Consider the following 56,762-nt stretch of genomic DNA (forward strand, 5'->3'; position numbering starts at 1 on the left):
ATTCCCAGATGGTGACGATGCGCGAGTCCGGCGCGGATGTGTTCTTTGCCGAGGCGACGCCGAAATTCGCCGCGCAAGCGCTGCGCAAGGCGGCGAGCATGGGCTGGAAGCCGCTGACCATCCTGCCGACCGTCTCCAACTCGGTCTCCGCGGTGCTGGAGCCGGCTGGGCTTGAGAACGTCATCGGTGTCGTGACCGGGCTCTATTTGAAGGACCCGACCGATCCGCGCTGGGCCGACGATCCCGCGCAGCAGGAGTTTTCGGCCTGGATGAAGAAGTACCAGCCGAATGCGAGCCGGGGCGACCTGTTCAACGTGCAGGGTTACACCGTCGCTCAGGTCATGACGGCGGTGCTGAAGAACTGCAACGGCGACTACAGCCGCGACAACATTATCAAGCAGGCGAGCAATCTGAAGGCGCTCGAATTGCCGATGCTGCTGCCGGGCATCAAGGTGCAGACCGAGCCCGACAATGTGACGCCGATCCGCCAGATCCAGATGGCAAGGTTCGACGGCAAGTCCTGGGCGCTGTTCGGCGACGTGCTGAGCGATAAGTAGTCTGCGTGCATCACAAGCACGGGTTCATGACCGGCTCGCGCGGAATGGCCAAGAGCGCTCTTACGCTGGCCTGGATCTCCTCCGGAGCCATGCTGCGAAGCCGATCAAAATCGTGTCTTTGACAAAGCTGTGGCTGGCGGCTGGCGTCACCGCCGGCGGCTGCTGCACGGCGCTTGAAGGCTTCCAGAGCCTCCTTCGTTGGATGAAGTGATGAATTCTCAAGAATGAATTGGTCTATCGCGATGATGGCCTGATCAATCGCGTCGTCTGCCGGCTGTCGAGATCGCGCGCAAGCCGCTGTTTGCGCCTGAATGGACAGATAGATCGACCAGGCACAAAGAACGGCTCCCGCCCCAGTCTTGTCGACCTCAAACTGTCGAGGCCCCAGAGTCATGCGGTCCTGCGCAAGGGCAAAAGAACCTATCGCTGCTGTGGCGATTGCTGCTCCGATCAGCGTAAGCCGACCAACAAAGCGGGTAATCATGTCACTCAGCGTAGGCTGGCGTTGATCTTGTCCAGCACGGCCGAACCAGGGCACAGCGCCTGCTCGTCCATGGTGTTGAGCGGCGTCTCGACGGTGTCGAGATGGGTATGCAAATCCTCGGCGTCCGGATCGACATAGAGCAGACCGGTAACGATCTGGCCCTTGGCCGCATGCTTTTGCAGGAAGGTCATCGCGCCCAGCCGATCGTGCGGATCGTAGTCGGCGTCGAGCTTGCGCAGCGCGAGCCTGGAACCGTCATGCTGCTCGACCACCTGCACGGTGCCGGGCGCATAATCGACGCTGATCGGCTCGCGGCCGACCAGCACGTCGAGCCGGTTCACCGCGTCGTTGTGTTCGCGGACATAGTCGAAGCTCTTGGTCGAGCCGGCGTGGTTGTTGAAGGCGATGCAGGGGCTGATCACGTCGATGAAGGACGCGCCCTTGTGGCGGATCGCCGCGGCGATCAAGGGAACCAATTGCGTCTTGTCGCCGGAGAAAGAGCGCGCCACGAAGGTGGCCCCGAGCTGCAGCGCGATCGCGACCAGGTCGATCGCGTTGTCGGTGTTGGTGACGCCCTTCTTGGACTTCGAGCCGCGATCGGCGGTCGCCGAGAACTGGCCCTTGGTCAGGCCGTACACGCCGTTGTTCTCGACGATGTAGGTCATGTTGACGGCGCGCCGGATCGAATGCGCGAACTGGCCGAAGCCGATCGAGGCGGAATCGCCGTCGCCGGAGACGCCGAGATAGATCAGGTCGCGGTTGGCGAGGTTGGCGCCGGTCAGCACCGACGGCATGCGGCCGTGCACCGAGTTGAAGCCGTGCGAATTGCCGAGGAAATAGTCCGGCGTCTTCGACGAGCAGCCGATGCCGGAAATCTTCGCCACCCGGTGCGGCTCGATCGAGAGCTCGTAGCAGGCCTCGATGATCGAGGCGGTGATCGAATCGTGGCCGCAGCCGGCGCACAGCGTCGAGATCTTCCCTTCGTAGTCGCGATGGGTATAGCCCAGCTCGTTCTTCTTCAGGCCGGGATGATGAAACTTCGGCTTTGCAATGTAGGTCATGTCACGGCCTTGCGGAGAGGGGTCACCTTGAGGTGGTCCTGGTGGTCGCCGATCGCGTTGGCGATGAAGCGCGCGGTGATCGGCGTGCCGTCATAGTGCAGGATCGGCACCAGCCTGACGGGGTCGATGCCGTTCTCGTTGACGATCAGCTGACGCAGCTGCGCGTCGCGGTTCTGCTCGACCACGTAGACGAAGTCGTGATCGGCGATGAAGCTCGCGACGCTGGAGTGGAACGGGAAGGCGCGGATGCGCATGCGGTCGAGCTGATGGCCGCGCGCCTCCAAAATCCCGATCGCCTCGTCCATCGCAGGCGAGGTCGAGCCGAAATACAGCACGCCGTATTTGGTCGGCTTCGCCGCATTGGCCTGCAGCGGCCGCGGCACCATGTCCTGCGCGGTCTCGAACTTGCGCACCAGGCGCTGCATGTTGTCGGCGTAGACGGCGCCTTCCTCGGAATAGCGTGCGTAGCGGTCGCGCGAGGTGCCGCGGGTGAAGTAGGAGCCCTTGGTCGGATGGGTGCCGGGATAGGTGCGATAGGGGATGCCGTCGCCGTCGACGTCGAGATAGCGGCCGAAGTCGCGGCCTTCCTCGAGCATCTCCGCCGTCATCACCTTGCCGCGGTCGTATTGCTTGGCGTCGTCCCATTTCAGCGGGCGGCACAGCCGGTGGTTCATGCCGATGTCGAGATCGAGCATCAGGAAGATCGTGGTCTGCAGCCGCTCGGCGAGGTCGAAGGAGGCGGCGGCGAATTCGAAAGCTTCCGCCGGATCTTCCGGAAACAGCAGCACGTGCTTGGTGTCGCCGTGCGAGGCATAGGCGCAGGCGATCACGTCGCATTGCTGGGTGCGGGTCGGCATGCCGGTCGAGGGGCCGGCGCGCTGGATGTTCATGATCACGGCCGGGATCTCGGCGAAATAGGACAGGCCGATGAACTCGGTCATCAGCGAGATGCCCGGGCCCGAGGTCGCCGTGAAGGCCCGCGCACCGTTCCAGGAGGCGCCGATCACGATGCCGATCGAGGCGAGCTCGTCCTCGCCCTGCACGATGGCGTATTTCGCCTTGCCGGTCTCGGGATCGTGGCGGTACTTCTTGCAATGGCTGGTGAAGGCTTCCGCCACCGACGATGACGGCGTGATCGGATACCAGGCGCACACGGTGGCGCCGCCATAGACGGCACCGAGCGCGGCCGCGCTGTTGCCTTCCATGAAGATGCGGTCGCCGACCTTGTCGGACTTCTTCACCCGCAGCCCGAGCGGGCATTTCAGGTTCTGCAGCGCCCAGTCGCGGCCGAGATGCAGTGCATGGACGTTGGAGGAGAGCAGCTTCTCCTTGCCCTTGTACTGCTCGCCGATCAGCTGTTCGACCACCTTGGGATCGAGATCGAGCAGGGCACAGAGTGCGCCGAGATAGATGATGTTCTTGAACAGCTGGCGCTGCCTGGGATCGGTGTAGGTCGAGTTGGTGATCGCGGTCAGCGGCACGCCGATGACCGTGATGTCCTCGCGGAATTTCGACGACGGCATCGGCTTGGTCGAATCGTAGAACAGATAGCCGCCGGGCTCGATCGAGGCGACGTCCTTGTCCCAGGTCTGCGGGTTCATCGCCACCATCATGTCGACGCCGCCGCGGGCGCCGAGATGGCCGTCCTCGGTGACGCGCACCTCGTACCAGGTCGGCAGGCCCTGGATGTTGGAGGGGAAGATGTTGCGCGGCGAGACCGGCACGCCGTGACGCAGGATCGAACGCGCGAACAGTTCGTTCGCGGAAGCCGAGCCCGAACCGTTGACGTTGGCGAAGCGGACGACGAAGTCGTTTACGCTGCTGATCGGGCTTTGGACTGACATGTTGATCCCGCTTGAACCATATCGATGAGGTACTTCTGCATGTCCCAGGCGCCGGTCGGGCAGCGCTCGGCACACAGTCCGCAATGCAGGCAGACGTCTTCGTCCTTCACCATGACGCGGCCGGTCTTCAGGTCGCCGGAGACGTAGAGCGCCTGGTCGTGATGTGGCGAGGGGGCTTTCAGCCGCTGCCGCAAATCGTCCTCCTCACCGTTCTCGGTGAAGCTGATGCAGTCCATCGGACAGATGTCGACGCAGGCGTCGCATTCGATGCAGAGCGGCGCGGAAAACACCGTCTGCACGTCGCAGTTCAGGCAGCGCTGCGCCTCGCCGAGCGCGAGCTTGAGGTCGTAGCCGAGCTCGACTTCGGCGCGGATGTCCTTCAGCGCGACCACCTTGTCGCGATGCGGCACCTTGAAGCGCTTGTCGGCGGAGATGTCGTTGTCGTAGCTCCACTCGTGGATGCCCATCTTCTGCGAGGAGACGTGCACCTCGGGCAGCGGGCGCTCATTGATGTCCTCGCCGGACAGCATCTTGTGAATCGAAAGCGCGGCGTCATGGCCGTGCGCCACCGCCCAGATGATGTTCTTCGGCCCGAACGCCGCATCGCCGCCGAAGAACACCTTCGGATTGGTCGAGACGAACGTCTTGGGGTCGACCTTCGGCATGTGCCACTTGTCGAATTCGATGCCGCAATCGGCTTCGATCCAGGGGAACGCATTCTCCTGGCCGACCGCAACGAGCACATCGTCGCAGGGGATCGTCTCATCCGGCTCGCCCGAGGGCACCAGATTGCGCCGGCCCTTGTCGTCGTATTCGGCCCGCACCTTCTGAAAGGTGACGCCGATCAGCTTGCCGGCCACATGCTTGAACGCCACCGGCACCATGTAGTTGAGGATCGGGATATCCTCGTGGATGGCGTCTTCCTTCTCCCACGGCGAGGCCTTCATTTCCTCGAAGCCGGAGCGGACCACCACCTTGACGCTCTCGCCGCCGAGGCGGCGCGCGGTGCGGCAGCAATCCATCGCGGTGTTGCCGCCGCCGAGCACGATGACGCGGCGGCCGATCTTGTCGACATGGCCGAACGAGACGTTGGCGAGCCATTCGATGCCGATATGGATGTTGGCGCCGGCTTCCTTGCGGCCGGGGATGTCGAGCTCGCGGCCGCGCGGCGCGCCGCTTCCGACGAAGATCGCGTCGTAGTTCTCGGAGAGCAGTTGCTTCAGGCTGTCGACGCGCTGGCCGCCCTTGAACTCGACACCGAGGTCGAGGATGTAGTCGGTCTCCTCGTCGATCACGCTGTCGGGGAGGCGGAATTTCGGAATCTGGCTGCGCATCATGCCGCCGGCCTTGGGATCGCCGTCGAACACGGTGCAGTGATAGCCGAGCGGCGCGAGATCGCGCGCCACCGAGAGCGAGGCGGGGCCGCCGCCGACCAGCGCGATGCGCTTGCCGTTCTTCGGGCCCGGCTTCGGCAGCCGATGCTTGATGTCGTCTTTGAAGTCGGCGGCGACGCGCTTCAGGCGGCAGATCGCAACCGGATTGTCCTCGACCCGGCCGCGGCGGCATGCCGGCTCGCACGGACGGTCACAGGTGCGCCCGAGAATCCCGGGGAACACGTTGGACTTCCAATTGATCATGTAGGCGTCGCTGTAACGCCCCTCAGCAATCAACCGGATGTACTCGGGAACGGGGGTGTGTGCGGGGCAGGCCCATTGGCAATCGACTACTTTATGAAAGTAATCCGGCGCCGAGATATCAGTCGGTTTCATTCCTACCTTTGACCCGCGCGAAAAATGCCTGACCGCGCGGCCTTATCGTTGACGACGAACGCTCACGTGGCGTTGTTCTGGTTTTTGAATTGGATCATAGGCTTATCTTATTAGAGCCGTTCCAGAGAAGGCAAAGGCTAAATTGTCTGATCATCCGCTTTCGCGCGGCTGATGCGCGTGTAGCGTTAATCTCAATTGCGTTATGCGGCGGTGCAGCATGCGCGCACCGCCGCATCGTGTTTGTTTGAGTGTGAATCTCCACACAAGCGCTGCGCGTTTGCTTCAGCCGCGCGGCAGATCGCTCTTCGCGATATCCCACAACAGTCTGTAGACGCCGCTGGTGACCACCAGCGGCTTCAAAGCTGCGTTGCCGGTGATGGCTGCCGCGGCGGCAGGGACCACGCTGACATCGGTGGCGTCGATCAGCACGAACCAGTCGCCGGCGCCGGGATCGGCTTTATCGGCGTCCGGCGTCAGCGGCTTCGACAGCACGGGATCGTTCTCCAGGAGATGCATCGAGATGATGCCGTCGCGCGCGGCTGGATCGAGTTGCTCCCGCAATGCAGCGCGGAGCTTGTCCGCCCCGTCGGCCGGCGGGCGGAGCCGGATGATGCCGAGCGCGGCGCCCCGGCCGACGCCGCGGCTGATCGTGATGCGCGCGACCCCGCGGATCATGTTCTGGAAGCGTGCGATGTTGGCCTTCGACCAGTCGGTCTGGTTGGCGAGCGCCTTGCGGTAGGCCGGGCTCTCAAGCACGTCGAAGGTCGCCGTGGAGTAGAGGCTGAGATATTTCGGCTTGCCGTCATCACCCTTGCCGTCTTGGGCGACATAGCGGCGGGCCTCCTCGAATCCGTCGATGGCGACACGTTCTTCGAGATGCTCGCGGTCGTACCAGCGGTTGAATTCAGCTTCGTGTAAGCTGTCGATATCCATCGAGGTCAGCAGCATGCCTTGTCCGGCGATTGGCATCGGGGGCTCCTTCGTTGCCTTGTTTTATCTGTACAATATCGCTGACCGGTGCGGGCCGGGGAAGCCGGTTCCGAGGTGCAAAGAGACTGTGCAGACCAAGGATTGCCACAATTGCCGCAATCCTGTTCAGCGCGCATTCACGGAAGTAGCATTTCCATCCGTACGCCAACCTCGAGAAGAAAAGGGACGACCACTATGAGGCGCATTCTGTGGGCATTGATCGTGGGTCTGGTGTCGTTCGCCGCGCTTCCTGTCCATGCGGAGGACCAGGAGAAGCGTCTCGCGCTCGTGGTCGGCAACGGCGCCTATGAGGCCGGCGCGCTGCAGACCGCCGCAAACGATGCTGGATTGGTGGCGCAGACGTTGCAGGCCGCCGGCTTCGACGTGATCGGGGCGCGCGATCTCGATAGCGAGACGCTCCGCAAGTCGTTCCGCGATTTCATCCAGAAGGTGCAGGACGCGGGGCCCAACGCCGTCGCCTTCGTCTATCTCGCTGGCTATGGCGTGCAGCTCACCGGCGAGAACTACTTCGTGCCGGTCGACGCCAAGATCGCCCGCGACACCGACGTGCCGGTCGAGGCGATCCGCATCTCCGACTACAGCCATCAACTCTCGGCCTTGCCGATCAAGGCTGGCGTGATCGTGCTCGACGCGGCGCGCAGCAATCCCTTCGCCAAGGACGGCCAGCCGCTGGCCGGCGGCCTTGCGCTGGTCGATCCCGATCCGAAGATGCTGATCGCCTTCAATTCCGCGCCCGGCACCGTCGCCCCCGACGCGCGCCGCCCTACGGGCCCTATGCGCAGGCGCTGGCGGAAATGATTCGCGCCGGCGGCCTGACCCTGCCTGAAGTGTTCGACCGCGTTCGCCTGCGCGTCAACGAAATGACCAAGGGCGCCGAGATCCCGTGGAATGCGCAGAAGGTCGACGCGCCCTTCATGTTCTTCGAGCGCAAGCCGGATGCGCCGCCGCAGCAGGTCGATGCCGGACTGCGCACCAAGCCGATCCGCGATTTCCCGGCGCAGGATGCCTACGCGGCCGCGCTGGAGCGCGACACGCTGCAGGGCTACGAGGATTACCTGCAGGCCTATCCGAACGATCCGCAGGCCAAGCGGGTGCGCGTGATCGTGGCGGCGCGGCGCGAGGCCATCACCTGGCGGCGCACCTACAACGCCGACTCGACCGATGCGTATTGGTCGTATCTGCGGCGTTATCCGCACGGGCCGCATGCTTATGACGCAAGGCGCCGGCTCGCTTATCTGTCGGCCGCGCTGGAGCCGCCCGCGCAGTTCACCGTGCTCGACTATGACGTGCCGCCGCCGCCGCCCGACGAGATCGTCTATGTCGATCGCCCGGTGCTCTATTACAGCGATCCGGTGTTCGCCTTCGCGCCGCCTCCGCCGCCGCCGGTGTTCTTCCTGCCGCCGCCGCCGCCGGATTTCGTCGTGCTGCCGCCGCCGCCACCGCCGATCGGCCTGTTCGTGCTGCCGACGCCGTTCTTCGTGGCGATGCCGGCCTATGTCGCCGCGCCGGCCTATGTGGTGCCGCCGCAGAACAACATCGTGTTCAACAACATCCACAACACGACGGTCATCAACACGGTGATCAACAATCCCAACCCGACGCCGGCGCAGCTTCATGCGGCCGGAGTGACCGCGGCAATGGGCGGTGCGCCGGTCACGGCGGCACCGCAACTGCCGGCCGCGGCGATGCAGCGCGCCAATCTGGCGCGGCCGGGCGGCCCGCAAGGCGTGACGCCGGCGCAAGGCGCGGCGATGGGAGCCCCTGGCGCTGCGCCGAACGCAGCCACCACACCGAACGCGATGGGCGCGCCGGGTGCACACACCTTACCAGGCGCGAAGAATGGACCGCCGCTGCCGCAGTCGGCGACCGCGCCGCCGAGCGCCGCGCAACAGCATGGCGCCGTGCAGCCTGGTGCCGTGCAGCCTGGTGCCGCGCAACCCGGCGCCGCGCAGCCTGGGGCCGGGCAACCTGGGGCCAAGCCGAATGTAGTCGCTCCCGGCAAGCCGGCGACAGCCATGGCACCTGCCAATGCGCAACCTGCGCCTCCGGCCAAGCCCGGCGTAGCCCCCACGACAAACGCGCCGGCTGCGCCCGCGACCGCCGGCAAGCCGGGGCGGCAGCAACCGCTCAGCCATGCCGCGACCGCGCCGACCACAAATGTAAAGCCGGCACCGGCGCCGCCGCCGGCGAGCCGCGCACCCTCGAGCCGGTCGGCGCCGGCAGCGCGATCGGCACCTGCGCATGCTGCGGTGTCGCCGCCGCCGGTCTCCCGGGCCGCGCCGGTGCGGGCTGCACCTCCACCACGGGCCGCACCTCCGCCGCCGCGTGCCGCAGCCGTTGCGCCGCGCCCGCGCCTGCACCGGCTCCACGCGCCGCGCCGCCGCCACCGCCGGCGATGCAGGCGCAGCGCGCAGCACCGCCGCCGCGGATGGCAGCGCCGCCGCCAAGACCCGCAGCACCAGCCCGAGCCGCCCCGCCGGCATGCCCTCCCGGCAAATGCAAACACTGAGGGCATGACACCATGAGCCGAGCAGGTCAGCCTTCATGAGCATCACGGCCACACTCGGACCGCGGACAGTCGCAAAACTGATGATCGGCACCATCGCGGGGCTGGTGGTTTTCCACCAGCCGGCGCGAGCGGCCGATCTCGCGGCGCAGGACATCGCGCTGCTCGACCGCCTGACCTGGGGCGTCAATGCGTCGAGCGCGGCGCATCTGCGCGAGATCGGCAGCGAACGCTGGCTGCAGGAGCAGCTGCATCCGGCTGGCAGTGCATTGCCGGCGGCCGTCCAGAAACAGATCGAGGCGATGCCGGACGTGCATCGCTTCCCGTTCGACATTGCGGCCTCGTTCGACCAGCAGGGCAAATCCGCCAACCAGGTCGCCGATCCCGAGCAGAAAAAGGCCGCGCAACAGGTCTATCAGCAGGCCATGAACGATCGCGCCCGGCAGGCCGCGGCCCGCACCATCCTGCACGCACTCTATGCACCTGATCAATTGCGCGAACGCCTGACCTGGTTCTGGTTCAACCACTTCAATGTCCACCAGTACAAGTCCAACATCCGCGTGCTGGTCGGCGACTACGAGGATCGCGCGATCCGCGCCAACGCGCTCGGCAAGTTCCGCAACCTGCTGTCGGCGACGCTGCATCATCCGGTGATGTTGCGTTATCTCGACAACGCCGACAACGCGGCCGGCCACCTCAACGAGAACTACGCCCGCGAGATCATGGAGCTGCACACCATGGGAGTCGGCTCCGGCTACACCCAGGCCGATGTCGAGGCATTGGCGCGGATCCTCACCGGCGTCGGCATCGACTTCAAGTCGGAGGATCCGAAGCTGAAGCCCGAGCAGCAATCCCAGCTGGTCCGGGAGGGCGCGTTCGAGTTCAATCCGGCGCGGCACGATTTCGGCGACAAGACCTTCCTCGGCCATCAGATCAAGGGCCGCGGCCTCGCCGAGGTCGATGAAGCGCTCGACATCCTGTGCCGTCATCCCGCGACCGCCACGCATATCGCAAAGCAGCTTGCGACCTATTTCGTGTCGGACAATCCGCCGCCCGCGCTGGTGCAGCAAATGGCGCAGACCTTCCAGAAGACCGACGGCGATATCGCGGCCGTGATGTCGACGCTGGTTCACGCGCCGGAATTCACCGCGAGTCTGAAGGGCGGCGCCAAGTTCAAGGACCCGATGCTCTACGTGATGTCGTCGGTGCGGCTCGCCTATGACACCAAGGTCGTCCTCAACACGCTGCCGATCCAGGGCTGGCTCAATCGACTGTCCGAGGGCCTGTTCAACCACGAGACGCCCGACGGTTATTCGATGCTGTCGGCGGCCTGGAACGGTCCCGGGCAGATGATGCTGCGCTTCGAGATCGCGCGCGCGATCGGCTCGGGATCGGCCGGACTGTTCAAGCCGAACGAGCCCAACGCCGTCGACCAGCCGGCGTTTCCGCTGGTCATGAACGGCCTCTACTTCAGCAACATCAGGCAGACGCTGAGCCCGACCACGCTCGCCGCGCTCGACCAGGCGGTCTCGCCGCAGGACTGGAACACGCTGTTTCTGTCGTCACCCGAGTTCATGCACTGAAAGGGAGGTTCGCCAATGAACCGCCGCGAACTGATCAAGGCCTTCGCCGCTTCCACCTCGCTCACCCTTGCCGGCCGGGTCTGGGCGGCGCCCGCGACCGACGCGCGCCTGCTGGTGGTGTTCCTGCGCGGCGCCTATGACGCCGCCAATGTGGTCGTGCCGGTCGGCAGCGAGTTCTACTACGCCTCGCGCCCGACGCTTGCGGTCGCGCGGCCCGATGCCGGCAATCCGAATGCGGCGCTGGCGCTCGACGCCGGCTGGGGGCTGCATCCGGCGCTGCGCGAGTCGATCTATCCGCTGTGGGCCAGGCGCGAGATCGCGTTCGTTCCGTTTGCCGGCACCAGCGACGACCTGTCGCGCAGCCATTTCGAGACCCAGGACACGATCGAGCTCGGGCAGGCGGTCGGCGGCAGCCGCGACTATCGGTCCGGCTTCATGAGCCGGCTCGCGACCGAGCTGACGCGGGTGAAGCCGATCTCCTTCACCGACCAGCTGCCGCTGATCTTCCGCGGCCAGAACCAGATCCCGAACATCGGCATCGCCAGCGTCAGCAAGCCGGGTGTCGACGACCGGCAAGCGCGGTTGATCAGGGAGATGTATGCGAAAGGCGATCTCGCCAATTCGGTGTCGGAAGGCTTTCGCGTCCGCGACGATGTCTACAAATCGGTCTCCGAAGAGATGATGGCGGCCAACCGCGGCGCTGTGTCGCCGCGCGGCTTCGAACTGTCGGCGCGGCGGATCGGCCGCCTGATGCGCGAGCAGTTCAACCTCGGCTTCGTCGACGTCGGCGGTTGGGACACCCATGTCAACCAGGGCGCGGCGACCCGTTATCTCGCCGACCGTCTCGGCGAACTGGGCAGGGGCCTTGCCGGCTTCTCCGAGGAGATCGGTCCCGCGATGTGGCGCGATACCGTCGTGGTCGTGATCTCCGAGTTCGGCCGCACCTTCCGCGAGAACGGCGACCGCGGCACCGATCATGGCCATGGCAGCGTCTATTGGGTGATGGGCGGCGGCATCAACGGCGGACGGATGGCCGGCGAGCAGGTCCAGGTCGCACAGGCGACGCTGTTCCAGAACCGCGACTTTCCTGTGCTGACCGACTACAAGGCGTTCTTCGCCGGCCTGATCCAGCACGTCTACGGCCTGCAGCAGGCGAGCCTCGAGCGCATCTTCACCGGCATCAAGCCGAAGGACCTGAACCTGGTTTGAAGGGGCGCTGCCAAAATATCGAAAACAACGTAGCCGTCGGTCGCAGGTGTTGTTCCATTTCGGTTATGCTTGGGATCCAGCTAACCGGGAGGCAAGAAAGCCATGATGGGACGGTTTTTCTCGCGACGGGCCGCCGTCGCAGCGGTGGTCGAGTGTTCGTTCCTGTTAGCTCTGGGAGCGGCAGCACCCGCCGCGCATGCCGCCGACGTCAAGGTCATGAGCACGGTCGCGCTCACCCCTACACTCGGCGAACTGATCCCGAAGTTCGAGAGCGGCAGCGGCAACAAGCTAATGGTCGTCTACAGCACGATCGCCGATCTGAAGAAGCGGATCGAGGCGGGCGAAACCGCAGATGTGATGATCCTGTCGCGCACTGCCCTCGACGGTCTAATGACCCAGGGCAAGGTTGCCCAGGGCAGCATCGTCAACGTGGGGAGCTCTTATGTCGCCGTCGGGGTACGTACCGGTGCGCCCAAGCCCGATATCAGCACGGTGGAGAAACTGAAGACTGCGCTTCTCGCCGCCAAATCGATCTCCTATGCCGATCCAGCGAAGGGCGGTGCCAGTGGCGTCTATTTCGCCAGGGTCATTGATCGTCTCGGCATCGCCGACCAGATGAAATCCAAGACCGTCCTGGTGCCGGGCGCCGAAGCAGGCGAACTCGTCGCCAAGGGCGAAGTCGAAATGGGCGTCGCACAGGCCTCGGAAATTGCCGCGGTTCCGGGGACTCAGGTGGTCGGCCCTCTACCCGGTGATTTGAACAGCATGATCGTCTTCGCGGTCGGCATCGGATCCACGAGCAAGGATCCGGCAGCGGCCAGATCGCTGATCGAGTTCCTCACCGGTCCGATCGGTTCCGCGGTGCTCAAGTCCAAGGGAATGGATCCGGCCTAGGTTGTTTTCGCTTCACCACGATAGAAGCGTGCCCCGTCGCGACATCCCCGCGTTTTGCCGAGGATTGCCTTGGCGAAAGCAGCGACAGGTCGGGCAGCATTCAAGAAGAGAGTTCTCGCATTGTTCTCAGACGAGCTTCGCACGGCCGCCTGTTGGTCAAGGAGATTTCGACTCCCGACTGACGAAGAACCTTTTCTCCACCTTCCTGCGGTATGCCAAAGTCTTCTCCGGGCGTACGACGGGACAAGGGGAAATCCGAAATCATGTTGATGGACCGTGGAATTGCCGACGCCGGCGCGATGGGTGAGGGGACTCTGTCTGGTCATCGCTCGCGGCTTGTCAACCGCCGGGCGTTTCTGTTCGGCTCCGCTGCCGGTCTCGCCGCACTGAGCCTGGCTGGTTGCGCATCCGATTACATGAGCCTGGCCGAGGCGGAGAAGGTCTACGGGCCCGTGCCCGACGAGAAATTCCCGATCCCTGCGGTCGATGTTCGCAAGGTCGATCCGAAATATTTTCGCAAGACGGTGCGCTACGACAGCAATGAGGCGCCCGGTACAATCATCGTCGATCCCAGCAAGTACTATGTCTACCGCATTGAAGGTGAGGGAAACGCAACCCGCTATGGCGCCAATGTCGGCCGCGATGGGTTCCGGTGGAGCGGAGAGGCGTATGTCGGGCGCAAAGCCGAATGGCCGACCTGGACGCCGCCCAAGGAGATGATCGCGCGCCAGCCGGAGGCGGGCAAATATGCTCGCGGCATGCCGGGAGGTCTCGACAATCCACTCGGCGCCCGCGTGCTCTACCTCTATCAAAATGGGGTGTACACGCTCTACACGATCTATAGCACCAGCGATCCCGAAACGATCGGGAACGGCATTACGAGCGGCTGCACCGGCCTCCTCAGCCAGGACATGCTCGACCTCTATTCGCGAACGCCCGTCAAAACGAAGGTGATCGTGCTGCCGGCATAGGCAACGGCGTCGGCCACCGGTCCGGGCGTCGCCCGCCCAGACCACACGGCGATGTGAACGGCCCCATGCCCGGTGTCGAAACAAGCAGCTTGACATAGGAGCATATGCACCTATCTTCGCTTATATAAGAGCATATGCTCTCATCTGAAAGGAGCGTCGTCATGAGCGAGGCAACTATTCTGGTCAGCGGTGCGACCGGGCGGACCGGAGGGGCGGCCGTCGACGAACTGCTCAAGATGGGCAAGCGGGTACGCGCCTATGTGCGCTCGGATGGCGAGCGCGCGGCAGCGCTGAGGCAGCGCGGCGTCGATATCTCCGTCGGCGATTTCACGGACATCGACGCTATTCGCGCGGCCATGGAGGGCATTCAATCCGCCTATTTCCTCCATCCGATCGCACCCGGAATCATCAGCGCGGCCGCCTATTTCGCCCAGGCCGCGAGAGAGGCCGGCGTCAGCGCGATCGTCAACATGTCGCAGATTTCGGCGCGCCGGGAATCGGCGAGCCATGCTGCGCAGGATCATTGGGTTTCAGAACGGGTGTTCGACTGGTCAGGCGTTGCGACAACGCATCTTCGCCCGACGTTTTTTGCCGATTGGCTAGTTTACCCGCATTTCGGAAAAGAGATCTGGGCGAAAAAGAAGATCGAATTTCCGTTTGAGAACGGCCGCCACGCGCCGATCGCCAGCGACGATCAGGGGCGTGTCATTGCTCACCTCCTGGCCAAGCCGCAAGGCCATGAGGGCAAGATCTATCCGCTGCACGGGCCGGTGGAGATGAACCACACTGAAATCGCCGCCGAGATGAGCGAAGTGCTCGGCGCCAGGATCGACTACGCGCCGACCTCGATCGCGGTGTTCAAGGAGAAGATGGAGAAGCTCTACAAATTCCCTCCGTTCCTGGTGCAGCACCTGGTCGAAGTCGCCCAGAATTATCGCGACGGCATTTTCTCGGGCACCAACGATGCCGTCGAGAAGATCACGGGAACGCCACCGCTCTCGGTCCGGCAGTTTATCGCGCTGAACCGCGCCGTGTTCGCCTGAACATGATCAAAGCCAGCATGAGTCTGAGAAATGTCCCATCCCCAAACCGAGCGCCATCCGTTTCTGGACGATCTGACTGCTGACGCGCAATTGGTCAGCTCCGTCCTGCGCGGTCCCGTCACGGGACGCGACACAATCCGGCGCGTCGTCGATGCCGTCGGCACCTTCTATGCGTCGCAATCACCGACCTTCGTGCAGGAAGTCGGCTCGCGGCTTGTTCTCGAATACGAAGCCACGTTGACCAGCGGAGAGAAGCTGAGCGCAGCCGTGGTCGTCGAACGCAATCCCGACGGATCGGTACCGCGCGTCAGTGTGCGGATGAGTCCGCTCGGCGCGGTGCTGTCCCTTGCCGCCGGCCTGCGCGAGCGGCTGGGGAAGCAACTGCCGGAAACTCTCTTTATCTGAACTTAAAACGAGCCAGCAGCGCGAACAGCCTCCGGCGAAATTGGAAAGGTAGACCGTCATGGATATCAAGAACGCAACCGTCTTCATCACTGGAGCCAATCGCGGCCTGGGCCTCGCCTTTGCACGCGAGGCACGTCGACGCGGCGCCGCGAAAGTCTATGCGGGCATGCGCAAGACGGATGGCTTCAACGAGGCCGGCATCATCCCGGTCAAGATCGACGTCACCGATCCGACCTCGATCTCGGCCGCCGCCAAGTTGGCGGCCGATACGACGGTCTTGATCAACAATGCCGGAATCGCTGCTCTGATCGACGGGCCGCTGTCGACCGACGTCATGGCGCAATCCGCCCGCATGTTCGACACCAACTATTATGGCGTCGTGCGCGTCACGCAGGCCTTCGAACCGATCCTGTCGACCAAGCCGAACGCCGCCATCGTCAACGTGCTCTCCGACATCGTGTGGCTGCCGCGGCCGATTTTGACGCCCTATGCCGCGTCGAAGGCGGCGGCCTGGAGCTACACCAATCAGCTTCGCTTTCATCTGCGCGAGCGCGGCGTTCAGGTTCTCGGCCTGCATGTCGGGTTCGTGGACACCGATCTGACCAACGGCATTGACGTGCCGAAGGCGAGCCCCGAGGACGTGGTGCGTCAGACCTACGACGCCCTCGCCGCCGGCAAGAGCGAGGTGATGGCCGACCGGGGAACGACGGTGCTGAAGAGCACGCTTGCGGCCGAGGAGCCCGGCTACATCACCCCGCCGCAAGGGTTTTGAGAAGGGTTTTGATGATATCGCTGCGCCCGCGCCGCTGCTGTATTCGCGGCGCCGGCTGCGATAGAAGCGAGAGCGAAAGGAGTGTTGCCGGTGAACAAGCCTCTGGGAATCGATCAATGCAACTGCTTCGCCATGAGGAAGGCCAACCGGCAGATATCGCGCTTCTACGACGCTCACCTCGAACCGGTCGGCCTGCGCATCACGCAGTTCCTCACCCTGGCGGCGCTGAACGAACTCGGTAGCGCGGCCGTCAACGCGCTCGCCGAGCAGCTCGACATCGAGCGGACCGCCATGGGCAAGATGGTCGGCTTCCTGGAACGTGACGGCTTCGTTCGGATCCGGTCCTCGCCCACCGATGGACGAAGCCGCCTCATCGAGCTGACTGATGCCGGCCGCCGTCTTCACGACAAGGCCGCTCCGCTTTGGCAACGTGCCCAGCGCGAGTTCGAGCAGCTGAACGGGGCGAAAAATGTCGCCGTGCTGCGAAGTGCCCTGCGCGACATGGTCGTCGGTAACATCAAGCCGAGCTCATCGGAGGATTGAGCGCCGCCATTCGATCGAGAGCGCGCGGGCTTCTAACCGGGGGTCAATTACGGACCAGAAGCTCACGTAGTAGCTTTGGCCGATAAGAGGTTGTACGATTGCCCGTAAAGCAACTATTGCGCGATGCAATTCTAGGCAACCTCCTTCGGATCGTCCAATGAATCTAGATCGCAGATTTGCCGTAAATCGCTTCTGGCCGATTGTCTATCTGCTGGGCCTTTTGATCGTCATTCTGCTATTTGCTGTCATGTTCTTGGGATTTGCCGGGGTTTCGTTATTGGGCATCGCCACAGATTTCCCGCGCCGCATAGGCGCATCCGTCATGTCGTTTTTTGTGGCCATCTTCTGTGGCGCAGTTCTCCTTTACGTTTGCGCGTTCTTCGGAAGCCTCTTCAGAACGCTTAGACTTGGTGGTCCTGCTCTCACAATTTCCTCTGAAGGGTTCACATATCTCTTCGCTTCCGACGACTTGATACCTTGGACGGCGATCAAGGACATTCATATTGACTGGCACTGGGGAGTAGACGTGCAGATCCGCTTCCAGATCGACTCCAGCTTCGCCGACAGTTTGCGTTGGCGGAGCAGGATCGCGAATTCGTTCAAGCCAGAGTACATCACGGTAATATTCCGATTCATCAAAGCTTCTACGGCAGAGGTTGAGGAGGCGCTACTCAAGCCGCTGCAATCGAAGTCGGTGCAAGCATCGACTGACGTACTCTCTAAGGCCAACGAACTGCTCGCGCGAAACTATGGCGCGCTAGCTGCATATCCCCGGCGGAACGCGTAAGGCTCGCGGTCCGTTCTGGGTCCAATTGCGTCGATCTTGCCGATGCTCGAAGGGGGGCCGGTTTACCCTCGTCAGCCGGCGCGGGGAAGAATGCCGGGTTTCGTCGGCATGGCCAGCAAGCGGTAGTCGGCGCTCCGCGCCACAAGGTACAAGGCCAAGAATTCAGAGAATTTGGAGCTGAGCAAATGAAGGCGTGCAAGGGCCGATCTCTTCTGATGGTGCTGGCCAGCTTGCTTTGGATTTCAGGCGCCATGGCGGATTCGCTCACCATTGTGCTCAGCGGCGCCGATGCAAGTCATGACAAGCGAACGGGAAAGCCGATCGTGAGTCTGACCTTTCCAAGGGCTTCCTCTGAACCACTTCTTAAATGGAGCAAAGAAAACGTCGGCAAAATGCTTGAACTTCTCGTTGACGGTCAGGTCGTTCATCGGTCGATGTTGAGAGAGCCGTTGTACGGCGGGCATCTTCAAGTCTCCGATCCTGATTGGACAGACGGAGCCGCAAACGACCTTGTACGACAAATCTCAAAGACCCCGAACGGACAGGTTGAACTCCGGTCGTCATCGCAGCCCGATTAGTGCGCCTCGTGGGCCGCTTGCCGCGTTCGCTCCACGAGGTTCTCGCGAAGCAACCGGCCGCTATTGCCGGCTGATCTCCCCTGCCGAGGGTCAATCCTCAATCAGGTGCGGGACGATTTGGAGCGGCAGCGTCACCCCGAGCCTCTCAAGCATGCGCTGGAAATCGCTTGCCGTGTAGCGATCGTTCTCGGTGACCAATCCGAGAAGCTGGCCTCGTCCCTCGACGGCAACCGGGCCGATCGCGCCAAGCGCACTCTCAAGCGGGTCAAGCAGCGGCCGTCCCGGCGCGGCGCGCTCGAGGAAACTGCGCAGCCACGGGAGGTGCGTGCTGGAGAGCGTCATCGCCCCGAGATCGGCATGTCGGGCATCGAGCGCGGAGACAAATGCGTCGACCTGCCGTTGGACATCGGCCTGATCGAAAAGAAAAGCGCCGCTCTCGACCAAATCCACCAGCGGAGAGGCATTGATCAGGTGAACGCGATCAGCGGCATCGCCTGCCTCTGTCGCCGCGAAGGCGCGCATCTCCGCACTTTCGACCAGCGACTTCACGCCGAGAACCGCAACGTGTCGCCCCTTCGCCTGTTGCAACGCGTCCTTCACGGGCGGGCGCACCCCGAACACCGGCACGGCGATCATGTCTTTCAGATCGTCAAGGACGGTGATCGACGGGGCATTGGATGCGACGAGGATTGCGGCGGGATCGAAGCGCGCAAGGAAGGTGAGGGTTCGCTTCATGGTGTCGAGAAGCTCCTGGCGGCTCTTGCCGCCATAGGGAAAGCTCGCCCGATCGGCGAAATAGATGAGGTCCTGCTTCGGAAGCGCACGCTGCAAGGCGGCGACGGCCGCATAGCTGCCGATGCCCGCGTCGAACACGGCAACGGGCTTCCTCAGGATGGGAAAATCAGACATTTGATTCATTGGCTTTCGATGGAGTTGCCGGCTAGGCCTTGGCGGCGAGGTCTGCGATCGCCTTCATCACCGCATTGCGGATGCCGGGATCGTAGAGGATATGGCCGGCGCCATCGACGATGCGGACCTCGCTGCCCGGCCAGCGCGCGGCGAGTGCGTGCGATGTCGCGGGCGGGCACAGCAGATCGTAGCGGCCCTGCACCAGGATGCCGGGAATCCCGGCGAGCTTGCCGGCCTCGTCCATCAGCTGGTGTGGCCGCATGAAGCAATTGTTGGCGAAGTAGTGCGCCTCCATGAACGGCGTCGAGGGCAGGGCGCCTGAGGCCTTTAGGTCGAGCCGCGTCTGCTTCGGGGTGTGCTCCGACAGCACGCGCTCGGTGTCATGCCAGGCGCGCGCGGCGGGCGCATGCACGGCCGCGTCGGGATCGAGGATGCGGCGATAATAGCCCGCAAGCGGTGCCGCACGCTCGTGCTCGGGCAGGAAGTTGAGGAAGTCTTCCGAGAGATCGGGATAGAAGCGCGGCAGGGCGCGCAGGAAGACGTCTTCTAGCTCCTCGGCCGTGCCGAGGAATGTCGCGCGCAGCGCGAGGCCGCTGACGCGCTCGGGGTGGGCCTCTGCATAAGCCAGCGCCAGCGTTGCGCCCCAGGAGCCGCCGGCCACCATCCAGCGCGCAAATCCGAAGCGCTCGCGGATCTTCTCCAGGTCGGCGATCAGATGCTGTGTCGTGTTGTGGTCGCGGCCGCCCTTGGGCCGGCTGCGGCCGCAGCCGCGCTGGTCGAACAGCACGGCGTGGAAGCGCTCGGGATCGAACAGCCGGCGATGATCCGGCTGGCAGCCGCTGCCCGGGCCGCCATGCAGATAGACCGCGGGGATGCCGCCTTCGCGCCCCACGCTCTCGACATGCAGATTGTGGCCGTCGCCGACATCGAGCCATTCCGACGTCAGGGGAGCGAAGGGATCGGCGCGCCTGGCAGCTTGCCGGCGTCGGCATCAGGCGCCATGAGGTTTTTCCTGGCGTTCGCCCTGGTGTTGGTCCGTCTCCAGCGTGCCGCCGGCGAAATTGCGATACAGGAAACGGTTCTGCGAGCCGGCGGATTCCCGCTCGGCCTGCTTGAAGATCTCCTCGTGCCGCGGCGACAGCGCGCAGGCCGGGTCGGTATTCCCGGCATCGCCGGTCAGCGCAAAGGCCTGGCAGCGGCAGCCGCCGTAATCGACCTCGCGGAATTCGCAGGATTTGCACGGCTCCGGCATCCAGCCGGTGCCGCGGTAGCGATTGAAGGCTTCCGAGTTCTGCCAGATCCAGGCGATCGAATGGTTCGAGCGCACCGATAAGAATTCGAGCCCGGTAATGCTCTCGGCGGCGTGGCACGGCAGCACCTTGCCGGCCGGCGAGATGTTGAAGAACTGGCGGCCCCAGCCGCCCATGCATTTCTTCGGCCGCAGCGCGTAATAGTCCGGCACAACATAGTCGATCGCGAGCGTGCCCTTCAGGCGCACTTGTGCTTCCTCGACGATGCGGCTGGTCTCCTCGATCTGCTCGACCGTCGGCATCAGCGCGGCGCGGTTCTTCAGCGCCCAGCCGTAATACTGCACGTTGGCGACCTCGAGCCGGTCGGCGTCGAGGTCGACCGCCATCTGGATGATATCGGGCAGCTGATGCAGGTTCTGCCGGTGCATCACGGCGTTCACCGTGAGCGGCATATCGAGCTCGCGGGTCCATTTCGCGACTTCGAGCTTCTTCCTGTGCGCGTCCTTCAGGCCGGCGACGCGGTCGGCAACCATGGGCTCGTTGCCCTGGAAGCTGATCTGCACATGGCTGAGGCCGGCATCGGCCAGCGCCGAAAGCTTGTCCTTGGTCAGCAGCACGGCCGAGGTGATCAGGTTCGAATACAGCCCGACATCGGTCGCGTGCTGCACCAACTCGACGATGTCCTTGCGCGCGGTCGGCTCGCCGCCGGAGAAATGGACCTGCAGCACGCCGAGCTCGGCAAGCTCGCTCAGCACCTTCTTCCATTCCTCAGTGGTGAGCTCGGTCGAGCCACGGTCGAGTTCGACCGGGTTGGAGCAATAGGGGCATTGCAGCGGGCAGCGGTGGGTGATCTCGAGCAGCACCGCGAGCGGGATGCCGTGGGTCTCGGCCGCCGAGCGCGTTTGCTCGAGCACCGCGAGCCCGTCGGTTGGGCCTGCGGTCGTCGTCTTGTTGTCGGCGAGCGTGTCACTCATGCTGTGCTCTCGCGCGCTTCGGTGAGAAAGCCCTTGTCGGCCAGGTCCTGCAACATGGCGATCACGTCGGTCGCGATCGCCTCGCGTGGCGCGGCGTATTTCTCTGCGAGCTGGTCGACCATCTCTGCGACGCTGCGCACGCCGTCGCAGAGATGCAAAACCTCGACCGCGATCTCATCCGGCGCCAGCACGCGCTCCGGCGCCAGGATCACCCAGACTTGCCGCGTCTCGTCGAATTTCAGCTTGGTGTGGCGCGGCAGTTTCGGCCGGCTGGTCTCGCTGACGCTGATGTTGCGGCTGGCCATGATCTTGTTTCCTAATTCGCCTTCGGCACGAAGGCGCCGGGCGGAATCTGGCCGTCGACATAGGCGTGGTAGAGCGCGTCGAGCTGCACCCACAGCACGTTGGTCTTGAAGATCAGCGCGTTGCACACAGCCTCGCGCTCGGCCGGCGTCCTGGCATGCTGCTTGACGTAGTCGAGCGCAAAGCCGGCGTCGCGCGGGGCCTGGGTCAGGCGGCGGCTGAAATAGCTCATGATGTCGGGGTTGACGAAGTCGTAATGCTTCAGCATCCCCGAGATGCGCTCCTCATGCAGGTTCGGCGCGAACAATTCGGTGAGCGAGGAGGCGATCGCCTCCAGCGGCGTGCGGTCGCGGCAGAAATGCACATAGGCTTCCACGGCAAAGCGCGTCGCCGGCAGGATGCCTTCGGTGGACTCGACATAGGCGGTATCGAGGCCGAGGCCTTCGGTCAGCTTCAGCCAGCGCTCGATGCCGCCCTCATTGCCGAGATCGCCGTCATGGTCCTCGATGCGGTGGCGCCATTCGATCCGCGTGTTGCGGTCGCGGAAGCGCGAGATCACCATCGCGTCCTTCAGCGGGATCGTGCTCTGGTAGTAATAGCGGTTCAGCGCCCAGGCCTGGACCTGGCCCTTGTTGAGCTTGCCGCCGTGCAGCAGGCGGTGGAACGGGTGCTGGCTGTGATAGCGCGTCGCACCGATGGTGCGCAGCGTCGCCTCCATCTCCTCGGCACTGTCGAGCGTGATGCCCTTGCCGATCGAGAGCGCGGTCATTCCGTTTGTAGGCACGACATTCACAGCACGATCTCCGTTCCGTCGGAGGGAATCTGCCAGCCCGCCTGTTCGGCCGCCTTGCGTTCGGCCGAGGTCCCAAGCAGCGCCGGGTTGGAGTTGTTGATATGCAAAAACACTTTTCGTCCGATGTCGAGCCCGGCGAGGCTTGCGATCGCGCCCTGATCGCCCGACATCGCGATATGTCCCATGCCCTGGCCGGTCTTGTTGCCGAGCCCCGCCGCGATCAGCTCGTCGTCGCGCCACACCGTGCCGTCGAAGAACACCAGGGGCGCGCCCTTGAGCCGTGCTTTCAGGTCGTCGGTCACGCGGGCGCAGGCGGCCAGGAAGTAGAAGTATTTGCCGCTGCGCTTATCCGCAATACGCAGGCCGAGCGTATCGCCGACGCCGTCGGCGCCCGCCGGATGTGTCTTGCCCTCGAGATACCATGCGCCCTTGCCGGGAACCTCGAACGGCAGCACCTCGAGCCCGGACGGCGATCCGTCGGGCAGGGCCGGCTCGAAGGGCCGGTCGACCGCGATCGGAAGCCGGGCGACGTTCTTCTCGCCGAGCACGTTGAAGATGCTGTTCGCGCGCAGGATCGCCAGCACCCGCTCATGGGCGTAGATCGCGAACGGCGAGCCCTCGCGCATCGACAGCAGCCCGGCGACGGCATCGATCTCGCCATTGGTGAGGATGACGCCCGCGATCGGGCTGTGGCGCAAGGCGCCGGGCTTCGGATGCAGCTGCGGCGTTGCGATCATCTGCTGACGAAGGTCGGGCGATGCGTTGACCAGGAACCAGTGCGCGCCGTCGCCGCTGACGGCGATCGAGGCTTGCGTGCTTTGCAATTCGGGGTGGTCGCTTCGCGCCGTCCTGCAGACGGCACAGCCGCAGTTCCACTGCGGAACGCCGCCACCCGCCGCGGCACCCAGGACGACGACACGAAGCATGATCCGTCCCCTGGAGAGTTTCACTCTGAAGTTTGACTTGGACCGAGAACTTGGACCCAGAAACGTTACGAGGTGGACTCCGGCTTTGGAACACACCCCCGTGCTCGGGAGCGCGTTACGCCCGGATGTCCACCTGCGCTAAACCGCTAAACGTGTATAGGGCGCTGCCGCTTACTTGCGGGTGGCGCACATATACATGTTGATTTCCATGCCGACCGACACTTCGACGATCTTCGGTGCTTTCCAGGCCATTTGGCTCTCCTTGTTGCAACCGGACGAACTTTCCGCCCTGCAGGTAAACTACTGTGGTTGGAAAAGTTCGCCACTAAATTTTTCGCTAGGCGCCCTGCGGAACGGCATGCTGCACTGCGGAAGGCAAATCCGGCCCACTCACAAATTTGTGCGCGCATTTCCCGTCAAAACCCGGTGCCATCAGACCTTTTTCCTGTTGTTCGCCACACGGTGAATGGTGATCTTGGACTATGAGACAGGGGCCGGATGATCCTCCGAAGGTCCTGATGACGATTCTGTGCTTCCCGGTGACGGGAAGCGACTAACCGAGCCGAGTTCAGCCGATGCCACGCTATTTCTTCAATACCCGTATCGGCGACGAGCTGATTTCCGATCCCGACGGCGAGATCCTGCGCGACCCGGATCGCGCGTGGGAGATGGCGCGGGCGATGATTCGCGAGTTGCTCAAGACCGAAGGCGCCGACGGCGCGCTGCTCAGCGCGGTCATCGAGGTGACCGACGACGAGGGCGAGATCGTGCTGGAGTTTCCATTCACCGAGGCGATTCTCGATCGCCCGGACCGCTCGATGACGAGGCACTGACGCACGCTGACATGGCCGCGTGGCTACAACCATGCGTTGGCCGATGCCGGCATGTTTCCGATTGCAATTGTCCGGACAAATTCGCAAGACTATGAACGGAAAGCCTGATGGCGCCGCTCGACCTCAATGGCGCGCAACCAACAATGGCTTCCACCCAGGGGAGATCATCCATGAAAAGACACTCGTTCGGACCGCGCAGCCTGCTGCTCGCGGGGGCCATGCTCGGGGCATTCACGCTCTCTGCTGCGGCGCAGCAGCCGGCTGCCGCGCCTGCCGCAGGTGCAGCTCCGGCCGCCCAGCCGCTGCCGCCGGGCTCGCCATTGATCGGACGTCCGGACAATGAAGCAGCCGCCAAGCTCGCGCCGGTGCGCCGCCGCCGCTGCCGTCGGCGCCCGACAAGCTGCCGCTCGCCAAGCTCAAGGTGCCGGCCGGCTTCAATGTCGAGGTCTACGCCGCCGGCATGGCCAATGCGCGCTCGCTGGCGCTCGGCGACAAGGGCACCGTGTTCGTCGGCAGCCGCCTCGTCGACAAGGTCTATGCAATCGTCAACAAGGACGGCAAGCGCTCGGTCAAGGTGATCGCCTCCGGCCTCTATCGTCCGAACGGCGTCGCCTTCAAGGACGGCACGCTCTACATCGCCGAGCTCTCGAAGGTCTCCAAGATCGACAAGATCGAGGACAATCTGGACAACCCGCCGAAGCCGACCGTCATTTACGACAAGCTGCCGAAGGACGAGGCGCATGGCTGGAAGTTCATCGCCATCGGCCCCGACAACAAGCTCTATGTTCCGGTCGGCCAGCCCGGCAACAACGTGCTGCATGATGCCGACCACGGCCAGATCCGCCGCATGAATCTCGATGGCTCCGGCGCCGAGGTCTACGCGCTCGGTGTGCGCAACTCGGTCGGCTTCGACTGGAATCCCGAGACCAAGCAGATGTACTTCACCGACAACGGCCGCGACTGGCTGTCGGAGACGGTGCCGGAAGACGAGCTCAACCGCATCACCAAGGCGGGCGAGGATTTCGGCGCGCCGTTCTGCTACCAGGGCAACATCATCGACCAGGAGCTCGGCTGGGGTAAGAACTGCAAGGACTACACGCCGCCGGTCGGCCTGATGGGCCCGCATACCGCCTCGCTCGGCATGCGCTTCTATACCGGAAGCCAGTTCCCGAAGACCTACAAGAACGTGATCTTCGTCGCGCGTCACGGCTCCTGGAACAAGTCGCAGAAGCAGGGCGGTGACGTCGTCGCCGTGAGGCTGAACAAGGACGGCACCGTGAAGTCGGTCGAACCGTTCATGACCGGCTTCCTCGAGGACAACAAGTATGTCGGCCGCCCGGTCGACGTGATGCTGCTGAAGGACGGCTCGCTGCTCGTCTCCGACGACTGGAACGGCGCGGTCTATCGCGTCAGCTACGGCAAGCCGAAGGTCGCCAACCAGTAAGCTGAAAGTCTAGCCATCGTCATTGCGAGCGAAGCGAAGCAATCCATTCCGCCACCTGCGGCGATATGGATTGCTTCGTCGCTTCGCTCCTCGCAATGACGGAACATGCCGGGAGAGCCCAATGCACAAAACCATCATCGCAGTCCTGGCACTCGCCGCGCTGAGCTTCTCCGCCAATGCCGAGACCATCCAGGAACGCGCCGTGGCGTGCTTCGCCTGCCATGGCGAGCACGGCACGTCGGAAACCGAGAACACGCCCTCGCTCGGCGGCCAGCAGGCGCCCTATGCGCTGATCCAGCTGTTCATGTTCCGCGAGAAGCTCAGGGTATTCGACCCGATGAACGAGATGGCGAAGCCGATGACCGACGACGATTTGCGCAGCTTCTCGGATTTCATCGCCACCCTGCCGAAGCCGACGCCGCCTTCTGACGCCGGCGATCCCGCGCGGATGGCGCGCGGCCAGGCGCTGGCACAGCAGAACCGCTGCAACAGCTGCCACAACACCGATTTCTCCGGCAAGGACAACGTCCCCCGCATCGCCAACCAGCGCGAGGATTACCTCGCCAAGACGCTGGCCGAATACAAGGACAACAGCCGCCACGGCTACGACGCCACTATGGCCGACGTGATGCAGACGGTCACCAAGGAGCAGATCGGCGACCTTGCCTATTACATCGCGCATTTCCGCTGACCGGCTACGCGGCGGGAAGCTGGCCTTGCTCTGCATGTAGCGCTAAAACGCCTCCGTCATACGGAGTGTCTCATGCAGGATCTTTGGCGTCTGTCGGCAACCGAGCTCGCCGGCCTCATCAAATCGAAGAAGGTATCGGCAAAGGAGGCGGCGGAGGCCGGGCTCGCCCGGCTCGATGCGGTCAACCCTGACATCAACGCGGTGGTCGATCACCGGCCGGACGACGTGCTGGCGCAGGCCGCCTCAATCGATGCGGCAATTGCGCGCGGCGAGGCGGTGGGGCCGCTTGCCGGCGTGCCGATCACGATCAAGGTCAATGTCGACCAGGAGGGCTACGCCACCACGAATGGGCTGAAGGCGCAGCGCGACCTGATCGCCAAGGTGGACAACCCGGTGGTCGCCAACCTGCGCAAGGCCGGCGCGGTGCTGCTCGGCCGCACCAATTGTCCGGCGGTGTCCTATCGCTGGTTCACCACCAACCTCATTCACGGCGACACCAAGAACCCGCGCGATCCAGCCATCACCCCGGGCGGCTCGTCCGGCGGCGCGGGCTCTGCGGTCGCGGCCGGCATCGGCCACATCGCCCATGGCACCGATATCGCCGGCTCGATCCGCTATCCGGCCTACGCCTGCGGCGTGCACGGCCTGCGGCCGAGCATGGGGCGCATCCCCGCCTTCAACGCGGCATTGCCGGAGCGTCCGATCGGCCCGCAGATCAGCGCCGTGTCGGGGCCGCTGGCGCGCACCGTCAACGATCTGCGCATCTCGCTCGCGGCGATGTCGGCGCCTGATTATCGCGATCCCTGGTACGCGCCGGTGCCGCTCGAGGGCCCGCCGCGCGAGAAGCGCGTTGCAATGTGCCTCAATCCGGATGGTCTCAATCCTGTGCCGGAAGTGGTCGCCGCGGTGGCCGATGCGGGCAAGCGTCTGCAAGCCGCCGGCTGGATCGTCGAGGAGATCGCCGACACGCCGTCGCTGCGTGAGGCGGCCGAGATCCAGACCCGGCTCTGGCTCGGCGACGGCTACGAGGCGCAGCTCGCGTTTGCCGAGCGCGAGGGCGATCCCGGCGCGCTGGCCTGCCTGCGCGGCGTCCGCGCGCGGGTGCATCCGTTCGACCTGTCGCAGGCGCTGACCCGCCGCGCAACGCTGACGCGCGAATGGTTCGCTTTCCTCGACAAATATCCGGTGCTGCTGATGCCGGTGTCCGGCGAGCTGCCGTTCCCCGATCATCTCGACCGCAAGGACGAGGCGTCGTTCGCGCGGGTGTGGCATGCGCAGCTGCCGCAGATCGCGATCCCGTTCATGGGGCTCCCCGGGCTGGTCGTCTCCACCGGTCTCGTCGGGCGGATTCCGGTCGGCGTACAACTCGTGGCGGCGCGTTACCGCGAGGATCTCTGTCTCGCTGCAGGCGAGGCGGTCGAGGCCGGCGGCACACCGTCCGCCGCCATTGATCCGGTGAGCTGAGATGGCCACGGTCTACGATTTCACCGCAAAATCGCTTGCCGGCGAGGACATGCCGCTGCGGCAGTTCGAGGGGCAGGTGCTGCTGATCGTGAACACGGCGAGCGCCTGCGGGTTCACGCCACAGTACAAGGGCCTGCAGGAGCTGCACGCCGGCCTCTCGCCGCGCGGCTTTGCCGTGCTCGGCTTTCCCTGCAACCAGTTCGGTGCACAGGAGCCAGGCGATGCGAAGCAGATCGCCACGTTCTGCGAGACCAACTACGCCGTGACGTTTCCGATGTTCGCCAAGATCGACGTCAATGGCTCAGGTGCGCATCCATTGTACGAACACCTGAAACGTGAGAAGTCGGGCCTGCTCGGGCCGGCGATCAAGTGGAACTTCACCAAGTTCCTGGTCGATCGCGCCGGCAAGGTCGTGGCGCGGCATGCGCCGACCGCCCGGCCCGAAGGATTGAAGAAGGAAATCGAGGCGCTGCTATGAGCGACGACACCAACGACCAATTCCCCGACCGCCTCTCGGTCGATCCGAACAGCCCGTACTACAACGCGGAGATTCTGGCGCGCGACGTCGGCATCCGCTTCAAGGGCGCCGAGAAGACCAATGTCGAGGAGTACTGCATCAGCGAGGGCTGGGTGCGCGTCACCGCCGGCAATGCCAAGGACCGTTACGGCAATCCGCTGACTATCAAGGTGCACGGCCCGGTCGAACCGTATTTCCGGGATAAGGCGAAGTCCTGACGGTATCGCCCCGCGTCATTGCGAGGAGCGAAGCGACGAAGCAATCCACTGCGTCCGCGTAAATGGAGACATGGATTGCTTCGCTGCGCTCGCAATGACGGCGGAAAAGCCGGTAGACGCAACTCAGAGAGTGCAAGCATGTCCGTCCGCATCGTCGACGTCCGCGAGGTGACGAAACCGATCTCCTCGCCGATCCGCAACGCCTATATCGACTTCACCAAGATGACCTCGAGCCTGGTTGCCGTGGTCACCGACGTGGTGCGCGACGGCAAGCGGGTGGTCGGCTATGGCTTCAATTCCAACGGCCGCTACGGGCAGGGCGGTCTGATCCGCGAACGCTTTGCGCCGCGCCTCAAGGAGGCCGAACCGAAATCGCTGCTCGATGCCACCGGCGACAATCTCGATCCGGACAAGGTCTGGTCGACGCTGATGTCGAACGAGAAGCCGGGCGGCCACGGCGAGCGTTCGGTCGCGGTCGGCACCATCGACATGGCGGTGTGGGACGCGGTAGCGAAGATCGCGGGCAAGCCGCTGTTCCGGCTGCTTGCCGAGCGCCACGGTCTCACCGCCAATCCGCGCGTCTTCGTCTATGCCGCCGGCGGCTATTACTATCCGGGCAAGGATCTCGGCGCGCTGCGCAAGGAGATGCGCGGTTATCTCGACCGCGGCTACAACGTCGTGAAGATGAAGATCGGCGGCGCGCCGCTTGCCGAAGACCGCGAGCGCATCGAGGCGGTGCTGAAGGAGATCGGCAGCACAGCGCAGCTCGCGGTCGACGCCAATGGCCGTTTCGATCTGGAGACCGCGATCGCCTACGCCAAGATGCTGCGGGAATACCCGCTGTTCTGGTACGAGGAGGCCGGCGATCCGCTCGATTACGCGTTGCAGGCTGCTTTGGCCGAATTCTATCCCGGGGCGATGGCGACCGGCGAGAACCTGTTCAGCCACCAGGATGCGCGCAACCTGATCCGCTATGGCGGCATGCGGCCGGATCGCGACTGGCTGCAATTCGACTGCGCGCTGTCCTATGGGCTCTGCGAGTATCAGCGCACGCTCGAGGTGCTGAAGACGCACGGCTGGTCGCCGAGCCGCTGCATCCCGCATGGCGGCCACCAGATGTCGCTCAACATCGCGGCCGGCCTCGGCCTCGGCGGCAATGAGAGCTACCCGGACCTGTTCCAGCCCTATGGCGGGTTCCCCGACGGCGTCCGCGTCGAGAACGGCCACATCGTGATGCCCGACCTCCCCGGCATCGGCTTCGAAGGCAAGTCGGATCTCTACAAGGAGATGAAGGCGCTGGCCGACTAGCCGGCGCCCCTCCGGCGGGCCCGGCAGGCTTGAGTCTGCTTGCAAAATAATTTGAGCGATGCTCAATAAAATATTGAACGTTGCTCACGTTCCGATATACTCATGCAGGAGAGGCGCCTTGCCCAGGATCGGGAAGGCGCCAGAACCGGCCATGAGGGATTGCCGCATGCCATATTCAGCGAAGAGTCTCCGGGAAGCCGCCGATGCCGGGGTGATCAGCCCAGCTGATCTGGACCGGCTGCTCGCCTTCCTGGCCAGCCATGAAGGGCGGGGCGATGCCAGCCCGGCGGCCAGGTTCGATGCCGCCCACGTGCTCTGGTACGCCGGCGCACTGATCGTGATCGGCGCCATGGGTCTGTTCTCGACCCTGGCGTTCACCCAGATGGGCGGCCGGGCGCTCACCGCCTGCGCAATCGCCTACGCCACGGCTTTCGGCGTCGCCGGTCACCACCTCTGGTACGGCAAGAATCTGCGGGTTCCCGGCGGCCTATTGATCGCGATCGCGGTCTCGATGGCGCCGCTTGCAGTCTATGGCATCCAGGATGAACTCGGCTGGTGGGGCAAGTTCGGCAAGCCCGGAACCGTGCAGGATTTCTATGTCTGGGTGAAGGGCAGCTGGATCTTCATGGAGCTCGCGACGGTCGCCGCCGGCATCGTCGCGCTGCGCTACTTCCGCTTCGCCTTCATCGTCGCGATCATCGCGTTCGCACTGTGGTTCATGTCGATGGATCTGGCGCCGTGGTTCAGCGGCACGGCGCATGCCGACTTCGAGACGCAGCGCCGCGTATCGGTCTGGTTCGGCCTCGCCGTCCTCGTCGTGGCCTGGATCGTGGACTATCGCAGCCGCAACGCCGACTTTGCCTTCTGGCTGCATCTGTTCGGCCTGATGGCGTTCTGGGGCGGCATCACCGCGTCCTCGAGCTCGACCGAACTGGGCAAGGCGATCTACTGCCTGCTCAATGTCGGCCTCGTCGTGATCGCCGTGATCCTGATGCGGCGTGCCTATGCGGTGTTCGGCGCGTTCGGCATCTGCCTCTATCTCGGCCATCTCGCCGACGTCGTCTTCAAGGACTCGCTGTTGTTCCCGTTCTCGCTGTCGCTGATCGGAATTGCGGTGATCGCCGCGGGCCTGCTCTACCATCGCAACGAGCGTGCGATCGCCGCCTGGCTCGAGGCGCATCTGCCGGCGGGGTTGCGGCCGCGATCCGCAACGGCGTAGGGGCGTCGGCACTCCCTTAGAACCGATACAATCTGGAATCCCTACAAGAAGTGCGGCGCGCAAGCGCCGCTCTTCGTTTCCAGGCGCTAGTCCGGAAGCCGACGGAAACCATTTGCATCCTTGACTTTTCTCATCCAACGCTCGCCGCGAGCAGCACCTGCGTGCTTTCGCCGCGATTTTATTCCGCCGTCACGCAAAAATTTTCCCAAGCCCGTCGTCTGGACGCAGTGCATCTCACGTCTCTAGAGGACGACGCATCGCCTTCACGCAAGGCGAGAGTTGCTTGGGGACGACGTCATGACATCGAGATCACAAAATAATCGTCGCATCGCTTTGCTTGCCAAGCTGTCGCTGCTCACGGCGAGCTCCCTTGCACTCAGCGTTCCCTTCACAATGTCAGCGGCGCAGGCGCAGTCGTCCCCGGCGCAAGGCGGCGCATCGTCGCTGCCGCCGGTGACCGTCACCGCGCCGGCCGCGCAGCGCCGCCGCAGCGCGCCGTCGACATCGCGCAACACGACCGCTGCGCGCGGCCGCCGCTCCCAGACCGCGCGGTGGATCGAGCCTGCGGCCGCGGCAAAACCGTTCACGGAATCGCAGGATGCCCGCACCGGCACATCAGGCTATTTCGCCAACAGCACTTCGGTTGCAACCAGGACCAACACCGCCATCGTCAACATCCCGCAATCCCTGAGCGTCGTGACGCGGGAGCAGATCCGGGACCAGAACTACCAGGGCGTCACCGACCTCACGCGCTACATTCCCGGCGTGGCCGTGCATCAAGGCGAGGGCAATCGCGACGAGCTCGTGATCCGCGGTGTCGATTCCAGCGCCAACTTCTTCGTCAACGGGTTTCGCGACGACGTGCAGTATTTCCGCGACATGTACAACGCCCAGAGCATCGAGGTGCTGAAGGGCCCGAGCGCATTGACCTTCGGCCGCGGCGCCGGCGGCGGCCTGCTCAACCGCACGCTCAAGGAGGCCGACGGCAACCGCGTCTATGAGGCGACAGCGCAGACCGGGTCATGGGGCGATCGCCGCGTCACGCTCGATGCCGGACAGGCGATCAACGAGAACGTCGCAGCAAGGCTCAACGTGTTCTACGAGGGCGCCGATGCCTTCCGCGACTTCAACCATCTCGAACGCTACGGCATCAATCCGACCGTGACGCTGAAGCCCGACGACAACACCAGGATCAAGCTGAGCTACGAATACTTCCACGACGGGCGCACCGCCGATCGCGGCAATCCCTCGCAGGGACTGCCGGGTGGCGCGACACGCTTCAATCCGACGACGCCGTTTGCGCCGAACGGCGATTTCTCGACCTTCTTCGGCAGTCCGAGCCTGAACACCGCGCAGGCGACGGTGCAGACCGGCATGGCCATTATCGAGCACGATTTCGAGAACGGGCTGACGGTGCGCAACGGCACCATCGCCGCCGACTACCAGAAGTTCTACCAGAACGTCTATCCGACCGGCGGCGCGCTCGCCGGCGCGGTCAACCCGGCGGACACCGCGGTCAATCTCGGCGCCTATCAGCACACGACCAACCGCGACAACGTCTTCAACCAGACCGATTTCACCTACAAGACCTGGACCGGCCCGCTGTTCCACACCGTCGGTTTCGGTACCGAGTTCGGCCGTCAGAGCGGCGTCGACATCCGCAACACCGGCGTGTTTCCCAACGGCACCAACACCATCGTGCAGAACCCGTTCGCGCCCACCTATTTCGGCCCGGTGACGTTTCTTCACCATTTCACCGGCACCAACACCGACGGTGTCACCGCGCCCGACTCGAACAGCCGCTACGCGCTGAACATCCAGTCCGGCTATGTCAGGGACACCATCGAGATTTCCCGCGCCGTGCAGATCATCGCCGGCGCACGGTTCGACCGCTTCGACATGTCGGCGACCGACATGAACACCAACATCAATCGCGGTCGCGTCGACAATCTGGTGTCGCCGCAGGGCGCCCTGATCATCAAGCCGATCGAGCAGATGTCGGTCTATACCGCCTACAGCATTTCCTACCTGCCGGCCTCCGGCGACCAGTTCAGCTCGCTGACCGACGGCACGCTGATCCTGCAGCCGCAGCGCTTCGAGAATGTCGAGCTCGGCATGAAGTGGAACATCAATCCGAAACTGCTGTTCTCGACCGCCGTCTACAATCTGAACCGCACCAACCAGCCGATCCCCGACGGCAACAATCCCGGCTTCTTCTTTCCCTCCGGCAGCACGCTCACGCGGGGCGTCGAGGCGAGCCTGACCGGCCATGTCACCGAGCAGTGGCAGTCGTCGCTGGCCTATGCCTACACCGACGCGAAGATCACCGGCGCCACCTCGGCGACAGTCGTGCCCGGCAACCGCGTCCAGCTCGTGCCGTACAATCAGTTTGCCTGGTGGAACAAGTATCAGTTCACGCCGATGTGGGCGGCGGCGCTCGGCGTGATCTATTTCGGCGATTCCTTTGCCTCCTCCGACGACACCGTGCGGCTGCCGAGCTTTGTCCGCTTCGATGCGGCGCTCTATGCCAAGATCGACGAGACCTGGAGCGCCCAGCTCAATGTCGAGAACATCTTCGACAAGGGCTATTGGGCCTCCGCCGACGGCAACAACAACATCTCGCCCGGGCAGGGCCGCACGGTAAAGCTGATGGCGCGGGCGAGGTTTTAGGGAGGGCGTCATCGCTTACTCGTCATTGCGAGGAGCGATAGTGACGAAGCAATCCACGCTTCCGCTGCGGGACTATGGATTGCTTCGCTTCGCTCGCAATGACGGGGAGAGGCCGGTGGTCTTTCTCTACCCCAGCCGCATATCCAGCAGCCGGCGGCCTTCGCCCTTCAGCAGCTTCTTCACGGCGCTCGAGGCGATCACCTCGCCGTTGTTGGCGTAGGCCTCGTGGTTCTTCTCGATGTCGTCGAGGCGGTAGAGGTAGTTGACCATGACGCCGGCGGATTCGCGCAGGCCCTTGGGCGAGAGGTCGCCGAGCCAGTTGATCCGCTCCAGCCGCGCACCGTTGCCGAGATGGAAGCGCGCGACCGAATCGATCAGCCGGCCCTTCGGCGTGCGCGCCTTCAGGAAGTAGTAGGCGGCGAGCGGCTCCAGCACCGCGCGCAGCTGCGCGGCGAGCTCGGCGTTCTCGGGCCAATCGGGCTTGCCGAGGCTCTCCAGCAGCTGGCGGTCCTCCTCGGTCAGCGGCACATCATCGGCCTGCTTGACCCATTGCATGAAGCCCGGCACCGGCGACAGCGTCACGAAATTGTCGAGCTTCGGCAGTTCGCGGCGCAGTTCCTCGACCACCTGCTTGATCAGGAAGCTACCGAACGAGATGCCGCCGAGGCCGCGCTGGGTGTTGGAGATCGAATAGAACACCGCGGTGCGGGCCTTCTCGACCGGCACTGGCTCGCGCTCTTCCGCGAGCAGCGGCGCGATCGCGCCCGGGATCGCTTCGGTGAGTGCGACTTCGACGAAGATCAAGGGCTCGTCGGCCAGCGCGGGATGGAAGAAGGCGTAGCAGCGGCGATCGATCGGATCGATGCGGCGGCGCAGGTCATCCCAGTCGCGGATCTCATGCACCGCCTCATAGCGGATGATCTTCTCCAGAATATTGGCCGGCGACGACCAGTCTATCCTGCGCAGCACGAGGAATCCCCTGTTGAACCAGGACGAGAGCAGATGCACCACGTCGCGATCGAGCGCGGCGAGGTCCTTGTTGCCCTTCATCAATGAAAGCAGATCCGAGCGGATCGACACCAGCTCGCCGGTGCCGCCGGGCGCGCGATTGAGCCGGCGGATCAATTCCTGCCGGCGCGGCTCGGAAGCGAAATGCAGGTCGCTGGCGTCGTCGCCATTGGCCTTGGTGCGCCAGCTCTCGATGGCCTGCGCCAGCCTGGCGTGATCGGGGCCGAAATCGCGGGCCAGCGTCTGGAAGAACGACAGGCGGCCGGCGGCGTCGAGATGGTGGTAGCGGTCGAGCACTTCGCGCGCCATCGCGGTGCCGGAGGCCTCGCCGCGGCCGGACAGCAGCGCCTCGCACAGTTCCAGCAGTTCCGACGCATCCTGCTTGTCGTCGGCCGGGCTGGCGCGGCCGAGCAGGACGCGGCCGCGTTCGGAGATCGTGGAGAGCAGGTCGGAGAAGAAGGCGTTGGCCATTGACGGGTCGTATCCAGCGGGTCGTATCCAGTGAATCCGGACCTTACACGGGATTTAAGGTCGGCAGGAATGCAATCAAGCGCACGGATCGTACGGAAATATGTCGCAGCGCGACAGCGGTATAATTCGCCTTATCATTCGTCTTGGCTGCGCCGGGTGACAAACCGCGTTCACGTTTTCTCCGCGAATGCGGTCGGTGTCTTGCCGGTAACCTGGCGGAACGCGTGGGAAAACGCCGGCACGCTGGCATAGCCGAGGTCGGTGGCGACCTGCTTGACCGAGACGTTGGCGCCGGTCGACAGCCGCTCGATCGCGGCCGCGATGCGGGCGCGCTGGCACCAGCTCTTGAAGGAGAGTTGCGTCTCGGCCGCGAACAGCCGCGACAATGTCCGCGCCGAGGTGCCGACCGTGCGCGCCAGCGCATCGATCTCGTGGTCCCTGGTCGGATCGGCCAGCACGATGTCGGCGGCGCGTCGGCAGCGCGGCTCCTGCGGCAGTGGGATGAAGGTCGCGGGATCCTCGGCCTGGTGCAGCTCCAGCATCACCAGTTTGATCAGGAGGCCGGTGCGCTCGCGTCCGCATGATGCGTCGAACAGCGCGAGGATCGCCTGGTGCACCAGCGGCGACACCCGCACCACGAATTCGTGCCTGAGGCTGTCGCTGCGCTTCTCGCGCGCGAGCCAGGCCTGGTCGAAATACAGCGTGCGCATCTCGATGTCGGCAAGCACGTCGATCGCATGCGGCAGCAGGGCAGGGACCCACACCGCGCGGTCCGGGGGCACCAGCCAGCGGCCCTTCGGCGTCGTCACCTGCATGGTGCCGCTGGCGGCATAGACCAGCTGCGCCTCGCGGTGCATGTGCGGCTCGAGCCGGACGCCCTTCTCGTAGTTGCGCGCGACCATGTGCACGCCGTCGCCGGTGACGCGCCGGTCCTTGTGGAGGGCTCTGATTGGCGGTTCAGCGATAGTCATTGGCGACATCCCGTCAGGACAAGCACCTATAACCTATTTCGAGCCAATTGAAGAATCGCGTGAGAGACGTGTCCATGAACAGTCCAAAGAACAGTTCAAGCAACAATCCGAGCCGGGTGATCAGCTTCGTCAACGCCGGCCATTTCATCGACCATTACGCGATGCTGATCTTCGCCGCCGCCGTCATCATCATGGGCCCGGCGCTCGGCATGGCCTATTCGGAACTCTTGCCCTATGCGACCCCCGGCTTCATCGCCTTCGGCGCCGGCTCGCTGATCACCGGCTGGCTCGGCGACCGCTGGAGCCGCCGCCACATGATGGTGATCTTCTTCGTCGGCATCGGGCTGTCGATGATCTCGGTCGGCTTCGCGCAGACGCCGCTGCAGCTCGGCGCCGCGCTGCTTTCGATCGGCATCTTCGCCTCGATCTACCATCCGGTCGGCACCGCGATGATCGTGTCCTATGCCGAGAAGCTCGGCGCCCAGATGGGGATCAACGGCGTCTGGGGCAATCTCGGCGTCGCCTCCTCGGCGCTGGTCACCGGCGTGATCGGCCAGTATCTCGGCTGGCGCTGGGCCTTCATCGTGCCCGGCACGGTCACCGTGCTGATCGGTATCGCCTTCGCGATGACGGTGGTGCATGAGGATCGCAAGGGCTCCAGGCAGGCCGCAGCGCAGGTGCGCGTCGCCAAGGAAGACATGTGGCGCGTGGTGCTGTCGCTTTTGATCGTGGTGATCGCGATCTCGACCACGTTCAACGCGGTGACGGTTGCGCTGCCCAAGTTGTTCGCCGAACGGCTCGCTGATCTGACCAGGAGCCCGGCGCTGCTCGGCGTGATCGCGGCCGGGGTCTATGTGTTCGGCGCGATGACGCAATACACGATCGGCAAGCTGCTCGACAGATATTCGCTGAAGACGGTGGCGCTGCCGCTTTCGTTCCTGCTGGCGCCGTTCCTCTATCTGGCGGCAAGCCTGTCCAACCTGCCGCTGATCGTGGTCTCGATCGGCATCGTGATGGGTGCGTTCGGCCAGGTCACGGTGAACGACGCCATGGTCGGCAAGTACACGACAGAGGAATGGCGCTCGCGCGCATATGCGGTGCGCTATTTCGTCGGCTTCACCGCGGCGGGCGCTTCCGTCGGGCTGGTGGCGTGGCTGTACGACCAGGGCGGCTTCTCGATGATGCTGCGCGCGTTCGCTGCGCTGTGCCTGCTGGCCATCGCAGCCGCGATCATCCTGCCGCGCGAGATCCGGGCACCCGCCGCGCAGGCGGGCTGATATCGGCGTTCGCGCTGTTGTCGCTGAAGCGATGTGCGCCCGCCCGAGCGGGCGGGCACTGCTCGGCACCGCCTTCATTCCGTGACTTGGTCACGCTCCACGAACTTTGTTCCAGGCCGCAGGTGTGGTAGTTTAACCGGGCCTCGGGGACGAAGGCGCCGGTTGCGCCGCCAGCGCATTTTTTTGGAGTAGCCGGAGCGCCATGGGAGAAATTCGCGACTTCAAGTCAGGGCGGTCACAGCCCGACAATACACAGCCTCCGGGCAATTCAATGCCGCGGCGCCTCGCGGCGATCGTTGCTGGCGACATTGCCGGCTACAGCCGGCTGATGCAGCTTGACGAAGAGGGCACGCATACGCGCGTCAAGCGGACCCTGCGCGATCTCATCGAGCCTACCATTGCCGAGCACCATGGCAAGCTGGTCAAGACCACCGGCGACGGCTTTATCGCGATGTTCGACAGCCCGGTCGAGGCCGTTCGCTGCAGCATCGTGATCCAGCAGAACATGATCGGCCGCAACGCGGCGATCGCGAGAGATCACTGGATCGAATACCGGATCGGCGTCAATCTCGGTGACGTCATCATCGAGCCCGACGACATCTATGGCGACGGCGTCAACGTGGCCTCGCGTCTGGAAGGGATCGCGGCGCCCGGTGATGTCTTCATCTCGGGCGGCATCTACGAGCAGATCAAGCACAAGATGGTCTGCGGATACGAATCGCTCGGCGACAAGAAGGTCAAGAACATCACCGATCCGGTGCGGGTCTATCGCGTGCTGCCGGATGCTGCCGCGTACCAACGAACGCGCAGGCGTCGCGAGTCCATCCTGCTCACGCTGCTCGGATTGGCGATCGCGATCATCGCCGGGGGCGTGCTGTGGTACCTGCTCGCACAACCACGGGGCAAGCCGGCCGATGTGGCGCAGGCACCGTCGCCGACCGCAGCGCCTACTGCTCAACCGCCGGCATCGAGCCCGGCTCCCGCGCCAAGCCAGAGTTCAAATCCGGTGCCGAGTGCGGCGCCGACGCAGCAAGCGGCACCTCAGGCCGCTCCGTCCGCAAGTCCCGCGGCATTGCCGGAGCCCGAAATGGTCTCGCTGCAGGGCGGCAGCTTCTCGATGGGAAGCAATGACGATCCCTCGGAGCGGCCGATCCGCAAGGTGACGGTCAAGCCGTTCGCCATGGGCAAGTATCCGGTCACCGTGCGGGAATGGAATGCCTGCGCGGCGGCCAAGGCCTGTGGCTTCACGGCCAGCGGCAAGGACGACGTTCCGGTCACCAATGTGAGTTGGAGCGATGCGAAGCAATATCTGACATGGCTCGCCGAGGCGACGAAGAAGGCTTACCGGCTCCCGAGCGAAGCCGAATGGGAATACGCGGCGCGTGGCGGAACGCAATCGAAGTACTGGTGGGGCGACCAGATGCAATCGGGCCACGCCGGTTGCAAGGATTGCGGCGGTGACGCCGCCGCCGAACAGCCGGTCAAGGTCGGTAGCCTCAAGCCGAATCCGTTCGGCCTCTACGACATGGGCGGCGGGGTCGATCAGTGGGTCGAGGATTGCTGGCACAGGAACTACCAGGGCGCGCCGGCCGACGGTTCGGTCTGGTCCGGCGGCGACTGCGCCTCCCATGTCATCCGCTCCGGCTCCTGGAAAAACGACGCGCGCTATGTGCGTCCGGCCAATCGCGACAATTACGACACCAACGTTCGTTACCCTACTCACGGTTTCCGGGTCGCGCTGTCGCCCTGAGAGATCGTCTGTCATCGCCTGGTTTCATGGAGGGGCTATGAAGAGTGCAGGCTTGATCATGCTCGCTGCGGCACTGACGTTGCTCGCGAGTCCGGCCATCGCGCAGAACAAGCCGGCCGGCAAGGACACCAAGCTGTATTTCATCTGGCCGCACGACCGCACGACGCTCAAGAGCCCGTTCTGGTGTCGCTTCGGGCTGCGCAACATGGGCATCACCCATGCCGGCGACGACTATCCAAACAGCGGCCACCACCATCTTCTGGTCGACGTGGACGAACCGTTGAATCCGAGCGAGCCGATTCCGTCGGACAAGTCTCATCTGCACTTCGGAGCGGGCCAGACGGAGACGCAGCTCGATCTGGCGCCCGGCAAGCATACCTTGCAGCTGGTGCTGGGCGACGCCAAGCACTATCCGTTTAACCCGCCGGTCGTCTCCGAAAAGATCACCATCCGCGTCAAATAGGCCGATACGGATAGCTCCCTTGCGCGAAGCACGGCTTGCGCAAGGCGGCCTCGTGCGGTTTGTTGCGCGCCGGCCGGGCGTTGACGTGAACAAGACCCGGCGTGGAGGAGGCCCGATGTTGTCTCGACTGCTGCGTCTGGCTGGCCTCGTTGTGGGAGTGATTGTGATGGCCGCATCCGCCAATGCCGACGCCTTGAAGGATCAGATCGCGCCGACCGGAAAGCTCCGGGTCGCGATCGCGATCAGCCCGGCGGGCGGCGCGTTCTGGTCGACCAGGACCGAGAACGGCTATGCCGGCGTTCCCGTCGATCTCGGCCGCGAGATGGCGGCGCAGCTCGGCGTTCCCGTTGAATACGTCGTGCACCAGAATTCCGGCCAGATCACCGACGCCGCGGCCAAGAACACCTGGGACATCACCTTCCTGCCGAGGGATCCCGAGCGCGAGACCAGGATGACCTTCGGGCCGATCTACGAGGTCGCCGACGCCACGTATATCGTCAAGCCGGGCTCGACGATTTCGAATTTCGCCGCGCTGGATCAGGACGGTGTCAAGGTCGCCGCCGTCAACGCCACCACCACGATGCGCGGCGCGATCGCGCATCTCAAGCACGCCAAGGTGACCGGCTATCAGACCTATGACGAGATCTTCAATCTGTTGAAGAGCGGTGAGATCGACGCGTTCGCATTGTCGCGCGATCAGCTCAATGCGATGGCCAAAAAGATCCCTGGCACGCGCGTGCTGGATGAGACCTTCAAGCAGACCGTCACCGCGGTCGCGGTGCCGCTCGACCATCCGCTCGCGGCTGCCTTCGTCACCAAATTCATGACCGACGCGATCGCCAACGGCACGCTGCGCAAGGCCTACGACAATAACGGGCTGAAGGGCTCGCCGGTCCGGACGAGGTGAAGTGAAGTAGCGCGGGTCGCCCCTGTCTCTGCCTCTCCATCCCGTCATCCTGAGGCGCGAGCGGAGCGAGCCTCGAAGGATGAATCGGCCCCGCTGGTGGCCGTCGATCCTTCGAGACGCGCTGCGCGCTCCTCAGGATGACGGAGATGGAGAGGGGGCGTCAGGCGTGGGCGACATCTGGGCATGGTGCATAATTCAGCGCCATTGTGCCGGCGGATTCCCGTGCAGGTTATTTAAACCATTGGATTGAAACGGATTTTTAGTCCGACGCCACCGTCTCCGCTTGGCACATCCATTGCTTTTGATTGCATCAGTCAACGACGACTGCCGTCCTCCGGATTGCCGAAGCCAGTGCTGGCCGCGGTGAGGGGATCAAGGCGCCCGGCCCGGGCGCCTCGAGCAATCGTTGCATCCCCATCTCCCCCGGACGGACGAGCATTTCTACCAACCCGCGTCGCTTCCGGCAGGCAACCGGCGCGGCCGAATTGCGCAAGGGGAATTTACGAATGGCCTATCTCGCACCGTCCGAATTCGTCACCAAGATGGTGGACGCCGGTGAATCCAAGATCTTCATGTCGACCCGCGACACCGTGATCCGCGCCTACATGGCCGGCGCGATCCTCGCGCTGGCAGCCTGGTTTGCCGTGACGATCAACGTCAATACGGGGCAGCCGCTCGTCGGCGCGCTGTTGTTTCCGGTCGGCTTCGTCATGCTCTATCTGCTGGGCTTCGACCTCTTGACCGGCGTGTTCGTCCTGTCGCCGCTCGCGCTGCTCGACAAGCGTCCCGGCGTCACGCTCGGCGGCGTGCTGCGCAACTGGGGCCTCGTCTTCATCGGCAATTTCGCCGGCGCGCTCACGGTGGCGTTCATGATGGCGTTCGTGACGACCTTCGGATTCACGCAGGAGCCCGACAAGGTCGGCATGACCATCGGAAACGTCGGTGAGGCGCGAACGCTGGGCTACGCGGCGCATGGCGCGGCGGGCATGGCCACGCTGTTCATCCGCGGCATGCTCTGCAACTGGATGGTCTCGACCGGCGTGGTCGGCGCCATGATCTCGACGACGGTGCCCGGCAAGGTCATCGCGATGTGGATGCCGATCCTGGTGTTCTTCTACATGGTGTTCGAGCATTCGGTGGTGAACATGTTCCTGTTTCCGTCGGGGCTGATGCTGCACGCGAAGTTCTCGATCATGGACTACCTGATCTGGAACGAGATCCCGACCGTGCTCGGCAACCTCGCCGGCGGTCTCGCCTTCACCGGGCTCACGCTCTACACCACGCATGTGAAGACGGCGCCGAAGCGCCAGCGCCTCGCGGCTTGATCCTGGCCGGCAGATGGGGCTCTCCTGTCACGGAGAGCCCCATTCGCTTTGGGACACACGATGCCGCGCGTGCTGAAGATATCGATCGGGCAATTCTCTGATCAGGGCCGCAAGGACACCAATCAGGATTTCCACGGCGTGCTGATCCCGGGCGAACCGCTGCTCGGCCTGAAGGGCATCGCCGTGGTGCTTGCCGACGGCATCTCCTCGAGCAGCGTCAGCCGCATTGCCGCGGAGTCCGCGGTCAAGAGCTTCCTGACCGACTATTACTGCACCTCGGAATCCTGGTCGGTGAAGACCTCTGCGCAACGCGTGCTGGAGGCGACCAATTCCTGGCTGCACGCGCAGACGCGGCGCAGCCAGAACCCCTATGACAAAGACAAGGGGTATGTCTGCACGCTGAGCGCCATGGTGATCCGGTCGACCACCGCGCATCTGTTCCATGTCGGCGACAGCAGGATCTACCGCATCGCGGGCAACAGCCTCGAGCAACTGACCAACGACCATCGCGTCGTGCTGTCCTCGCAGCAGAGCTATCTCGGCCGCGCGCTCGGTGTGAACCCGCAGCTCGAGATCGACTACCAGAATCTGCGGCTGGAGCGCGGCGACACCTTCCTGCTGGTGACCGACGGCATCTACGAGCATGTCCCGGCGCGGCAGCTGGCGAAGACGATCAGGGACGGCGCTGCCGACCTCGATGCGACAGCGAAATCGATCGTCGAGCAGGCGTATGAAAACGGCAGCCCGGACAATCTCACCGCGCAGATCATCCGGATCGACGAATTGCCCGACGCGATGCCAGCGAGGTGTTCGGCCGGCCCGCCGAGCTGCCGTTGCCGCCGCTGCTCGATGCCCGGATGCTGTTCGACGGCTATCGCATCGTGCGCGAGCTGCATGCGTCGCACCGCAGCCACATCTATCTCGCGGTCGACGAGGAGAGCGGCACCACGGTCACGATCAAGATCCCCTCGATCGACCTGCGCGACGATGGCGCCTATCTGAAGCGCTTCATGATGGAGGAGTGGGTCGCCAAGCGGATCGACAGCCCGCATGTGCTGAAGCCGTGGCTGCCGCAACGCAAGCGCAGTTTCCTCTACGTCGCGATGGAATACATCGACGGCCAGACCCTGACGCAGTGGATGATCGACAACCCGGCGCCGTCGCTCGAGACCGTGCGCGACATCACCGAGCAAATTGCAAAAGGGCTGCGCGCCTTTCACCGCAAGGAGATGCTGCACCAGGACGTCAAGCCCGACAACATCATGATCGACGCCACCGGAACGGTGAAGATCATCGATTTCGGCTCGACGCGGATCTCGGGCGTTGCTGAGGCGGTGCCTGCGGGCGTCGAGGATATTCTGGGCACCCAGCAATACACCGCGCCGGAGTATTTCCTCGGCGAGGGCGGCACCGCGCGCTCCGACCTGTTCTCGCTCGGCGTCGTCACCTATCAGATGCTGACCGGCCGCTTGCCCTACGGCGCGCAGATCGCGCGCGCCCGGACGCGATCCGATTTCAACCGGCTGGTCTATCGCCCGGCCGCGCATGGCGGCCGCGATATCCCGAGCTGGGTCGACGGCACGCTGGAGCGCGCCGTGCAGGTCAATCCGCTCAAGCGCTATGACAGCTTTTCCGAGTTCCTGTTCGACCTGCGCAATCCCAACGCAAGATACCTGACGACGTCATCGACCTCGCTGATCGAGCGCAACCCGGTGCTGTTCTGGAAGTCGACCACGCTGCTGCTGGCGCTCGTTGTGGTGCTGCTGCTGGCGTATGGTGCGCATCATTGGCGGTAAGGAGTCAAGTTCGTCACCAACCCCGTCATCCTGAGGCGCTCGCGAAGCGAGCCTCGAAGGATGAATCGGCCTCGCTGGTGCCGTCGACCCTTCGAGGCTCGCTCCGCTCGCACCTCAGGGTGACGGGGAGGGGCCGACGCGCGCAACCAAAACCAACCTAATGCGTCGCGCCGCCTGCAATCGGATCGAGCCCGCTCTTGACCAGCGCGTCGCGCGCATCCGGTGAGGCGAGGAAGCTGATCAGTGCCTTGCCGGCGTCGGGCTCCTTCGAGACCGTCGCGATCCCGGCGGAGAACACCGTGATCTTCTGCAACGGCTCCGGCAGGGGGCCGACGATGTCGATGCCGCTAACCGGCTTCAGCTCGGAGATCTGCTGCAGGCCGATCTCGGCCTCGCCCTTGGCGACGATCTCGCCGACCGGGGTCGCCGGGATCATCTTCGCCTTGTCCTTCATCTGATCGGCGATGCCGAGCTTGCCGAACATCTCGGTCGAGACGTAGACGCCGCTGGCGCTGTCGGAATAGGCGACCGATTTCGCTGCGAGCAACGCCTGCTTGACGGTGTCGGCCGAGCTGATGTCCGGCCTCTGTGCGCCTGATTTGACCGCGATGCCGATCGGCGACTTCACGAGGTCGACACGGCTGTCGGCCACGACCTTGCCCTGCTTGATCAGGTCACCGAGTGCATAGCCGACCATGATCAGCACGTCGGCGGGTTCGCCGCGGGCCAGCCGCACCGGAATGGCGTTCGTGGTCGTGCCCATCGACGGCCCGAAGGCGGTCACCACCTCGTGCCCGGTCTTGCGCTCGAACTCCGGCACCAGCGCCTTGTAGGCCGCGGTCAGCCCGCCCGAGATCATGACATGGACCTCGGCGGCGGCTGCGGCTGAGGTGAAGGCGAGGGCGCCGACGACGGCGAGCGTGAGAGCACGAAAGGCGATAGGGGCGCGCATGGAGTTTCTCCCTGGACGATTCTTGGCAAGCGGGGGTCGTCGTGGCCGGGGAGACTATAGCTCGGGAAGAGGCGTGGCTAGTGATCCACCGTCATTGCGAGCAAGCGAAGCAATCCATCGCGCCGCATTTGCGGAACGATGGATTGCTTCGTCGCTTCGCTCCTCGCAATGACGGGGAGAGAGCCCTCTCACGAATTCACATGCACGAAATCGCGCAGCAGCGGGTAGATCTCGTTGTTCCAGCGCTTGCCGGAAAACACGCCGTAATGGCCGACGCCGGCCTGCATGTGATGCACCTTGCGATAGGTGCGCACGCCGGTGCAGAGGTCCTGGGCGGCGAGCGTCTGGCCGATCGAGCAGATGTCGTCCTTCTCGCCTTCCACCGTCATCAGGCCCATGCGCCGGATCGCCGCCGGGTTCACCGGCCGGCCGCGGTGCATCAGCAGGCCCTGCGGCAACAGATGCTCCTGGAATACGTCGCGCACGGTCTCGATATAGAATTCCGCCGGCAGATCCATCACGGCGAAATATTCGTCATAGAACGTCTTGATCACCTCGGCCTTGTCGGTCTCGCCCTTGGCGAGATGGTCGGCGAGATCGATGTGCTGCTTGATGTGACGCTCGAGGTTCATCGAGACGAAGGCGGTGAGCTGAACGAAGCCGGGGTAGACCTGACGCAATGCGCCCTTGCACTGCATCGGCACGTAGTTGATCAGATTGTCCTCGAACCATTTGATCGGCTTGCTCTTGGCGAATTCGTTCACCTTGGTCGGCTGGATCCGGGTGTCGATCGGGCCGGCCATCAGGGTCAGCGACGCCGGCCGCGCCGGATGATTGTCCTCCGACATGATCGCGGCGGCCGCCAGCGCCGACACCGAAGGCTGGCAGATCGCTACCATATGCGCGCGCGGGCCGAGCTGGCCTAAGAAGTCGATCAGATGGTCGGTGTAGTCCTCGAGCCCGAAGCGGCCTTCCTTGCGCGGGATGTCGCGCGGATTGTGCCAATCGGTGATGTAGACGTCGTGGTCCTGCAGCAGCGTCTTCACGGTGCCGCGCAGCAGCGTGGCGAAATGGCCGGACATCGGCGCCACCAGCAGCAACCGCGGCTGCTCCGGTCCGTCCACCTTCCTGAAACGCAGCAGCGAGCCGAACGGCGTCGCATAGGCGACCTCCTCGGTCACCTGCAATTCCCTGTTGCCGACGGTGACGCTGCCGATGGCGTAGTCGGGGCGGGCGTAGCTCAGGGTGGAGCGCGAGATCAGCTCGAGCGCGGCGGCGAGCCGGCCGAAGGTCCGGTCGGAGGTGCCCCGCGGCACCAGATTGAGATAGCGCAATGCCGCCGCGGCGCCGGTCCGCCACGGCGCCGTGAGGTCCATTTGGTTCTGATAGGCCTGGTACAGCATCGACATCATACGCATCCACCCGGTGGCCCGGTCTGCCAAGCAATATCGAGGCCAGAGGCGGGCCGGCTGCCCGGCAAATTGGCACGTGGCTTGCTGCGAAAATGACCGGCTCCCGGGGGTGCGGCGGTTGGACCCGTGCGCAGGTCCGGGAGCTAAGGGCGCGTTCAGGCGTGAGGGACCGATATGGCGAAGGCGACACTCACCATCAGCAGCAAGAACTATTCGTCCTGGTCGCTGCGCGGCTGGCTGCTGGCGAAATTCGCCGGGCTGGAGTTCGAGGAGGTGGTCACCGCGCCCGATGATCCCTCGGCGCGGGCCGAGCTGCTGCTGCTGTCGTCCTCGATCCTGGTGCCCTGCCTGCGCCATGAGGGCGCAACCGTCTGGGATACGCTGGCAATCGGCGAATATCTCAACGAGATCATGCCGCATGCCGGGCTGTTGCCGGTGGACCGGATCCAGCGTGCGCATTGCCGCTCGATCTCGGGTGAAATCCATTCCGGCTTCACCACGCTGCGGTCGTCGCTGCCGGTCAATCTCAAGGGGCATTTTCCCGGCTTCAAGATCTGGTCGCGGGCGCAGGCCGATATCGACCGGGTCTGCACCATCTGGGCCGATTGCCTCGGCAAGTCCGGGGGACCCTTTCTGTTCGGCGAGCGCCGCACCATGGCGGACGCGATGTATGCGCCCGTCGTGACCCGCTTCATGACCTATGACGTCAAGCTCGATCCTGTTCTTGCGGCCTATGCCCGGACCATCATGGCGATGCCCGATATGCAGGAATGGATCGAGGCTGCGAAGGCGGAGCCTGCCGACGTCGAGGAGCTCGAGGTCGAATATTAGGCAGCGCTCGCGCGGCCTGCCTGCGCCGGTGGCTCAAGCTCCAGGCAAGCGTTGCTCAATCGACGTGCCGTCGGCGTCAGGCATTGGGCGCTGCGCGGCGATCGAGCGCAGCGCGCGGCGAACGCAAATATGCGCCTCGCTCCAAATGCTTCCGCCACGATATCAGCGCATGGCGAGACCGATCGCCGCAGCACAATCGGGCTGGCAAGGATTTCGCATAGCAACATTCGAGCTGTGACCGCGACGATGCGACGCTGCCGAAAATTTGGACGCTGAGCCCCGCCGCGATCTCGCGAACACGAGAACCGTGGAGGCTTGAAATGAACCAGCACGCCGTCGTCAGCAAATTCTCCCACGTCAAACCCGGTGACACCGAGTTCAAGGGCGGAGGTCTGCGCGACTTCTTCCTGTATCGCGATCTTGGCATTGCCGATGCCACCAGCGGGCAGGTGATCTGCCATCTGGTCAAGGCCAATCCCGACATGCCGCCGGAGCAGGGCACCGGCTGGCACAAGCATCTGTGCGACTTCCAGATCGTCATCATGACCAAGGGCTGGGCGCGCTTCATGTATGAGGACAAGGAGACGCTGGTCGAGGCCGGCGACGTCATCCACCAGCGGCCGGGCATCACGCACTACCTGTTCGATTACTCGAAGGACATGGAATACCTCGAGATCGTCAGCCCCGCCGATTTCAAGACGGTGGATGTGCCGCCGGCGACCGAGACCGTGCCGCCGATCACGCCGTGGAAATGATCGCCAAGCAGGATCAGAGAGGGATCGCAAATGTCGTCTGCGGAGGAATTAACCTTTGTTGTCGGCCGCTGGCTGCGGCCGATCGTCATGCTTCTGTATGTGGTGCGCCGTATCGGGCTGCTGACCACATCTAGCCGTGAACATCGGAGTACGCAGCTCAATCAGTGATTCGGACGCGGTTCGTTCCATCCGCGTTCCAAATCTTAAAGCGCACTGCGTGCGCGTCGCGTTTTGAAACAGCATGCATGGTCCCGGAAGGACCATGCGCAAGAATGGCGCCTGATCGGCTCAGGCCATGCCCGGTTGCTTCTCGCGCGGCCTGCGCCAGGCGATGACGTTGGCTTCCAGCGCGCCACCTGTCGCGTCATTGCGCCACTGGCCGTCGACGAAGCGGCACGCGAACGGCAGCTGATACGTTCCGCTGTGATCCTCACAAAGCACTTCCACGCGTTGCTCCGGCGAAGGTTCGCCATTGCCGTCGAATTGCGCCAGCCGTTTTTCGCGCGTTGCCATACGATCTGTCTCCACTGCCCAAGGTCGAGCCAAAAGGGGTCGAACCAAACAAAGTTCCGAAGGCCCCGTCCCCACGAGTAGTCCCCGTAATGGATGCAGCACACCGCTCGAATACGGTTTCAGTGTGGTATGTCTGCCCGGCTTTCAGCGTCGCGAGCACAAAACTGTGAATGACGCGTTTGATGGGGATGCCGATGATCGCTCGTTTCGCTCTTGTCCTGCTCGTGCCGCTTGCGCTCGGCGTCGTCGGAACCGCGCATGCGCAGGACGTTCCCGGCATCGAGATCTGCACCGTCGAGAAGACAATGGAGCGGCGCACCAGCTGTCTGCAGAGCAATGTCGATTTTCTGCAGAAGACGATCAGCAAGCTCACGACGGATCATCAGCAGAAGCTCGACGCCGCCAACCGGCAGATCGACAGCCTGAAGAGTTCGCTCGCGACCTTGCAGAAGCTCGTCACCGATTTGCAGGCGGCGCAGGCCAAGCTGACCGAGGACATGAAGAAGAAAGCCGACGCGCCGCCGGCGAAGGATGCGGCGCCTGCGGCGAAGGACGCGACGAAGTAGGGATCGTCATTGCGAGGAGCGAAGCGACGAAGCAATCCATCTCACCACACGTGGCGCTATGGATTGCTTCGCTTCGCTCGCAATGACGCGGAAAGAGCCGGGGCTCTTCACGCCACCCGATACTTCTCCATCACGTCGCGATCCGGCTCGTAGCCGAGCCCGGGGCGGCCCTGCGGCACGGCGACGTGGCCCTTGGCGTCGACGTCGATGCGGTCGCCCCATAGGCAGGCGGGTCGCTTCATGAAGAACACCTCGATCATCCCGGCGTCGCGGATCGCCATCAGATGCAACGTGGCGAGGAAGCCCGGCCCGAAATAGGGCGAGTGCGGAATCACCTGGACGCCGAACTCGTCGGCGAGCACGGCGACGCGCAGGAATTCGGTGACGCCGCCGACCTTGATCACCGATGGCTGCGCGTGACTGACGGCGCCCGCGGTCATCATCTGGCGGAATTGATGCACGGTGCAGGCGTTCTCGCCGGCGGCGATATCGAGCCGGCCTTCCCTGCGCACTTCCGCGAGTGTCGCAAAATCCTCCGGCGGCCAGACCGGCTCCTCCAGGAACATCGGCGCGGCCTGCTTGCAGTCGCGGGCGAATTGGATCGCGGCCGGCCCGTCCAGCGGGCAGTTCATGTCGACCATCAGCGGCACGGTGGGGCCGATCGCCTCGCGCGCGGCTGATACCGCGGGCACGGTGGTCTCGTGCAGCTTGATCGCGGAATAGCCAAGCTTGATCGCCTTCTTGCACTCGGCGGCGATGTGGCTGGGATTGCCGATCCGCATCAGGCTCGCATAGGCCGGGATCGTGTTGCGTTTCGCGCCGCCGATCAGTTGATGCAGCGGCACGCCCTTCACCTTGCCGGCGAGATCCCACAGCGCGATGTCGAGCGCCGAGATTGCAAACATCGTGATGCCGTAGCGGCCGAACAGATGCAAATTGCGCTGGATCTGCTCCATCGCCGCTGGAATTTGGGCGGCGTCCGGCACCTCGAGGCCGCGGGCCTGCGGCGCGATCATCTCGGCCACCGCCGTGCAACTCGTCTTCGGACAGACATAGGCGAAGGCATCGCCCCAGCCGGTCAGGCCGGCATCGGTCGACACCTCGACCAGCACCATGTCGAGCGCCGAGATCGCGGATGCGCCCTGGCGGAAGCTCGCAGGGCCGGCGTCATAGGGAATGCGGATGTGATGGGCGCGGACGTCGGTGATTTTCATTGTTGTTGTCCTTCCGATCGCAGGATGTAGCAGGATGTCCTTGGAGCGCGTGATTGCCGGACACTCTAGCCCAACTACGGCGAGCTTGCGCGCGGCTTTGCTCAGGTTCGCCCGGGTTCCGGCTGTTGCAAGTCTGCTTGTGACAAGTCTTGCTTGCAAGAATCTTGCGCGTGACAAGAAACTTGCGCGTGAATCGTGTCGAAGGCGTGGATGCCCGGCGCAGGGCCGGGCATCATGAAGCCCAAAGTTGTGGAGGAAAGCCCCAAAGCGCGATGAGATTTGGGGTGAATCATCATCGCGCTTTGGCTCATTGTTTGAGCATGATCTGTCCGGAAAACCGCTTTACACTTTTCCGGATCATGCTCTAGCTGCTCTTCGCGCCGCTCATGACGGGGCCGAACCGCTCCCAGCTCTCGCCCTTGAAGCGCATCATCTGCAACTGCTCGATCGGTGCATAGTCGTCCGGCCCGGTCTTGATCTTGGTGCCGGGCAGATAGATCCCGATCTCGAAGTTGAGGCTGGCCGCCTGCTTCATCAGGTTGTCGCGGGTGAGGTTGTCGCCGCATTGCCGCAACACCTGCTCCAGCCCCTTGGCGACGCCGTAACCGAACACGGTGGAGGCGTCGTTCTGGTCGCCCTCGGGATACCACTTGGTCATGAATGCGCGCCACTCGTTCATGGCCGGATCGTTCTTCCACTCGTGATCGGCAGGATCCTTCAGATACTGGGTCGAGAGGATGTCCTGGCTCGCCTCAAAGCCGGCCGGCTTCATCACGCCGCCGATCGAGACCGAGACGTTGGTCAGAAACTGGACCGGGTGCCAGTCGAGCTCGGCGGCCTTCTTGATCGCCTGCGCCGCGAATTTCGGCGTCGCGATGTTGACGAAGATGTCGGGGTTGGCGCCCTTGATCTGCACGATCTGCGAATCCACCGTCGGCGACGTGGTCTCGTAGGAGGATTCGACGACGATCAGTTTCTTGGCCTCTTCGCCCAGCCCCTCATGCAGGCCGATCAGATAGTCCTTGCCGAAATCGTCGTTCTGGTAGAGCACGCCGATGGTCTTGCCGGGATATTTCTGCAGGATGTATTTGGCATAGATGCGCGCCTCGACCTGGTAGCTGGGCTGCCAGCCCATGGTCCACGGAAAATTCTTCGGATCGTTCCACTTGGCGGCGCCGGTGGAGACGAACAGCTGCGGCACCCGCTTGCCGTTCATGTATTTCTGGATCGCGGTGTTGCCCGGCGTGCCCAGCGGATTGAAGATCAGCAGCACCTCGTCGCTCTCGACCAGCTTGCGGGCCTGCTCGACCATCTTCGGCGGGCTGTAGCCGTCGTCATAGGAGACGAAGTTGACCTTGCGGCCGTTGATGCCGCCCTCGCTGTTGAGCTTGTTGAAATAGGCCGCTTCCGTCTTGCCGATCGTGGCATAGGCGGATGCCGGGCCCGAATAGGGCATGATGTTGCCGACCTTGATTTCGGTGTCGGTCGCGCCCGGATCGTATTTCTTCTGGGCGTTGGCTGCGCCGGCGACGGTGATCGTCAAAAGTCCGGCAAGCGCCGCTGATGCGACGCAGTTGGCATAGCTCAGGCGTTGGTGGTGCATCCTTGTCCTCCCTGACATGCTGGCCGCGGCTCGTGCAGTCTTGATTTTCGGGCAGCTTGATGAGCCGTCGGATCGATGCATCTGCGAGTATGCACGATTGCAACGCTGTTGCCAGCGACCGCTTTGGGCTAAAATTTCGCAGAGCGGAACCACGGTTTCGCCGCGCGCAGCAAGGATTGTCAAATGCCGCGCGTCGCGGCCATGCATGATGCCCGCGCTTTGCAGGAAGGCCGTCGTCCATGAATCCAGCCCAGAAGGCGCTCTGGTACATCGAAAGCCACCTGCGCACGTCGCTGACGCTCGATGATATCGCTGTCGTCGCCGGGGTCTCGCGCTTCCATCTGGTGCGGGCGTTCGCGGAGGCGACCGGGTTCTCGGTGATGCGCTATGTGCGGGCGCGCCGCCTCAGCGAGGCCGCGCGCGAGCTCGCGGCCGGTGCGCCCGATATTCTCACGCTCGCGCTGGATGCGGATTACGGCTCCCACGAAGCATTCACCCGCGCGTTTCGCGACCATTTCGGCGTCACGCCGGAGACGGTGCGCGCGACGACGTGTCTGGCGACGCTCAAGCTCCAGGAGCCGATCACCATGATCTCGACCGCTCTCGATCATCTCGATCCGCCGCGCATCGCCACCGGCGAGGCCTTTCTCGTCGCCGGCGTCGGCGAGCGCTACAACCACGCCAACGACAGCACGGCCGGCATTCCGAACCAGTGGCATGGCTTCCACCAGCAATACGCGCATATTCCGCGTCAGATCGGTAACGGCGCCTACGGCGTCTGCTGCAACGGCGACGATGCCGGCAATTTCGACTACATCGCGGGCGTCGAGGTCGCCGATTTCTCCGATCTGCCGCGCGAGTTCGCGCGCGTCCGGATCCCGGCGCAGAAATACGTGGTGTTCACCCACAAGGATCACATCTCCACCATCCGCCGTACCGTCAACACGATCTGGAATCGCTGGCTGCCGCAATCCGGCATGAAGGTCGCCGACGCGCCGAACTTCGAGCGCTACGACGAGAGGTTCGACGCGTCGACCGGCGTTGGCGGGCTCGAGATCTGGGTGCCGGTGAAGGAGTAGCGGCTTGTGTGGTGGTTGCGCGGGGGGGGGGGGCGAAACGTGCGGGAGACCCTTCAGATGAACGTCGACAGATACGAAAGACCCGTTGCGATGAGCGATCCGGGGCGTCACGCCGCTCTGTTCGATGGCCTGCCGCGGGGGCCCAGTGCGCTTGCGGCGACGGTGCAGGGTCTCTTGATCCATCAGCACATCGCCCCGGCCTATGGGGTGGCGCTCGGCGGCGACCGGCAAGCCCAATCGCAGGTCCGCGCCGTCGAGGACATGCTGGATGAAATCGTGGCGCGCGACGCCCGGCCGCTTGCCGTACCACGTGCCGTCAACGAGCGGCAGGTCGGTGTGTGCAGGCACTTCACGCTGCTTCATGTGGCGATGTTGCGCACGCAGGGCATTCCGGCGCGTGCGCGCTGCGGGTTTGGCGCCTATTTCGAGGCGGGAAAATACATCGACCATTGGGTGACGGAGTACTGGAACGAGGACAGGAAAGGCTGGGTCTTGTTCGATTCCCAGATCGACGATCGGCAGCGTGAGCTGTTCGGGATCGGCTTCGATGCGGCGGACGTGCCGCGAGATCAGTTCCTGGTCGCCGGCGATGCCTGGTCGCTCTGCCGCGCCGGGCGCCGTGACCCGAGTGCCTTCGGCATCCTCGACATGCATGGTCTCTGGTTCATTGCGGGCAATCTCGTCCGCGACATCGGCGCGCTGAACAATCGCGAGATGCTGCCATGGGACGTTTGGGGCGCCATGCGCGTGCGGGACAGCGAGCTCGATCTGGCCTTCTTCGACCGACTGGCAATCGTCAGCCGCGAGCCGGATGCTCACCTTGATGAACTCGGTGCGCTGGATCGCGATGAGCGGGTGCGCGTTCCCGGAGCCGTGTTCAACGCCGTGCTTGACTGTGTGCAGGACGTGTAGCTGAGGGGCGGGCGCGAGAATGCGAAGCTGCGTCCACACTACAACCGTCATCGCCCGGCTCGACCGGGCGATCCAGTACGCAGCGGCCCATCGATTCAATAACGACTGCCTCTGGAATACTGGATCACCCGCATGCGCGGGTGATGACACCGCGCCATTTGGTGGGTTGAATTGCGCCTCACCGTTATCGTCGTCCTGGCGAAAGCCAGGACCCATTACCCTGAATGGCAATTGTCGCGCGACGCTGGGGCCACGATCTCTGTCACGATCAAATTCGGTGGCTATGGGTCCTGGCCTTCGCCAGGACGACACCGACTTTGGTGCTCGCTGGTGCCTAACTCAGTGCGATCTTGCCAGGCAGAACGCCACGACCTGTTCCAGCGCCGTCTTCATCGGCGACGGCGGGAACAGGGCCAGCGCGTCGACCGCCATCGCGCCGTAGTGCTGGGCGCGGCTGATGGTGTCCTCGAGGGCGCGGTGCTTGGTCATCAGGCCGATCGCGTGGTCGAGATCGGCCTCTCCGATCTCGCCGCGCTCGAGTGCGCGGATCCAGAACTTGCGCTCGGTGTCGTTGCCGCGGCGGAAGGCGAGCACCACCGGCAGCGTGATCTTGCCCTCGCGGAAATCGTCGCCGACATTCTTGCCGAGTTTTGCGGATTTGCCGCCATAGTCCAGCACGTCGTCGACGAGCTGGAAGGCGATGCCGAGATTCATGCCGACCGAGCGGCAGGCGGTCTGCTCGGCCTTGGGCCGGTTGGCGATCACGGGACCGACCTCACAGGCGGCGGCGAACAGCTCGGCGGTCTTGCCGCGGATCACGGCGAGATATTCGTCCTCGGTGGTCGCGGTGTTCTTGGCGGCGGCAAGCTGCATCACCTCGCCCTCGGCGATAGTGGCGGCGGCCGCGGACAGGATGTCGAGCGCGCGCAGCGAGCCGACCTCGACCATCATCCGGAACGCCTGGCCGAGCAGGAAGTCGCCGACCAGCACGCTGGCCTCGTTGCCCCACAGCATCCGCGCGGACAATTTGCCGCGGCGCAACTCGCTCTCGTCGACCACGTCGTCATGCAGCAGGGTCGCGGTGTGCATGAACTCGACCGCGGCGGCGAGCTTGATATGGCCGTCGCCTGTGTAGTCGGCGAGCTGGGCCATCGCCAGGGTCAGCATCGGGCGCAACCGCTTGCCCCCGGACGAGATCAGATGGTTGGCGACCTCCGGGATCATGGTGACCTCGGAGCCGGTCCGCGAAATGATGGTCGCGTTGACGCGCTCCATGTCGGCGGCGACAAGTCCCACCAGCCCGTCGATCGAAGCATTGGACGGGCTTTCGAAGGGTACAATAACCGCCACGCTGGTCTCCAATTTTGCCGAATACGCATTATGCTCAGCTATAACAATAGAAACTGCGCGGTGCAGCGGCAAGGCCTCGAAGCTGTTGACATATGACGCATTCGCTGCACTGCCGGGGCGACAGGAGAGCGTATTTTGCGGGAATTGGTACGGACCAATGACATGGTGCTGGTCTCCGCCATCGGCGCGCTGCTCGACAGCGCTAACATCCACCATTTGGTGCTGGACCAGAACATGAGCATCATCGAGGGCTCGCTCGGCGTGCTGCCGCGGCGGATCCTGGTGCACGAGGACGACAACCACGAGGCCCGCCAGCTCCTGACCGATGCCGGCCTTGGCCACGAATTGCGGGCCGATGACTAGAGCGTTTTCAAGCGAAGTGGGCCCCGGTTCGCGTGAGGAAAACGCGTCAAAAAAGCAGTCGCCGGCGGCCGAGATCACCGAGGACAGATTCCTCGGCGGGCAATTGCGCCTCCGGCAACCCCGCGGCGGCCACCGCGCCGGCCATGACGCGATCCTGCTGGCTGCAGCGACGCCGGCCCGGTCGGGCGACCGTGTCGTCGATCTCGGCGCCGGTGTCGGTGCCGCCGGGCTTTCGGTGGCGCGGCGGGTGAGGGGGATCGACCTCGTCCTGGTCGAAATCGACCCTGCAATGGCCGAGCTTGCCCGGGATAACGCCGGCGCCAACGCGATCATGGCCGAGGTGGTCATCCTCGATGTCGAAGCGGACGCGCCGGCGTTTGCCGCGGCCGGCCTCGCACCCGACAGCGCTGATGTCGTGCTGATGAACCCGCCGTTCAACGATCCATCGCGGCACCGTGCCTCGCCGGACGGCGTCCGCCAGCGTGCACATGTCGCGACCGCAACCACGCTTGCGGCCTGGGTGCATGCGGCGCGGCGGATTCTCAAGTCGAATGGGCAGCTAGCGATGATCTGGCGGGCCGACGGGATTGCCGACGTGCTGGCTGCGCTGGACCGCGGCTTCGGCAGCCTTGAGATCCTGCCAGTTCACGGCGAGGCGGCTTCGCCAGCGATCCGAATCCTGGTGCGGGCCACCAAGGGCGGCCGGGCGCCGACGCGGCTCCATGCCGCGCTGTTGCTCAATGAAGAGTCAGGTGTGCCCAATAAATGGGTGCAGGAGGTTTTGGCTGGGAAAGGAAAATTGCCGTTGGCGCGGCGCTAACGGGCAGGCGCGCTGCCCGCGTGACTGGCACTAAATCACTGCGAAGCCGTTTCCGACTGGCGTTCCGGCCTTGATGTGAAGCGGATCGCCGTCAGGAGCGTACCGATCAGCATAATCAGCAGATAGATCTTCATGAGTCCCTCTCCGCCGCGAATTGCAACCCCAATGACAAAATGCAAAACGCGTTCCACGGAATCCAATGACACTGGCGTGATAAAAAGTGGTTAATTCGAGGTAACGGTATGAGTGAACAAATAAGTGATCGCCAACGACATTCCGGAGCACGTTCGGGAGTGTTCGATCGCGTGCAGGGAATGTTGCCGGCACGTTTCCGGCGTGGCACGGCGGTCGTGCCGGTGGTGCGGCTGTCGGGTGTGATCGGCGCGGTGACGCCGCTGCGGCCCGGCATGACGCTCGCCGGCGTTGCCAAGATGCTGGAGCGCGCCTTTGGCACTCGGAATGCCAAGGCGGTGGCGCTGGTGATCAATTCGCCTGGCGGCTCGCCTGTGCAGTCGCGCCAGATCTATCTGCGCATCCGGCAGCTGGCGGCCGAGAAGAAGCTGCCGGTGCTGGTGTTCGTCGAGGACGTCGCGCTCCGGCGGCTACATGATCGCCTGCGCAGGCGACGAGATCTATTGCGACCCGTCGTCGATCCTGGGCTCGATCGGCGTGGTCGGCGGCAGCTTCGGCCTCGAGGGGTTGATCAAGAAGATCGGGGTCGAGCGGCGGCTCTACACGGCGGGCGCGCACAAGGCGATGCTCGATCCGTTCCTCCCGGAAAACCCCGACGACGTCGCCCGGCTGAAGTCGATCCAGCGCGAGATCCATGCGATCTTCATTGCGTTGGTGAAGCAGAGCCGCGGCAGCCGCCTGAAGGGGCCCGACGACGAGTTGTTCACCGGCGAATAC

Annotated in this window: 51 protein-coding genes and 4 pseudogenes (2 of these 55 cut by a window edge); 35 read left to right on the forward strand and 20 right to left on the reverse strand. The window is 64.1% G+C overall.

From position 1 onward, the window contains the following. A protein-coding gene (locus AKN84_RS20735) for an ABC transporter substrate-binding protein (RefSeq protein ID WP_050422487.1) crosses the window boundary here: on the forward strand, positions 1 to 557 show its 3' end. Its footprint begins 640 nt before the window's first position; 557 of the gene's 1,197 nt are visible here — the last part of the coding sequence; its start codon lies beyond the left edge, outside the window; it ends in the stop codon at positions 555 to 557. 10 nt (positions 558 to 567) lie between these two features. Here the strand turns inward: AKN84_RS20735 and AKN84_RS20740 are convergent, their stop codons facing one another. From AKN84_RS20740 to AKN84_RS20760, 5 genes are all read right to left on the reverse strand, one after another. Beyond that, a complete protein-coding gene (locus tag AKN84_RS20740) occupies positions 568 to 1,041 on the reverse strand; it encodes a hypothetical protein (RefSeq protein ID WP_050422488.1) in 474 nt (157 codons plus the stop codon). 5 nt (positions 1,042 to 1,046) lie between these two features. Next, on the reverse strand, positions 1,047 to 2,102 hold the full coding sequence (locus tag AKN84_RS20745) for a 2-oxoacid:ferredoxin oxidoreductase subunit beta (protein ID WP_050422489.1): 1,056 nt from the start codon (positions 2,100 to 2,102) through the stop codon (positions 1,047 to 1,049). Next, positions 2,099 to 3,946 (reverse strand): 2-oxoacid:acceptor oxidoreductase subunit alpha, encoded by a 1,848-nt coding sequence (locus AKN84_RS20750; RefSeq protein WP_050422490.1) that lies wholly within the window; start codon positions 3,944 to 3,946, stop codon positions 2,099 to 2,101. The genes AKN84_RS20745 and AKN84_RS20750 overlap by 4 nt, the downstream gene beginning before the upstream one ends. Next, entirely contained in the window at positions 3,916 to 5,715 is a 1,800-nt protein-coding gene (locus AKN84_RS20755) for an FAD-dependent oxidoreductase (RefSeq protein ID WP_050422491.1), read from the reverse strand. The genes AKN84_RS20750 and AKN84_RS20755 overlap by 31 nt, the downstream gene beginning before the upstream one ends. A gap of 282 nt (positions 5,716 to 5,997) precedes the next feature. Beyond that, positions 5,998 to 6,684: a DUF4286 family protein gene (locus AKN84_RS20760; RefSeq protein ID WP_050422492.1), complete on the reverse strand. Its 687-nt coding sequence runs from the start codon at positions 6,682 to 6,684 to the stop codon at positions 5,998 to 6,000. A 195-nt stretch (positions 6,685 to 6,879) separates the two neighbouring features. Here AKN84_RS20760 and AKN84_RS20765 point away from each other — a divergent pair. The 11 genes and pseudogenes from AKN84_RS20765 to AKN84_RS20815 all read left to right on the forward strand — a co-directional run bounded on the left by AKN84_RS20765 (position 6,880) and on the right by AKN84_RS20815 (position 17,996). Then, positions 6,880 to 9,214 (forward strand): annotated as a pseudogene (locus AKN84_RS20765) (caspase family protein). 35 nt (positions 9,215 to 9,249) lie between these two features. Next, positions 9,250 to 10,794: a DUF1800 domain-containing protein gene (locus tag AKN84_RS20770; RefSeq protein ID WP_430649920.1), complete on the forward strand. Its 1,545-nt coding sequence runs from the start codon at positions 9,250 to 9,252 to the stop codon at positions 10,792 to 10,794. A gap of 15 nt (positions 10,795 to 10,809) precedes the next feature. After that, complete coding sequence (locus AKN84_RS20775; protein ID WP_050422494.1) at positions 10,810 to 12,003, forward strand: DUF1501 domain-containing protein; 1,194 nt, start codon at positions 10,810 to 10,812, stop codon at positions 12,001 to 12,003. 216 nt (positions 12,004 to 12,219) lie between these two features. Continuing rightward, entirely contained in the window at positions 12,220 to 12,897 is a 678-nt protein-coding gene (modA, locus tag AKN84_RS20780) for a molybdate ABC transporter substrate-binding protein (protein WP_157863327.1), read from the forward strand. Positions 12,898 to 13,160: 263 nt separating this feature from the next. Then, positions 13,161 to 13,868 carry a L,D-transpeptidase gene (locus AKN84_RS20785; RefSeq protein WP_050422495.1) on the forward strand — a complete coding sequence of 236 codons (708 nt, stop codon included), beginning with the start codon at positions 13,161 to 13,163 and terminating at the stop codon, positions 13,866 to 13,868. Between the two features lie 161 nt (positions 13,869 to 14,029). Then, positions 14,030 to 14,911, forward strand: a complete 882-nt coding sequence (locus AKN84_RS20790) for an NmrA family NAD(P)-binding protein (RefSeq protein ID WP_050422496.1) — start codon at positions 14,030 to 14,032, stop codon at positions 14,909 to 14,911. A gap of 30 nt (positions 14,912 to 14,941) precedes the next feature. Beyond that, positions 14,942 to 15,316, forward strand: coding sequence for a hypothetical protein (locus AKN84_RS20795; protein ID WP_050422497.1), 375 nt, complete (start codon positions 14,942 to 14,944; stop codon positions 15,314 to 15,316). A gap of 58 nt (positions 15,317 to 15,374) precedes the next feature. Continuing rightward, positions 15,375 to 16,088, forward strand: a complete 714-nt coding sequence (locus AKN84_RS20800) for an SDR family oxidoreductase (protein ID WP_050422498.1) — start codon at positions 15,375 to 15,377, stop codon at positions 16,086 to 16,088. Positions 16,089 to 16,178: 90 nt separating this feature from the next. After that, entirely contained in the window at positions 16,179 to 16,631 is a 453-nt protein-coding gene (locus tag AKN84_RS20805) for a MarR family winged helix-turn-helix transcriptional regulator (RefSeq protein WP_430649921.1), read from the forward strand. Positions 16,632 to 16,788: 157 nt separating this feature from the next. Next, complete coding sequence (locus AKN84_RS20810; protein WP_050422500.1) at positions 16,789 to 17,418, forward strand: hypothetical protein; 630 nt, start codon at positions 16,789 to 16,791, stop codon at positions 17,416 to 17,418. Between the two features lie 185 nt (positions 17,419 to 17,603). Continuing rightward, a complete protein-coding gene (locus AKN84_RS20815; RefSeq protein ID WP_050422501.1) occupies positions 17,604 to 17,996 on the forward strand; it encodes a SecDF P1 head subdomain-containing protein in 393 nt (130 codons plus the stop codon). Positions 17,997 to 18,086: 90 nt separating this feature from the next. Here AKN84_RS20815 and AKN84_RS20820 read toward each other — a convergent pair whose 3' ends face one another. The 7 genes and pseudogenes from AKN84_RS20820 to pqqA all read right to left on the reverse strand — a co-directional run bounded on the left by AKN84_RS20820 (position 18,087) and on the right by pqqA (position 23,403). After that, positions 18,087 to 18,905 carry a glutamate racemase gene (locus tag AKN84_RS20820; protein WP_244485340.1) on the reverse strand — a complete coding sequence of 273 codons (819 nt, stop codon included), beginning with the start codon at positions 18,903 to 18,905 and terminating at the stop codon, positions 18,087 to 18,089. Positions 18,906 to 18,936: 31 nt separating this feature from the next. After that, positions 18,937 to 19,907, reverse strand: a pseudogene (gene pip / locus AKN84_RS20825) (prolyl aminopeptidase). Next, on the reverse strand, positions 19,897 to 21,129 hold the full coding sequence (gene pqqE / locus AKN84_RS20830; RefSeq protein ID WP_050422504.1) for a pyrroloquinoline quinone biosynthesis protein PqqE: 1,233 nt from the start codon (positions 21,127 to 21,129) through the stop codon (positions 19,897 to 19,899). The pseudogene pip and the gene pqqE overlap by 11 nt, the downstream one beginning before the upstream one ends. Next, positions 21,126 to 21,434, reverse strand: a complete 309-nt coding sequence (gene pqqD, locus AKN84_RS20835; protein WP_050422505.1) for a pyrroloquinoline quinone biosynthesis peptide chaperone PqqD — start codon at positions 21,432 to 21,434, stop codon at positions 21,126 to 21,128. The genes pqqE and pqqD overlap by 4 nt, the downstream gene beginning before the upstream one ends. 11 nt (positions 21,435 to 21,445) lie before the next feature. Continuing rightward, the gene (pqqC, locus tag AKN84_RS20840; protein WP_050422506.1) at positions 21,446 to 22,201 is read right to left on the reverse strand and encodes a pyrroloquinoline-quinone synthase PqqC; all 756 of its coding nucleotides are present in this window, start codon (positions 22,199 to 22,201) and stop codon (positions 21,446 to 21,448) included. Positions 22,202 to 22,221: 20 nt separating this feature from the next. Next, complete coding sequence (gene pqqB / locus AKN84_RS20845; RefSeq protein ID WP_050422507.1) at positions 22,222 to 23,151, reverse strand: pyrroloquinoline quinone biosynthesis protein PqqB; 930 nt, start codon at positions 23,149 to 23,151, stop codon at positions 22,222 to 22,224. 171 nt (positions 23,152 to 23,322) lie between these two features. Continuing rightward, positions 23,323 to 23,403 carry a pyrroloquinoline quinone precursor peptide PqqA gene (gene pqqA, locus AKN84_RS45805; protein ID WP_035635412.1) on the reverse strand — a complete coding sequence of 27 codons (81 nt, stop codon included), beginning with the start codon at positions 23,401 to 23,403 and terminating at the stop codon, positions 23,323 to 23,325. Positions 23,404 to 23,726: 323 nt separating this feature from the next. On the opposite strand from pqqA, the gene AKN84_RS20855 reads away from it, so the two are divergent. The 9 genes from AKN84_RS20855 (at position 23,727) to AKN84_RS20895 (ending at position 33,515) form a co-directional block, all read left to right on the forward strand. Then, positions 23,727 to 23,984, forward strand: coding sequence for a DUF6894 family protein (locus AKN84_RS20855; protein ID WP_016839844.1), 258 nt, complete (start codon positions 23,727 to 23,729; stop codon positions 23,982 to 23,984). A gap of 421 nt (positions 23,985 to 24,405) precedes the next feature. Continuing rightward, a complete protein-coding gene (locus AKN84_RS20860; protein ID WP_244485342.1) occupies positions 24,406 to 25,428 on the forward strand; it encodes a PQQ-dependent sugar dehydrogenase in 1,023 nt (340 codons plus the stop codon). Between the two features lie 121 nt (positions 25,429 to 25,549). Continuing rightward, on the forward strand, positions 25,550 to 26,119 hold the full coding sequence (locus tag AKN84_RS20865; RefSeq protein ID WP_050422509.1) for a c-type cytochrome: 570 nt from the start codon (positions 25,550 to 25,552) through the stop codon (positions 26,117 to 26,119). Positions 26,120 to 26,191: 72 nt separating this feature from the next. Further along, a complete protein-coding gene (locus AKN84_RS20870) occupies positions 26,192 to 27,583 on the forward strand; it encodes an amidase family protein (protein ID WP_050422510.1) in 1,392 nt (463 codons plus the stop codon). A gap of 1 nt (position 27,584) precedes the next feature. Beyond that, a complete protein-coding gene (locus AKN84_RS20875; protein WP_021080043.1) occupies positions 27,585 to 28,061 on the forward strand; it encodes a glutathione peroxidase in 477 nt (158 codons plus the stop codon). Continuing rightward, complete coding sequence (locus AKN84_RS20880) at positions 28,058 to 28,318, forward strand: DUF3297 family protein (protein ID WP_050422511.1); 261 nt, start codon at positions 28,058 to 28,060, stop codon at positions 28,316 to 28,318. The genes AKN84_RS20875 and AKN84_RS20880 overlap by 4 nt, the downstream gene beginning before the upstream one ends. 138 nt (positions 28,319 to 28,456) lie before the next feature. Further along, the gene (locus tag AKN84_RS20885) at positions 28,457 to 29,626 is read left to right on the forward strand and encodes a mandelate racemase/muconate lactonizing enzyme family protein (protein WP_050422512.1); all 1,170 of its coding nucleotides are present in this window, start codon (positions 28,457 to 28,459) and stop codon (positions 29,624 to 29,626) included. Between the two features lie 166 nt (positions 29,627 to 29,792). Next, positions 29,793 to 30,845 (forward strand): hypothetical protein, encoded by a 1,053-nt coding sequence (locus tag AKN84_RS20890; protein WP_050422513.1) that lies wholly within the window; start codon positions 29,793 to 29,795, stop codon positions 30,843 to 30,845. 297 nt (positions 30,846 to 31,142) lie between these two features. Then, positions 31,143 to 33,515: a TonB-dependent receptor gene (locus AKN84_RS20895; protein WP_050422542.1), complete on the forward strand. Its 2,373-nt coding sequence runs from the start codon at positions 31,143 to 31,145 to the stop codon at positions 33,513 to 33,515. A 126-nt stretch (positions 33,516 to 33,641) separates the two neighbouring features. Here AKN84_RS20895 and AKN84_RS20900 read toward each other — a convergent pair whose 3' ends face one another. Next, positions 33,642 to 34,994 carry a malonyl-CoA decarboxylase gene (locus AKN84_RS20900; protein WP_050422515.1) on the reverse strand — a complete coding sequence of 451 codons (1,353 nt, stop codon included), beginning with the start codon at positions 34,992 to 34,994 and terminating at the stop codon, positions 33,642 to 33,644. A gap of 170 nt (positions 34,995 to 35,164) precedes the next feature. Beyond that, positions 35,165 to 35,965, reverse strand: coding sequence for an AraC family transcriptional regulator (locus AKN84_RS20905; protein WP_050422543.1), 801 nt, complete (start codon positions 35,963 to 35,965; stop codon positions 35,165 to 35,167). 74 nt (positions 35,966 to 36,039) lie between these two features. Between AKN84_RS20905 and AKN84_RS20910 the strand changes: the two genes are divergently transcribed. The 6 genes and pseudogenes from AKN84_RS20910 (at position 36,040) to AKN84_RS20935 (ending at position 43,483) form a co-directional block, all read left to right on the forward strand. After that, positions 36,040 to 37,242, forward strand: a complete 1,203-nt coding sequence (locus AKN84_RS20910; RefSeq protein ID WP_050422516.1) for an MFS transporter — start codon at positions 36,040 to 36,042, stop codon at positions 37,240 to 37,242. A 202-nt stretch (positions 37,243 to 37,444) separates the two neighbouring features. Next, positions 37,445 to 38,992: an SUMF1/EgtB/PvdO family nonheme iron enzyme gene (locus AKN84_RS20915; protein ID WP_050422517.1), complete on the forward strand. Its 1,548-nt coding sequence runs from the start codon at positions 37,445 to 37,447 to the stop codon at positions 38,990 to 38,992. 37 nt (positions 38,993 to 39,029) lie between these two features. Continuing rightward, on the forward strand, positions 39,030 to 39,455 hold the full coding sequence (locus AKN84_RS20920) for a DUF4399 domain-containing protein (protein ID WP_050422518.1): 426 nt from the start codon (positions 39,030 to 39,032) through the stop codon (positions 39,453 to 39,455). A 166-nt stretch (positions 39,456 to 39,621) separates the two neighbouring features. After that, complete coding sequence (locus tag AKN84_RS20925; protein WP_050422519.1) at positions 39,622 to 40,362, forward strand: transporter substrate-binding domain-containing protein; 741 nt, start codon at positions 39,622 to 39,624, stop codon at positions 40,360 to 40,362. A gap of 506 nt (positions 40,363 to 40,868) precedes the next feature. Further along, a complete protein-coding gene (locus tag AKN84_RS20930; RefSeq protein ID WP_050403146.1) occupies positions 40,869 to 41,687 on the forward strand; it encodes a formate/nitrite transporter family protein in 819 nt (272 codons plus the stop codon). 60 nt (positions 41,688 to 41,747) lie between these two features. Continuing rightward, positions 41,748 to 43,483: pseudogene (locus AKN84_RS20935) on the forward strand (bifunctional protein-serine/threonine kinase/phosphatase). A 157-nt stretch (positions 43,484 to 43,640) separates the two neighbouring features. Here the strand turns inward: AKN84_RS20935 and AKN84_RS20940 are convergent. Continuing rightward, entirely contained in the window at positions 43,641 to 44,435 is a 795-nt protein-coding gene (locus AKN84_RS20940; protein ID WP_050422520.1) for a substrate-binding domain-containing protein, read from the reverse strand. Between the two features lie 188 nt (positions 44,436 to 44,623). Then, positions 44,624 to 45,847: a polyhydroxyalkanoate depolymerase gene (locus AKN84_RS20945; RefSeq protein ID WP_128971038.1), complete on the reverse strand. Its 1,224-nt coding sequence runs from the start codon at positions 45,845 to 45,847 to the stop codon at positions 44,624 to 44,626. Between the two features lie 174 nt (positions 45,848 to 46,021). On the opposite strand from AKN84_RS20945, the gene AKN84_RS20950 reads away from it, so the two are divergent. Continuing rightward, positions 46,022 to 46,678, forward strand: coding sequence for a glutathione S-transferase (locus tag AKN84_RS20950; RefSeq protein WP_050422521.1), 657 nt, complete (start codon positions 46,022 to 46,024; stop codon positions 46,676 to 46,678). Positions 46,679 to 46,998: 320 nt separating this feature from the next. Continuing rightward, positions 46,999 to 47,433, forward strand: coding sequence for a cupin domain-containing protein (locus AKN84_RS20955; protein ID WP_016848368.1), 435 nt, complete (start codon positions 46,999 to 47,001; stop codon positions 47,431 to 47,433). A 288-nt stretch (positions 47,434 to 47,721) separates the two neighbouring features. Here AKN84_RS20955 and AKN84_RS20960 read toward each other — a convergent pair whose 3' ends face one another. Next, the gene (locus AKN84_RS20960) at positions 47,722 to 47,946 is read right to left on the reverse strand and encodes a hypothetical protein (protein ID WP_050422522.1); all 225 of its coding nucleotides are present in this window, start codon (positions 47,944 to 47,946) and stop codon (positions 47,722 to 47,724) included. Between the two features lie 194 nt (positions 47,947 to 48,140). On the opposite strand from AKN84_RS20960, the gene AKN84_RS20965 reads away from it, so the two are divergent. After that, positions 48,141 to 48,512, forward strand: a complete 372-nt coding sequence (locus AKN84_RS20965; RefSeq protein WP_050422545.1) for a hypothetical protein — start codon at positions 48,141 to 48,143, stop codon at positions 48,510 to 48,512. A 107-nt stretch (positions 48,513 to 48,619) separates the two neighbouring features. Here the strand turns inward: AKN84_RS20965 and AKN84_RS20970 are convergent, their stop codons facing one another. After that, the gene (locus AKN84_RS20970; RefSeq protein WP_050422523.1) at positions 48,620 to 49,726 is read right to left on the reverse strand and encodes a mandelate racemase/muconate lactonizing enzyme family protein; all 1,107 of its coding nucleotides are present in this window, start codon (positions 49,724 to 49,726) and stop codon (positions 48,620 to 48,622) included. Between the two features lie 364 nt (positions 49,727 to 50,090). Then, a complete protein-coding gene (locus AKN84_RS20975; protein WP_050422524.1) occupies positions 50,091 to 51,329 on the reverse strand; it encodes an ABC transporter substrate-binding protein in 1,239 nt (412 codons plus the stop codon). 239 nt (positions 51,330 to 51,568) lie between these two features. Here AKN84_RS20975 and AKN84_RS20980 point away from each other — a divergent pair, with 239 nt between their 5' ends. Together AKN84_RS20980 and AKN84_RS20985 are read left to right on the forward strand one after the other, a co-directional pair. Further along, on the forward strand, positions 51,569 to 52,408 hold the full coding sequence (locus AKN84_RS20980) for an AraC family transcriptional regulator (RefSeq protein ID WP_050422525.1): 840 nt from the start codon (positions 51,569 to 51,571) through the stop codon (positions 52,406 to 52,408). 6 nt (positions 52,409 to 52,414) lie between these two features. After that, positions 52,415 to 53,320 carry a transglutaminase-like domain-containing protein gene (locus AKN84_RS20985; protein WP_244485345.1) on the forward strand — a complete coding sequence of 302 codons (906 nt, stop codon included), beginning with the start codon at positions 52,415 to 52,417 and terminating at the stop codon, positions 53,318 to 53,320. Between the two features lie 339 nt (positions 53,321 to 53,659). On the opposite strand, the gene AKN84_RS20990 is transcribed toward AKN84_RS20985, so the two are convergent. After that, positions 53,660 to 54,670 carry a polyprenyl synthetase family protein gene (locus tag AKN84_RS20990; RefSeq protein ID WP_050422527.1) on the reverse strand — a complete coding sequence of 337 codons (1,011 nt, stop codon included), beginning with the start codon at positions 54,668 to 54,670 and terminating at the stop codon, positions 53,660 to 53,662. Positions 54,671 to 54,805: 135 nt separating this feature from the next. On the opposite strand from AKN84_RS20990, the gene AKN84_RS20995 reads away from it, so the two are divergent. The 3 genes and pseudogenes from AKN84_RS20995 to AKN84_RS21005 all read left to right on the forward strand — a co-directional run. Further along, a complete protein-coding gene (locus AKN84_RS20995) occupies positions 54,806 to 55,033 on the forward strand; it encodes a putative signal transducing protein (protein ID WP_026193157.1) in 228 nt (75 codons plus the stop codon). Then, entirely contained in the window at positions 55,026 to 55,853 is an 828-nt protein-coding gene (locus AKN84_RS21000) for a tRNA1(Val) (adenine(37)-N6)-methyltransferase (protein ID WP_244485347.1), read from the forward strand. Before AKN84_RS20995 ends, AKN84_RS21000 begins: the two co-directional genes overlap by 8 nt. 242 nt (positions 55,854 to 56,095) lie before the next feature. Beyond that, a pseudogene (locus AKN84_RS21005) lies at positions 56,096 to 56,762 on the forward strand (S49 family peptidase); it runs 255 nt beyond the window's last position.

The organism is Bradyrhizobium tropiciagri (assembly GCF_001189845.1).
GTDB lineage: Bacteria > Pseudomonadota > Alphaproteobacteria > Rhizobiales > Xanthobacteraceae > Bradyrhizobium > Bradyrhizobium tropiciagri.

Coding starts and splice junctions, on each gene's coding strand:
- AKN84_RS20740 (WP_050422488.1), bottom strand. CDS start 1,041: ATGATTACCCGCTTTGTTGGTCGGCTTACGCTGATCGGAGCAGCAATC.
- AKN84_RS20745 (WP_050422489.1), bottom strand. CDS start 2,102: ATGACCTACATTGCAAAGCCGAAGTTTCATCATCCCGGCCTGAAGAAG.
- AKN84_RS20750 (WP_050422490.1), bottom strand. CDS start 3,946: ATGTCAGTCCAAAGCCCGATCAGCAGCGTAAACGACTTCGTCGTCCGC.
- AKN84_RS20755 (WP_050422491.1), bottom strand. CDS start 5,715: ATGAAACCGACTGATATCTCGGCGCCGGATTACTTTCATAAAGTAGTC.
- AKN84_RS20760 (WP_050422492.1), bottom strand. CDS start 6,684: ATGCCAATCGCCGGACAAGGCATGCTGCTGACCTCGATGGATATCGAC.
- AKN84_RS20770 (WP_430649920.1), top strand. CDS start 9,250: ATGAGCATCACGGCCACACTCGGACCGCGGACAGTCGCAAAACTGATG.
- AKN84_RS20775 (WP_050422494.1), top strand. CDS start 10,810: ATGAACCGCCGCGAACTGATCAAGGCCTTCGCCGCTTCCACCTCGCTC.
- modA (WP_157863327.1), top strand. CDS start 12,220: ATGAGCACGGTCGCGCTCACCCCTACACTCGGCGAACTGATCCCGAAG.
- AKN84_RS20785 (WP_050422495.1), top strand. CDS start 13,161: ATGTTGATGGACCGTGGAATTGCCGACGCCGGCGCGATGGGTGAGGGG.
- AKN84_RS20790 (WP_050422496.1), top strand. CDS start 14,030: ATGAGCGAGGCAACTATTCTGGTCAGCGGTGCGACCGGGCGGACCGGA.
- AKN84_RS20795 (WP_050422497.1), top strand. CDS start 14,942: ATGTCCCATCCCCAAACCGAGCGCCATCCGTTTCTGGACGATCTGACT.
- AKN84_RS20800 (WP_050422498.1), top strand. CDS start 15,375: ATGGATATCAAGAACGCAACCGTCTTCATCACTGGAGCCAATCGCGGC.
- AKN84_RS20810 (WP_050422500.1), top strand. CDS start 16,789: ATGAATCTAGATCGCAGATTTGCCGTAAATCGCTTCTGGCCGATTGTC.
- AKN84_RS20815 (WP_050422501.1), top strand. CDS start 17,604: ATGAAGGCGTGCAAGGGCCGATCTCTTCTGATGGTGCTGGCCAGCTTG.
- AKN84_RS20820 (WP_244485340.1), bottom strand. CDS start 18,905: ATGTCTGATTTTCCCATCCTGAGGAAGCCCGTTGCCGTGTTCGACGCG.
- pqqE (WP_050422504.1), bottom strand. CDS start 21,129: ATGAGTGACACGCTCGCCGACAACAAGACGACGACCGCAGGCCCAACC.
- pqqD (WP_050422505.1), bottom strand. CDS start 21,434: ATGGCCAGCCGCAACATCAGCGTCAGCGAGACCAGCCGGCCGAAACTG.
- pqqC (WP_050422506.1), bottom strand. CDS start 22,201: ATGACCGCGCTCTCGATCGGCAAGGGCATCACGCTCGACAGTGCCGAG.
- pqqB (WP_050422507.1), bottom strand. CDS start 23,151: ATGCTTCGTGTCGTCGTCCTGGGTGCCGCGGCGGGTGGCGGCGTTCCG.
- pqqA (WP_035635412.1), bottom strand. CDS start 23,403: ATGGCCTGGAAAGCACCGAAGATCGTCGAAGTGTCGGTCGGCATGGAA.
- AKN84_RS20855 (WP_016839844.1), top strand. CDS start 23,727: ATGCCACGCTATTTCTTCAATACCCGTATCGGCGACGAGCTGATTTCC.
- AKN84_RS20865 (WP_050422509.1), top strand. CDS start 25,550: ATGCACAAAACCATCATCGCAGTCCTGGCACTCGCCGCGCTGAGCTTC.
- AKN84_RS20870 (WP_050422510.1), top strand. CDS start 26,192: ATGCAGGATCTTTGGCGTCTGTCGGCAACCGAGCTCGCCGGCCTCATC.
- AKN84_RS20875 (WP_021080043.1), top strand. CDS start 27,585: ATGGCCACGGTCTACGATTTCACCGCAAAATCGCTTGCCGGCGAGGAC.
- AKN84_RS20880 (WP_050422511.1), top strand. CDS start 28,058: ATGAGCGACGACACCAACGACCAATTCCCCGACCGCCTCTCGGTCGAT.
- AKN84_RS20885 (WP_050422512.1), top strand. CDS start 28,457: ATGTCCGTCCGCATCGTCGACGTCCGCGAGGTGACGAAACCGATCTCC.
- AKN84_RS20890 (WP_050422513.1), top strand. CDS start 29,793: ATGCCATATTCAGCGAAGAGTCTCCGGGAAGCCGCCGATGCCGGGGTG.
- AKN84_RS20895 (WP_050422542.1), top strand. CDS start 31,143: ATGACATCGAGATCACAAAATAATCGTCGCATCGCTTTGCTTGCCAAG.
- AKN84_RS20900 (WP_050422515.1), bottom strand. CDS start 34,994: ATGGCCAACGCCTTCTTCTCCGACCTGCTCTCCACGATCTCCGAACGC.
- AKN84_RS20905 (WP_050422543.1), bottom strand. CDS start 35,965: ATGACTATCGCTGAACCGCCAATCAGAGCCCTCCACAAGGACCGGCGC.
- AKN84_RS20910 (WP_050422516.1), top strand. CDS start 36,040: ATGAACAGTCCAAAGAACAGTTCAAGCAACAATCCGAGCCGGGTGATC.
- AKN84_RS20915 (WP_050422517.1), top strand. CDS start 37,445: ATGGGAGAAATTCGCGACTTCAAGTCAGGGCGGTCACAGCCCGACAAT.
- AKN84_RS20920 (WP_050422518.1), top strand. CDS start 39,030: ATGAAGAGTGCAGGCTTGATCATGCTCGCTGCGGCACTGACGTTGCTC.
- AKN84_RS20925 (WP_050422519.1), top strand. CDS start 39,622: ATGGCCGCATCCGCCAATGCCGACGCCTTGAAGGATCAGATCGCGCCG.
- AKN84_RS20930 (WP_050403146.1), top strand. CDS start 40,869: ATGGCCTATCTCGCACCGTCCGAATTCGTCACCAAGATGGTGGACGCC.
- AKN84_RS20940 (WP_050422520.1), bottom strand. CDS start 44,435: ATGCGCGCCCCTATCGCCTTTCGTGCTCTCACGCTCGCCGTCGTCGGC.
- AKN84_RS20945 (WP_128971038.1), bottom strand. CDS start 45,847: ATGATGTCGATGCTGTACCAGGCCTATCAGAACCAAATGGACCTCACG.
- AKN84_RS20950 (WP_050422521.1), top strand. CDS start 46,022: ATGGCGAAGGCGACACTCACCATCAGCAGCAAGAACTATTCGTCCTGG.
- AKN84_RS20955 (WP_016848368.1), top strand. CDS start 46,999: ATGAACCAGCACGCCGTCGTCAGCAAATTCTCCCACGTCAAACCCGGT.
- AKN84_RS20960 (WP_050422522.1), bottom strand. CDS start 47,946: ATGGCAACGCGCGAAAAACGGCTGGCGCAATTCGACGGCAATGGCGAA.
- AKN84_RS20965 (WP_050422545.1), top strand. CDS start 48,141: ATGATCGCTCGTTTCGCTCTTGTCCTGCTCGTGCCGCTTGCGCTCGGC.
- AKN84_RS20970 (WP_050422523.1), bottom strand. CDS start 49,726: ATGAAAATCACCGACGTCCGCGCCCATCACATCCGCATTCCCTATGAC.
- AKN84_RS20975 (WP_050422524.1), bottom strand. CDS start 51,329: ATGCACCACCAACGCCTGAGCTATGCCAACTGCGTCGCATCAGCGGCG.
- AKN84_RS20980 (WP_050422525.1), top strand. CDS start 51,569: ATGAATCCAGCCCAGAAGGCGCTCTGGTACATCGAAAGCCACCTGCGC.
- AKN84_RS21000 (WP_244485347.1), top strand. CDS start 55,026: ATGACTAGAGCGTTTTCAAGCGAAGTGGGCCCCGGTTCGCGTGAGGAA.